The organism is Tardiphaga sp. 841_E9_N1_2 (assembly GCF_051811065.1).
GTDB classification, from domain to species: Bacteria; Pseudomonadota; Alphaproteobacteria; order Rhizobiales; family Xanthobacteraceae; genus Tardiphaga; species Tardiphaga robiniae.
Genome location: NZ_JBPWQC010000001.1, coordinates 2,258,850 through 2,313,051, shown reverse-complemented (window position 1 = coordinate 2,313,051; position 54,202 = coordinate 2,258,850). Strand labels below are relative to the sequence as shown.

Genomic DNA, 54,202 nt, shown 5'->3' with positions numbered 1-54,202 from the left:
CGAGGCCGTAATAGAGCAGGTACATCATGCCCGCGACCGCAGCCAAGGCTGCGCCGATCACGAAGGTCATGGAGATGGTGCGGTCGACATCGACGCCGAGCAGTGAGGCCATGGTCTGGTCCTGCTCGCAGGCGCGCATGTCGCGGCCGAGGCGCGTGCGCGCAACCAGCCAGGTGAACAGTGCCAGCAGCACGATGGTGGTGATGACGACGATGATCTGGATGTTGGACAAGCGTACGGCGAAACCGTCGGCACCTTCGTGCAGCGTGTAGCCGCCGGTGATGATCGGCGGCACCGGCTTGACGCGGGCGCCCTGTGCGACCTGCGAGAAATTGGTCAGCACGAAAGACATGCCGATCGCCGACAGCATCGGCGCGAGGCGGAAGGAGTGGCGCAGGGGACGATAGGCGATGCGCTCGATGGTCCAGCCATAGAGCGAGGTGATTGCCATCGAGACCAGAAGCACCAGCAGCAAGATCACCGGCACCGCGGTAAGGCCGATCGACACCAGGATGAGAAAAGTGATCAGCGCGATGAAGCCGCCGATCATGAAGATGTCGCCATGGGCGAAATTGATCATGCCGACGATGCCGTAGACCATCGTGTAGCCGATCGCGATCAGGCCATAGATGGAGCCGAGCACGAGTCCGTTGATCAGTTGCTGGGCGAAATAATCCATGCGCTGCCGAATTCGAGTGAGGCGCCACCATGATCCGGCAGCCGGATCATGGCGTCGTTGTATCGTTTTCTAACAGCGGCCATTGGAGGCGGCAACAGGGGCTGGTGCGGCTAAAGTAGCCTGTACATGCTGTTTTTCGCGGCGATTGGCGTCCGTTCGCTTGCGCCGCAGCGCACACAAATCCGCGCCTTATTTGCGGCTGTTCCGGTGTCACAGTTGCGCCGCGCAACGGCCTTGCAATCATCACGCGGGAACCGAAACGAAGATCGGGGCTGCACGTTGTCGGGCGTTGAATGGTTCAACACAGGAGATTGAAGAATGTCCAATCAGAACCAGCAAAAGCCCGGTCAGCAGAAGCCAGGCCAGCAGAGCCAGAACCCCGGGCAGCAGGGCCAGAAGCCCGGTCAGCAGCAGGGCGGTGGAATGAAGCCCGACCACGAGCAGGACCCGGGCCGGCAGGGCCAGAGATAGGCCGTCAGGCAGACATCAATCGAGATTTGGGTCGTTCTCAGCGACCCATGTGGAAGGCCCCGCCGAAAGGCGGGGCTTTTCGTTTGGCAAGTCCCGATCGTATTCCCCCCGCCGTTATCCCGGCAATTTTCGAATTAAGGTTACCAATTGGTTTACGTTGTCCGTCTGATTGAACGGGCGTTACGTCGGCGCAGGCGTGCGACTCCTGCGAGTCGCCGGCAGAGCGATGGACGACGTGATGGATCAGAGCAGCGCAGACCAGACCGGAGCCCATCAGGGTGGAACTCTGCAGGCTGGCACGTTTCAGACCGGTACGTTTCAGACTTGGCGGATCAGCACGTTCACGGGCGCGCTGATCGCCTGCTATTTCATCCCGACCTGGACCATCTTTGCATTCCGCATCATGGTCTCGCCGATCCAGGGCTTCTATGAGCGCCCCAATATTTCACTGGCGCTGTTTCTCAGCGACTACATGCAATTTTCCGGCATGGGCACGGTGCGCTATGCGTGGCTGCTCGCCGTCGGCAAGCTGACGGTGGTTGCTTTCTTCACGGTATTCCTGGTGTTCATCACACGGCCGAAAATCCGCAAGACGGGCGGCTGCGATGAGGCGTTGATGATGGCGCTCGGTATCGGCGGCGTGATCTCGTTCGCCAGCATGATCATGGCATCAAAGGTCGGCGAGATCGTCGCTATGCGGCTGCACATCACAGAATTGCTGCTGCTGCTGGGCACCGCGGTGCTGATGGCGATCGAGCCGCCGCTGCGTCGCGAGGCGGCGCAGGAGCTCGATCCCGGGCAGCCGGGCAAGGCAGCCAACGACGCGGAGCTTTTACAGAAGGTCGCCTAAATAAAAGGTCGCCTAAATGGCCAGCCCTAGCTCTTTAATAATCGCGCCGGCTTCCTTGGTGGCGTGATTGGCCGCCGGGACGCCGCAATAGATCGCTTGCTGCAGCAGGATTTCCTTGATGTCATCCGGTGTGAAGCCGCCTTCGGTGAGGGCGGCGCGCACATGCATGCGGAATTCGTCCCACTGGCCGAGCGCGAGCATAGTGCCGATCACCAATACGCGGCGCGTGCGGTCGTCGAAATGCGGCCGCGTCCAGATCTCGCCCCAGGCGTAGCGGCTGATTAGGTCGAGAAAATCCGCATTGAATGCGTTCTTGCCGGCGGCCGATTTGTCGACCCAGGCATTGCCGAGAACCTTGCGGCGTTTTGCGGTGCCTTCGGCGGCGCGCTGTTGCTCGTCCATCTTAGGTCTCCGTTCAGCGCTGCGTCAGGAAGCCGACTACGGCGTCAGTGAAGGCGTAAGGCTGTTCGACGTTCGAGATGTGTGCGGCATCCAAGAGCGTCATGCTGGCGCCGGGGATGTTGCTGCGGATCAGTTCACCAGCCGCAACCGGTGTTGCGTTGTCCTGACGGCCGGCGATCACCAGCGTTGGGCTCTTGATCTTGGGCAGCAGCGCGCGCTGATCGAGCGTGCTCAGCGCCTCGCAGGCAGCAAGATAGCCTTCGACCGGTGAGGCGATCAGCATCGCCTTCATCTTCGCGGTGGTCTCGGGCTCGCGCTCGCGGAAGTCGGCAGTGAGCCAGCCGCCGATGACGGCGTCGGCCACCGCTTTGAGGCCACCCTCGCGCACCGCCTTGATGCGGTTATGCCAGTTGGTCGGATCCGGATAGTAGCAGCTAGTATTGGCCAGGATGATCTTGTTGAAACGCTCAGGCGCGTTGGCGCCTAACCACTGGCCGACCATGCCGCCCATCGATAACCCGCACCAGTGCACCTTATCGATGTTGAGGTCGTCGAGGATCGCCAGCACATCCTTGCCGTAGCGTTCCATCGAGGTCGGGCCGTTCATGCCGGACTTGCCGTGGCCGCGGCGATCGTAGCGGATCACGCGAAACAGCTTTGTCAGCGCCGGCATCTGCGGCTCCCACATCGCCATGGTGCAGCCAAGCGAGTTCGACATCATCAGCGTCGGCCCGCTGTCGCGGCCCTCCACGGAGACATTCAGCAGGCAGCCGTCGGCGTCGATCATGGGCATGGTGTGTCTCCCGCGTTTCTTTATTACTTGAGTGAGGCGAGCTGGCGGTCGATCAGGGCTTGCGAGACACCCTGATAGTCCATCGGCTCGAACAGTTTGGCGATGGCGGCGGCGTTGAGCTGCGCATTGACCTTGGGATCGGCCGTGAGAATATCGCGCAGATGTTTCTTCTCGGCGACGGCGCGCTTGGTGGCGGCCTCGACCAGATGATGGGCGTCGCTCTTGCCGAGCTTTTCGGCGAGCGCAAAGGTCACGGCTTCCGCCATAATGAGCCCGTTGGTTTCATCGAGATTGAGGCGCATTCGCTCGGTGTCGACCTCGAGTCCTTCGGCGATATCGACAATGGCGGCAAGAGCGCCCGATGTCACCAGCAGGAGCGTCGGCAGCGTCGGCCATTCTGCGTGCCACGGTCCGGCACTGCGTTCGTGATCCTGGATCTGAGCGGCAAAGATCGTTGCAGCGAGATTCGGCGCCATGGTCGCGGCGCCAAGCGCAGAGGCTGATGCCACAGGGTTACGCTTGTGCGGCATTGTCGAGGAGCCGCCTCGGCCTTCGCCGGAGGGCTCGAACGCCTCGCCGACATCGGTCTGCATCATCAGCGAGACGTCACGGGCGATCTTGCCGCAACTGCCGGACAGGATCGCCAACACGGAAGCCACTTCGGCGATCCGGTCGCGATGGGTGTGCCATGGCGCATCGGGGAGCGGCAGCTGCAATTCCTTGGCGAGTTGCTCTGCAACGACGAGCCCCTTGTCTCCGAGCGCAGCAAGCGTGCCGGCAGCGCCGCCGAACTGCAGTGCGAGGCCTTCGGCGCGCAATCGTTTCAGCCGTAGGCGCGAGCGGTGCAGTGCCGAGGCATATTCGGCGAGCTTCAGCCCGAACGGCATCGGCAGCGCGTGCTGTAACCAGGTGCGGGCGACCACAGCGGTGTTGCGGTGCTTGATCGCCAGGGCTGCAAAGCCGGCAATGGCGCGGTCGAGATCCGCGAGCAGGGCGTCGATGGCGGCGCGCAGGCCGAGCATGGTTGCGCTGTCGATGACGTCCTGACTGGTGGCGCCCCAATGCACGTAGCGCGCGGCCTCGGCATCGGCTTTCGCCACTTTGGCGGTGAGCGTCTTGACCAGCGGGATGGCGAGATTGCCGGAACGCGTGGCTGCTTCGGCGAGTGCAGCGAGATCGAACTGGTCGGCTTTGCAGGCGGTCTCGATGGCCGCCACCGCGCTGGCGGGAATCACCCCGACTGCGGCCTCGGCCCGCGCCAGTGCGGCTTCGAAGTCGAGCATATGCTGCAAATGGGCGGTATCATCGCAAACCGCACGCATCGCGGGGCTCGACAACAAGGGCGCCAGCAGAGGGGACAGGGATGTGCTCATTTGTGCGGGACCCTAACCATTCCGGCGAGAGTCTGCCAATCCCCCCGCAATCTTCTTGCCACCGTCGCCTGTTGCACTGCGAATAGACGTCGCCCCATCCCGCCGGGCGGTCTTTCCTTTGCGCCGTCCGTGCATTACTTGGGATTGGGGGCAATCCCTTGGGGATGACAGCCTCAATTCCGGACGGCGACAAATTCAGGAGACAGACCCATGGCCATGACGATGAGCGGTGAAGTCCAGCTTGCCGCGCCCCGCGAAGTGGTATGGGGAAAGCTCAACGACCCCGCAGTGCTGAAGGCCTGCATCCCGGGCTGTGAAGAGCTCGAGACCACAGAGGAAGGCGGCTTTCGTGCCACCGCCAAGATCAAGGTCGGCCCGGTTTCCGCCCGCTTCAAGGGCAAGGTCACGCTGAGCGATCTCGATCCGCCCAACGGCTACAAGATCACTGGTGAAGGCGAGGGCGGCGTGGCCGGCTTTGCCAAGGGCGGTGCTGTCGTCGGCCTGACCGACAAGGATGGCGGCACGCTCCTGACCTACAATGTGGAAGCCCAGATCGGCGGCAAGCTGGCCCAGCTCGGTCAGCGCCTGATCAACGGTTCAGCCAAGAAGATCGCCGACGAGTTCTTCGCGAACTTCGCCAAGGCTGTGCAGGGCTAAGGCCCGGAGCGTCCGATAGCGGTGATCAAGTGTGCTTGATACCGCAGGAAAACGCATCAGAGACCGTCCCGACTTGAGGTTGCTCATTGCCGGGATGGGCCATATTATGCATTTGGAATGATTTTAATGACCGTGTCGCCACGCAATGGGACGCGGACCAAGAGAGTGCATATGGCCAAAATCTCGATGATCGTGAACGGCAATCCCGTCACCGGCAATATCGATCCGCGCACATTGCTGGTGCAGTTTCTGCGTGAGAATCTGCGGCTCACCGGCACCCATGTGGGTTGCGACACGTCGCAATGCGGCGCCTGCGTTGTGCATCTCGACGGCAAGGCCGTGAAGTCCTGCACCACGCTCGCTGTCATGGCCGACGGTCACGAGGTGAAGACCATCGAAGGCCTCGCCGCCGACGGTGCGCCGCTGCATCCGATGCAGGAGGCGTTTCGCGAGCATCATGGCCTGCAGTGCGGCTTTTGCACCCCGGGCATGATCATGACCGCGGTCGACCTCGTGCATCGCAAGGGGCATGATCTCAGCGATCACCTGATCCGCGAAGAACTCGAAGGCAATCTCTGTCGCTGCACCGGTTATCAGAACATCGTGGCGTCGATCGCAGCCGGCGCCAAGGCGATGGCGAAGTCCGATCTCGCATAACGACGCACAACGATAATCGCGCACCGCGAATCAGGGATCCCCACCCATGTACGAATTCAAATATCATCGTCCGTCGACCGTGCGGCAGGCCGCCAATCTCCTCATCAAGAACGAGGACGCCAAGCTGATCGCCGGCGGTCACACGCTGGTGCCGGTCATGAAGCAGCGTTTGGCGGCACCGCCGCATATCATCGATCTCTCGCATATCGAGGGTGTCGACGGCATCGAGATGAAGGGGCGTTCGCTGGTGATCGGCGCGCTCGCCAAGCATGCCGCCGTCGCGGCATCGCCGATCGTTGGCGAAGCCATTCCGGCACTGGCCGAACTCGCCGGCCTGATCGGCGATCCCGCTGTGCGCCACAAGGGCACCATCGGTGGTTCGCTGGCCAACAACGATCCGACTGCGGACTATCCCGCAGCCGTGATGGCCCTCGGTGCCACCATCACCACCAACAAGCGCAAGCTGAAGCCGGAAGAATTTTTCCAGGGCTTGTTCACGACCGCGCTGGAGGCCGACGAGATCATTACCAAGGTCTCCTTCCCCGTGCCGAAGAAGGCCGCCTATATCAAGTTCCGCAACCAGGCCTCGCGCTACGCGCTGGTCGGGGTGTTCGTGGCGCGTCTGCCCTCGGGCGTGCGCGTCACCGTCACCGGTGCGGGCTCGGATGGTGTGTTCCGCGTCGAGGAGTTCGAGGCTGCATTGCAGAAGCGGTTCTCGCCAAAGGCGCTGGACGGGCTTACGGTGCCGGCCGAAGGCCTCAACAGCGATCTCCATGGCAGCGCTGAATATCGGGCGCATCTGATCGGCGTGCTGGCCAAGCGTGCGGTCGAAGCTGCCAACAACCGGGCCTGATATTTGTCAGGTCCGCACTTTTCCGGATTGGTTCTCTCATGACTAAGCCATCGGCGCTCCCCACTTCCGTCGATGGCATGCTGGAATTGCTGACATCGCGCGGCTATCTCGCCGAGCGCTCGCTGGCGACAGTCACCTATCTGTCCCTGAAAATGGGCCGGCCGCTGTTTCTCGAAGGCGAGGCCGGAGTCGGCAAGACCGAGATCGCCAAGGTGCTGTCGGCAGCATTGGGCCGCAAGCTGATCCGGCTGCAGTGCTATGAAGGCCTCGACGTCTCCTCTGCCGTCTACGAGTGGAACAGCGCGTCGCAGATGATCGCGATTCGCCTGGCCGAGGCCGCCGGCGATACCGACCGCGATCAGTTGGCCAGCGACATCTTCGCCGAGCGCTACCTGATCAAGCGTCCGCTGCTGCAGGCGCTCGAGCCGGACGTCAACGGCGCGCCGGTGCTCCTGATCGACGAACTCGATCGTGCGGACGAGGCGTTCGAAGCCTATCTCCTCGAAATCCTCAGCGACTTTCAGGTGACCATTCCTGAACTCGGCACCGTGAAGGCGCCGGCCCCGCCCATCGTCATCGTCACATCGAACCGCACCCGCGAGATTCACGACGCGCTGAAGCGGCGCTGTCTGTATCACTGGGTCGACTATCCCAACGCCGAGCGCGAACTCGCCATCGTCAAGTCGCGGGTGCCAGGCATCTCCGCAAAGCTCTCGCAGCAGGTGGTGAGATTCGTGCAGGCACTGCGCGATCAGGATTTCTACAAGTCGCCGGGCGTTGCCGAGACTCTGGACTGGGCGACCGCGCTGACCGAACTCGACGCCCGCTCGCTGACGCCGCAGGTGGTGGGCGATACGCTGGGCGCGCTGTTGAAGTATCAGGACGATATCCAGCGCATGCAGGGCGATGCGCTGGCGAAGGTGATCAAGGAAGCCACGAGCGATTAACACTCGTCATTCCGGGGCGCGGGCGGCGATAGCCGAACGCTAACCCGGAATCCCGAAGTAGTTGAACACATCGAGGTTCCCCACCACTCCAATTGGAGTGGCTGAGGTTCGGTCGCGCAAGTGGCGCGCCCGCCCCGGAACGACGGAGTTAGGTTTGCCCATCGACCATCTCAACCCACCGACTGGCCAGATGGCAGATAATGTCATCGGCTTTGCGCGTGCGCTCCGCGCCGCCGGGCTTCCGGTCGGGCCGGGTGCGGTGATCGATGCGCTGAATGCCTTGCAGATGATCGAGATCGGCAAGCGCGCTGACGTGTTTACGACGTTGGAAGCGATCTTCGTCAAACGCCACGAGCATGCGCTGGTGTTTGCCCAGGCCTTCGATCTGTTCTTCCGTGCGGCCGACGAATGGAAGCAGATGCTGGATTCGGTGCCGCTGCCCGACGATGCCAAGCGCAAGCCGCCGCCGGCCTCGCGCCGCGTGCAGGAGGCGATGGCGCAGCCGGCGCAGGGCACAGAGCGAGAGGCGCCGCAGGAGCAGGAGATCAGGCTCTCGGTCTCCGACCGCGAAGTGCTGCAGAAGAAGGATTTTGCGCAGATGAGCGCAGCGGAGATCGCCGAGGTCACGCGCGCCATCGCCAATATGCGGCTGCCGCAAGCTGAATTGCGCACGCGCCGCACCCAGCCGGACAAGCACGGCGCGCGGCTCGATCTGCGGCGCACGTTGCGCGGTAGCCTGCGCACGGGCGGCGACATCATCGATATCCGCAGGCTAGGCCTGATCGATAAGCCGGCGCCGATTGTCGCATTGCTCGATATCTCCGGCTCGATGAGTGAATATACCCGGCTGTTCCTGCACTTCCTTCATGCCATTACGGACGCCCGCAAGCGCGTCTCGGTCTTCCTGTTCGGCACAAGGCTGACCAATGTGACGCGGGCGCTGCGCTCGCGCGATCCCGACGAGGCGCTGGCCTCGTGCTCGGCCTCGGTGGAAGACTGGGCCGGCGGCACGCGCATTTCCGCGTCGCTGCACAACTTCAACAAGCTGTGGGGGCGCCGCGTGCTCGGCCAAGGGGCCATCGTGCTGCTAATTTCCGACGGTTTGGAGCGGGAGGCGGATTCGCAACTGGCCTTCGAGATGGACCGGCTGCATCGCTCCTGCCGGCGGCTGATCTGGCTCAACCCGCTATTGCGCTTCGACGGCTTCGAGCCGAAAGCGCAGGGCATCAAAATGATGCTCCCGCACGTTGACGAATTCCGCCCGGTGCATAATTTGAGTTCGATCGACGGACTGATCAAGGCGCTGTCATCGGCGCCTCCGGTCCATCACCGCAGCCTGATCCGGCCCGCAGCTTAAGAGAGGCTTCCATGCTCAATCGCGATGAAGACATCCTGCAGGCTGCCGAGGCGTGGCAGAAGGCCGGGCACGGCGTGGCGCTGGCCACCGTGGTTGAGACGTGGGGGTCGGCGCCGCGTCCCGCAGGCTCGAATCTCGTCATCAATGACGACGGCACCTTCCTGGGCTCGGTCTCCGGCGGTTGCGTTGAAGGCGCCGTGGTCACCGAGGCGCTCGATGTGATTGCGAGTGGTGAGCCCAAATTGCTCGAATTCGGCGTGGCCGATGAGACTGCGTGGAATGTCGGCTTGTCCTGCGGCGGCACCATTCGCGTGTTCGTTGAGAAGGTTGGTCAGTCGTGAAAGCCGAGACACTTGCCACCCTGAACACGGAACGCGTCGCTCGGCGCCCCGTTATTTTGATCACCGATATATCCGACGGAACACAACGCCTGGTGAAGGCTGCCGATTTCGGCGCCGATCCGCTGCATGCCGAGCTCGAGAAGCAGCTCCGCATGGGCAAGAGCGCGATGGTTGAATTCGACGGCAAGAAGCTGTTTCTCAACGTCTATGCGCCCACTGCACGGCTCGTGATCATCGGCGCTGTCCATATCAGCCAGGCTTTGGCGCCGCTGGCGCGGTCGCTGGATTACGATGTGACGGTGGTCGATCCGCGCACAGCCTTTGCCAGCGCAGAGCGTTTTCCGGACGTGAAGCTGATCGCCGAATGGCCCGAAGAGGCGCTGCCGGGCCTCAACATCGATCATTACACAGCCTTTGTCGCCGTGACCCATGATCCGAAGATCGACGATCCCGCGCTGCTGCACGCGTTCGAGAAGAACTGCTTCTATATCGGCGCGCTGGGCTCGCGAAAGACTCACGCGAAGCGCGGCGACCGGCTGAAGGCGCAGGGCGTCAGCGAGGCTGACTTCGCGCGGATCAAGGCGCCGATCGGTCTCAATATCGGTGCTGTTTCGCCATCGGAGATCGCGGTCTCGATCATGGCCGAGATCACCGCCGAACTGCGCATGCCCAAGACGATACCCGCGGAATTGTCCAAAGTGAGCAACCCATGAAGTTCGGTCCCGCCAGTCCGGCGGATGCACTTGGCGGCGTGACCGTCCATACGCTGCGTCAGGGTTCGCTCGTTCTCAAGAAGGGCACCACTATCGGTCCCGTTGAAGTCGCAGCGCTGACCGGCGCGGGCGTCAAGGATGTCGTGGTCGTGCGTCTCGAGGACGGCGATGTGTCCGAAGACGTCGCTGCAGCCAGTATCGCGCGGGCGGTGGCGGGCGAGGGCGTTAATGTCGAGCGTGCCTTCACGGGCCGCGCCAATCTGTTTGCGGGGACGCCGGGCGTGCTGGTCGTCGATCGCGCCATCGTCGATCGCATCAATGCCGTCGATGAAGCCATCACCTTCGCAACGCTGGCGGCCTACAAGCCGGTGGTCGAAGGCGAAATGATCGCGACCGTCAAGCTGATCCCGTTCGGCGTCGCCGGTACGCTGCGCGACGCGGCCGTCCAGGCGGCCTCGGGCGGCGCAATGCGGATCGCGCCTTACACGGTCAAGAAAGTCGGCATCGTCTCGACGTTGTTGCCGGGGCTGTCGCCGAAGGTGATCGACAAGACTCTGCGTGTCACCGAGGAGCGCCTTGCGCCGGCGGGCGCGAAGATCATTGCCGAGCGCCGCGTGCCGCACGACGAGAAGGTGCTGGCAAAGACAATCAAGGAATTGCTCGGGCTCGGCGCCGAGCTGGTGATTGTGTTCGGCGCCTCGGCCATTGCCGACCGCCGTGACGTCATTCCGTCGGCGATCGAGCAAATCGGCGGCGCCATCGAACATTTCGGCATGCCGGTCGATCCCGGCAATCTGCTGTTGATCGGCAGGGCCGGCAACGTGCCGGTGCTGGGTGCGCCGGGCTGTGCGCGCTCCCCAGTTGAGAACGGCTTCGACTGGGTGTTGATGCGGCTGCTGGCCGGCCTCAAGGTCACGCGTTCGGATCTCACAGGCATGGGCGTCGGCGGTTTGCTGATGGAAATCGTCACCCGGCCGCAACCGCGCGTGCCCGTCGGCAGCGATGGCAACAGCAACGTCGCCGCCGTTATTCTGGCCGCCGGTCGTTCGACCCGGATGGGGGGGCCGAACAAGTTGCTCGCCGAACTCAACGGCAAGGCATTGGTCCGGATAGTCGCCGAACAGGCGATCGCATCGAAAGCGTCGAGCGTAACGGTGGTGACAGGTCATCAGGCGCCGGAGGTCGAGAAGGCGCTGGCCGGACTCAAAGTCACGTTCGTCTACAACCCTGATTTTGCTGATGGCCTTGCCAGTTCGGTGAAAGCCGGCATCGCGGCGGTCCCGGCCGATGCCAATGGAGCCGTGGTCTGTCTCGGCGACATGCCGCTGATCGATGCCCGCTTGATCGACCGGTTGATCGAAGCCTTCGCGCCGGATCGCGGCAACCTCATCGTCGTCCCTGTAAGCGAGGGCCGTCGCGGTAATCCCGTGTTGTGGTCTCGGCGCTTCTTCAATGAGTTGATGACGTTGGACGGCGATATCGGCGCTCGGCACCTGATCATGAAGCACGCCGAAGCCGTTGCCGATGTGGCGGTCGAAGGTCACGGCGCCTTCCTCGATATCGATACACCGCAGGCGCTGGAAGACGCGCGGAGCGGCTAACGCATGGCGTACGCGGCGGGCCGCCGCATTGCACTTTCGTTCACCAAGTTGAAACGCCCTTCCTTTAGCGTCTGCCTCGATCGACCTCGGGGGAGGGGAAATTGTCACTGTTTGTTGCCGCGTGTCGTCGCGCGATTCTCGCCGTTGCCTTGTTGATGAGCGTCGGTGCCATGGACGTGGCTTCGGCCGCTGGTGCCCTCGCCGTGGGCAAGTGCGGTGCCTATGGCCAGGCCTTCGACTATCCGGCGCAGGGGGCGGCGCTGGCGGCCGCTAAAAAGCAGTGCAAGGGCGAATGCACGACCGTAACGATGAACCGTGCCTGTGCCGCCTTCGCCGTGGATATGAAGAATCCCTGCGGCGCACACGGCTATGCCGTGGCGCCCCGTATTTCGAGTTCGCTGAACCAGGCGACCAAGAAATGCTATGACTACGGCGGTAAGGAATGTGTCATCCGCGCCTGGGCCTGCGACGCCAAGGGCTAGAGCTCCCCGACAAATATCTCGTTCAATGGGCCTGCGGCAGCTAGACTGCTGCAATGATTCAATTTTTCCGGACACTTCTGAAGTCTGCCACCGACGCCGATCCGTCCGTTCGCGAATTTCGCAAGGCGCTGAGCCGCGAGATGCTGTTGACCGAACGGTTGCGGGTCAAGACGGTCATTGGCACCGTGGCGATCGTGACGCTGTCGCTGTCCATCGCCTATCTGCTGGCGCCATCGAGCTTCGCGCGCATATCCAATGGCCAGTTCGATCTTAAATCGTCTTTTATGATCACGGGCCCGCTGCTGCTGTTCGAGTTCTTCGTTCTTTACAAGGTCAATCAGCGCATCGCCGCAGGGCAGGATATTGCGCAGGGACGGCGCTATCTGAGCGCACTCATCGAGACCAGCATTCCGACGGCCGCACTGCATCTCCATATGGGCTGGATGGGGCCGGCGGCGGCGTTGGCATTTGCGGCGCCTTTGTCCTATTTCATCTTCATCATTCTATCCACGCTTCGGCTCGATTTCTGGCTGTCGACGTTTACCGGCTTTGTCGCGGCCGCCCAGATGCTCGCGTTGGCCATGCTGTATCACCCGGTGCAATTCGCTTCCGAACCCGCGCCGGATTTTGCGTTTCAGCTTATCCGCAGCGCCATGGTCCTGCTCTGCGGTATTCTTGCAGGCGCCGTCGGCTTGCAACTCCGTCGCCAGTTCGAGGCGAGCATCGCGGCAACTTCGGCGCGCGATCGTGTCACCAATCTGTTCGGTCAACATGTTTCGCCGCAAGTTGTGGAGCGGTTGCTGGCGTCGGGAACGAACTCCACGACCGAGATGCGTCAGGTCGCGGTGATGTTCGTCGATATCCGTAACTTTACCGCAGCGACCCGTGTGCATTCGCCCCGCGAGGTGGTGGATCGGCTCGACGAGACCTTTGCTCTATTGGTCGAGGTGCTGGATCGACATTCCGGGATCGTGAACAAGTTTCTCGGTGACGGATTTCTCGCGCTGTTCGGAGCGCCCATTGAGGATCCGAATGCGGCGCATTGCGCCGTGCAGGCGGCACGCGAGATGCTCATAGCTGTCGAGCAAAGCAATCAGGACAGCGAATGGCCCCTGCGCATCGGCATCGGGCTTCATATTGGGGCCGTGATTGCCGGCAACGTTGGCTCCCCGCGTCGCAAGGAATACACCGTCATCGGCGATACCGTGAACTTCGCGGCTCGGCTTGAGGCGCTCAACAAACAGTTCGGCTCGCAACTGCTGATCTCTGCTTCCATACGCGACGCCTTGGGCGACACTTGCAGCGATGCGGAGCTGCTCGGCGATGTGCCGATCCGCGGCTATGACCTGCCGCAGGCTATCTGGCGCTTGGGCTGAGTGCTGCGTCAGTTCTCGAAGAATGGCGCGCGGGGCGGTCGCATGACCATGCCGAAGCGCGCATAGACGCCCTGGCGCTCGAAATTGTCCCGCACATGTCCCGCGGCGAATGACCATTCGTAAGGACCGGTGCGCAAGCCAGTAAGATGGCCGCCGATCCGGGTCTGTCGGCTGAAATAGTCGTTCGACAGTGCTGCCTCCGGGCCGATCCAGAACAAATCGAACAGGCGCCAACCGGCTGCAATGCGTGTGGTATAGCCAGTATCGATGGTCGTGCCAGAGATGGCATATTGCAGCATCAGCTCGCGTGTCGGCTCCCACCAGACATCCATCGTGCCCCGCGCGCCGAGCATCGCGCGAAGCCGGGAGCGGCGCTGATCGTGGTAAAAATAGTCGGCTTCCATATCGAGGCCAGCCAATAGCTGAACTTCCAGATTGCCGCTTCGGATGAGGTAGCCCGGCAGGATCGCCGCGCGGCTGATCTGGGTGTAGTCGGAGCGCGTGCCTGTCGTGTAGCGTTCGAGGTTTTCCGACAGAAAGAAACGCAGGATGAAGCCATCCTTGTTGAGGCCGGCGGGGGCCCATTGCAGGCCGCCATAGGCACCGAGGCTCCAATGCGACGCATCGACACCACCGAAATACATCAGGCGGTCCGGCATGCCTCCGGAGAGAAAATCGAAGGCGCGCCGTTTTTTGATACGCGTGTCGAACAGGGACGACCAAAAGCTCGATGAGCCGGATGCCGGCTCGATCGTCGTATCGATCTCGCCGACATCCTGAGCCGAGGCTACGCCGCAGGAATATGCGGCCGCTGCAACGCATAATGCGCGTAACGCCAGTCCCCAACGCATCGAGCCCCCACCCAACGCAACAGAAACACAACATAAAAATACAACTTAAGGTAGATTATCTTGGGGATAAGCCTACGTCCAGTGTGGATAAGTAATAATCTGAAAAAAACTGCTGTGAGATCGTCGCGCGGCTTCAAAGCTGCGACGGCAGCAGGTTCTGAATCTTGGCACCTTCGCGCTCCTCGATGATCTCGGCGATCCAGCGCCGATGACAGTGTTCGTGGTCGCGCTCGTAGCAAAGGATGCAGACCGGTCCGGACTTCGTCACCAGCGCCGCCAGCTCATCCATCTCCTCGCGTGCCTGCGGTGTCTTGAGATGAGCCATATAGATCTTTTCGAGCGCTGCGAGCTTGCCGCTGCGTGCGGCTTCGCGGCCGTCCTTGGGCGTACCCAGTCCGCGCAGATGGACGTAGCCGATGCCGCGCTCGTCGAGGCCGGCAGCGAGCTGATTCTTGGAGAAGCCCGGTCGCCGCGATGCGGCGACGGCACGCACATCGACCAGCAGCTTGACGCCGGCATTTTGCAGTTCATCGAGCACGGCTTTCGCTGGCGTTTGCTCGTAACCGACGGTGAAGAGGCGAGGTATCTTGCGGGCCATGTGAGCACCCCGTGATCGACAGATGATTGGCACAATGTCGCGGCCAGCCGCGAGGCGTTGCTCCCATTTGCAACATGGCACATAGTCAACTCAACAAACTCCGCCAGTTCAATGGCTGATATCACCGGGGGAATAATGGTTCGCATGGTTGGTGCGTTAGGCGTAATCGCGCTCGCGCTTGTGTCGTTTCAGTCCACATCTCTGGCGCAAGGCGCATATCCGGATCGTCCGGTCAGAATTATCGTGCCGATCGCGCCCGGCGGCAGCTACGATCTGGTCGGGCGGCATCTCGCCGACGCGCTGGCGAAGCGAACGGGGCAGGCGTTCTTTGTCGAGAACAAGCCAGGAGCGGGCACTGTCGTGGGCACGCAGGCTGCGGCCCAGAGCGAGGCCGACGGCTATACGCTGATGGTCGGCGGCCTTTCCAACATGGCCTTCAACTCCGCGCTCTACGCCAAGCTTGCCTATGATCCGCTGAAGGATTTCGTGCCGGTCGCGCTGGTCTACAAGTTTGGCTACATCATGGTTGGCCGCAAGGATCTGCCGCAGCAGACGCCGAAGGAGATCGTCGCGGCCGCATTGGACAAGCCGGGGTCGATCACTGTGGCGACGGCCGGCGTCGGGACCGGCCAGCAATTGGTGGCCGCGGCCTTCATGAAGTCTGCCGGCGTCAAGCTGCAGGAGGTGCCTTACAGGGGATCTCCACCGGCCTTCGCCGATTTGCTGGCGGGGCGTATCGATCTGTTCTTCGATTCGATTGCTGCCGGGCTGCCTTATGTGCAGACGGGGCAGGTGAGGGGCATCGCGGTGCTGTCGTCGAAGCGGAGCCCGCTGGCGCCTGACGTGCCGACCATGTCCGAAGCGGGCGTGCCCGGCTTCGACGTGGATTCATGGCTGGGCATTTTCGTGCCGGCAAAAACGCCGCCTCCGGTAATCGCAAAACTCCGCCAGGACATTCGGGCGGTGTTGCCCGATCTGAAGGAGCGGTTCGAGAAAAGCGGCGGTGAGCCCTGGGATATGCCCGACGACAAGCTCAACGACTTCATCGCATCAGAACATGCGACCTGGACAAAACTGATCCGCGAGGCCGGCATCAAGCTCGATTGAGTAATGCTGGCGGGCGCTACGTCACCCGCTCGATCAACGCCATGGCACCGTGTGGTGCACGCACCTTGGCCTCGTGGATCACATAGGCGAACACGTCGCGTGGCTGCTTCTTGACCTTGGCGTCGTCGACGCGTGGTAGGTCGGTTGGCTCGCCGCCGCCGGCCCAGGTCTCGAAACGTTTGGCCCAGGCATCCAGCGCCTTCGGTGGATAGGCAGTCTTGATGCTGTCCTCACCCTTCTGCAAACGCAGATAGACGAAGTCGCCGGTGACATCGGCAATGGCCGGGTAGGTGGCGTGTTCGGAGAATACCACGGGGATCTTGAACTGTCGTAGCAGCGCAATGAAGGCCGGCACGCAGAAACTGTCGTGGCGGACCTCGACCACATGGCGCAGCTTGCGCCCACCGAGCTCTGTCGGCAACAATTCGAGAAACTTCCCGAAATCGGCTTCGTCGAATTTCTTGGTCGGCGCGAATTGCCACAGAACGGGGCCGAGCTTGTCGCCGAGTTCGAGCACGCCGGAATCGTAGAACCGGCTCACGCTCTCGCCGGCTTCGGCAAGCACCCGGCGATTGGTTGCGAAGCGGGGGCCCTTGAGCGAGAATACGAAATCTTCCGGCACTTCGCGCGCCCATTTGCGAAAGCTCTCCGGCTTCTGCGAGCCGTAGAAGGTCCCGTTGATCTCGATCGAGGTCAGCTTGGACGCGGCATAGCTGAGCTCCTTCGCTTGCGTGAGTTTCTCCGGATAGAACACCCCGCGCCACGGCGCGAAAGTCCAACCGCCGATGCCGATACGGATTTGTCCGGATTTCGCAACCATTGTGAGGCCGATCCTTTCAGTATTCGCCGTGTTACTCAGTGCCGCGCCGGCAGCACCGGCTTGGTTACGCCCTCCACGCCGGTCAGCACCAGCATCGTCAGCAGTGCATTTTGTGGCCCGATATAAGCGTCGACGGGCTTGTACCATTCATTGCGCGAATGCCAGTTGCCGCCCTGGCCGCCGCCGCCGATGGTCACCGCTGGGATGCCGAGCGACATCGCGAGATTGGAGTCCGTGCTGGAGCCGGCAAAGGTGACATGGGGCGCACGGGTCAGCGCGGTTACGGCGCGCGCGGTGGTCTGCACGAGGGGAGAGTCTTCTGCGACAACGCCCGCCGGACGGTCGCCAATCAGTTTGATCTCGACAGTGATCTTGTCCGATCCCCAGCGTCTGTTTTCTTCACCAACCGCGTCCTTCACCTGATCGAGAAGCCTCGCTTCGAGTTTCAACAGTTCCTCGGTCGAATTCGATCGCATGTCGATCGTCATGCGGGCTTCCGCTGCGATGGCGTTGACGGATGTGCCGCCACTTACCGTTCCGACCGTGAAGGTGGTTTTCGGATCTGCGGGTGTCTGCAGCTCCGAGATTTTCGCGACCGCGCGACCCAGCGCATGTGTCGCGCTCGGCAAGCCGAATTCCTGAAAACTGTGACCGCCCGGACCCTTGAAGATCATCTCGTAGCGGTGGCTTCCGGTTCCCTGGTTGACGATGCGCGTGACGCCGAGGCCGTCGATCGAGATGAAGCCGTCGATGTCCTTGTTGTCGCGAAACAGGGCTTTGACGCCGCGCAGATTGCCCAGCTCTTCTTCGCCGACGCTGGCGACGAACATGACGTCCCCGACCGTCGCGATCTGCTGGGTGTTGAGGGTCTGCATCAAAGACAGCAAGGCCGCGAGCCCACGGGCATCGTCACCGATCCCCGGCGCCAGATAGACGCCGTCCTTTTCCTTCACCGTGACGTCGGTCCCCTCGGGAAAGACAGTGTCCTGATGTGCGGAGATGACCAGCTTCGGCGTTCCGGCGGTGCCCTTTCGCCGGGCGGTCACATTGCCCTCGGCGTCGATCACGGCGTCCTTGAAGCCCAGTTCCTGAAACCGTGACAGAATATAGTTGCCGCGCAGATTCTCCTTGAACGGAGGCGCGGGAATTTCGGTGATCCGGATCTGCTCTTTCAGGGTGCGGGCATCGTCGGCCTTGATGGCATCGAGCGCAGCCATGACGCGCGAATCGGACAGCACCGTCGTCGTGACGGTATCAATTGTCTGCGCGGTGACATGGCTGGCGCCGAAGGATGCCAGCGTCAGCGATGCAGCGAATAGGCATGGTCCGAGCGAGCGTCGCATGGCGCCTCCGATTATCACGCGCGGAGACGATTGTGGTCGCGGTTCAGGCGGGGCTTCCGCCTCAGAAAACCGCGCGAACGCGCCGCTGTTGACCGAGGTAAGGTAGCGGGCACGGGCAAGACTGGCTATAGCTCGCCAGCAACAGAATGGTGCCAGGGTGCGGTGTTTGCGGCCGGAATGCGGCGTTGAAACCAGTGCCGGATACCCTTGCGGAACGGCTCCAGCATCCCTATCTTGTCTCCAACGGCGACGATGACGCTTAATAGCTCCGGCGCTGGAACGACCTTGAATAGCTCGGTGCGCCGGATGTACGCGCGCCTGTTGTTCGGGGTCGTTAGCATTTTTGGGCCACTTTTGGCTATTCCCCCTCTGATGGCTTGTTCCGGCACCTGTTAAGGCCCCGCCGTTCCCTGTCCGCCTTGGCATGGTCCGGCGCGGCAGATATATGCTGGCGCCATGAACGAAGCCATCAGACCGGGGCCCGGACAGATATTGCAGGCGGGCGCGCCGCTGCAGCTGTCCGTTATCGTCCCCACTTTCAACGAGCGCGGCAATGTCGCCACCCTAGTGCAGCGGTTGGACGCGGCGCTGGTCGGCATTTCCTGGGAAGTCATTTTCGTCGACGACAATTCGCCGGACGGCACGGCCGACGCGGTACGCGAACTGGCGCGCGCCGACTCGCGCGTGCGCTGTATCCGGCGCATCGGCCGGCGCGGCCTGTCCGGCGCCTGCATCGAGGGCATGCTGGCCTCCAGCGCGCCCTGTGCAGCGGTGATCGACGGAGACTTGCAGCACGATGAGACCCAGCTCGGCAAGATGCTCGGTCTGATCGAAAGTGGCGCTGCCGAACTGGTGATCGGCAGCCGCTATATCGAGGGCGGCAGTGCCGACAGTTTCAACCAGCAGCGCCTCGGCGCCAGCAAGTTCGCGACCGCGGTCGCGCAGCGGGTGCTGAAGGTCGAGATCGCCGATCCGATGAGCGGCTTCTTCATGATCCGCCGCGATCGCTTCGAACAACTGGCACCGAGACTGTCCACTCAGGGCTTCAAAATTCTGCTCGATGTCGTGGCGACAGCCGGGGGTGACCTGCGCGTCGTCGAAGTGCCCTACACATTCGGCTCGCGGCTGCATGGTGAAAGCAAGCTCGATTCCATGGTGGCGCTCGACTTCCTGGGCCTTGTGCTGGCAAAGCTGACCAACGATACCGTGTCGTTGCGCTTCCTGCTGTTCGCACTGGTCGGCTCGATCGGCCTGTTCGTGCATTTCGCCGTGTTGTTCGTCACGCTGGAAGTTTTCGATCCGCCATTCGCAGAGGCGCAGGCCATTGCGGCGTTTTGCGCGATGACCGGCAACTTCCTGCTCAACAATTTCCTGACCTATCGCGACCAGCGTTTGAAAGGTTTCGGCATCCTGCGTGGTCTGGCGATCTTCTATGTGGTCTGCAGCGTGGGTCTGCTCGCCAATGTCGGCGTCGCTTGGTCGGTCTTCGACCAGGAGCCGATCTGGTGGCTGGCGGGTGCTTCCGGCGCGCTGATGGGCGTGGTCTGGAACTACGCGATGTCGGGCCTGTTCGTGTGGCGGAAACGGTGATCGCTGGATGACCACGCAGGAACTGCGGCTGGTTCGCGGCACTGCGGCCGTGGTCGTCGGTCTGGTGCTGCTGCGGCTCGCGGCGGCCGCATGGACGCCGCTGACCTTCGACGAAGCCTATTACTGGATGTGGTCGAAACATCTGGCGGGCGGTTACTACGATCACCCGCCGATGGTCGCGGTGGTGATCCGGCTCGGCACCATGATCGCGGGCGATACCGAATTCGGTGTACGTGTCGTCTCAGTCCTGCTGGCGTTGCCGATGAGCTGGGCGGTGTATCGCACGGCCGAGCTGCTGTTCGGCGGTCGACGGACCGCGTCAACGGCGGTGATCCTGCTCAACGCGACGATGATCACGTCGGTCGGGTTAATGATCGTCACGCCGGATGCGCCGGTGCTGGTCGCCTCGAGTTTTGTGTTGTTGGCGCTGGCCCAGGTGCTGGCCACCGGGCAGGGCGCGTGGTGGCTCGCGGTGGGCGTGGCCGTCGGCGTAGCGCTGCTATCGAAATATACCGCACTGTTTTTCGGGCCGGCGATCCTGATCTGGCTGATTGCGGTGCCGAAGATGCGGCGCTGGCTGATCTCGCCATGGCCCTATCTCGGTGGTCTGGTCGCGCTCGCGGTGTTCTCGCCGGTGCTGTTCTGGAATGCCGAACATGGCTGGGTGTCTTTCATCAAGCAACTCGGACGTGCCCGGATCGATCACTTCAATCCGGCCTTCATCGCCGAGTTGATTCCGACCCAATTCGCCTTCGCGACACCGCTGGTGTTCATTCTCGGCGTGATGGGCCTCTATGCCCTGGCCGTCCGCAGGCCCGGAGCGTGGCCGGCGCGGGTGCTGCTGAATGCGATGTTCTGGGTCATCGTGCTGTATTTCGGCTGGCATGCGCTGCACAGCCGCGTCGAAGCCAACTGGTTCGCGCCAGTCTATCCGACGCTGGCCATCATTGCTGCCGTCGCGGCAACCATCGTGCAATGGAAGCCGCGCGAGCAGCGCACGGTGGATTTTTGCCTGCGCTGGGCGGGGCCGACCGGCGTTATCATGTTCACGGCACTGGTGGTGCAGGCCAATACGGGTCTGCTGTCTGGCTACAAGCGTGACGCGACAGTCCGCAGCATCGGCGTGGGTTTCGTCGAATTGGCGGCCGACGTCGAGGCGGTTCGCGCCCGTGTCGGGGCCACATGCGTGGTGGCGCCCGATTACGGCACCACGGGCTGGCTCACTTTCTATTTGCCTAAGGGGACCTGTGTCTTCCAGCGCACCCAGCGCATTCGCTGGGTGAACATGCCGGAGCCGAGTGCCGAGCAGCTATCCGGCAACCTTTTGCTGGTGGGTGAGCAAAATGCTGCGGCCAATCCGGAATGGCGGGCGGCTTTTGCGAATATCGAGAAAGTGGCTGACCTCAAACGCAAACGTGGCCCGCTGGTCGTGGAGAATGTCGAGCTGAATCTGCTGGAAGGCGCGAAAGGCGATGTACTGGACCGTTCGCCGCCACCCGAGATGCTGCCGCGCTAGGAGGCGCGACCACCATGCGCTTGATAGCGCGATGGTGGTCGGCTGTCGCGTTCATGGCGCAAAGTGATAGTTCACGCCGATCTTGCCGAGCTGCATGGTCTGGGCAATATCGGCATTCAGATAATAAGGGCCGACCATCGGAGGGGCATTGATCACGCCTTCGAGGCTCGCATTGTCGTGGCCGAAGCCGATGTAGTTGTACTCCGCCTTGACGGACCAGTTTGGCGCGAAGCCGTATTCCACGCCGGCACCGACCACGTAACCGGTGTGAAGGCGGGATCCGTCGAGATTTGCGTATTGTGGACCCGACGACAGTGATATGGCGTGATGATCCCCGGCGAGGGCGACGCCGCCCTTGAGATAGGTCAGCCAGCGCTCGTTGGTCACCATGCCGATACGTGCGGTGGCCATTGCGAGCCATTCGGTGCGCGAGCGCATATCGAGATTGTTATCAAAATTGGTGCGAGTACCGCCGCCGATATTGCCGCCGACCAGTTCACCTTCAACACCCATGACGATCACCCCGAGCTGCACATTGGCGCCGATCTGGCCGCCGCCAAAGCCTCCGGTCATCGAGAACTTCCCATCGGGCGTGTAGTCGCGCCAGTCGCCGTGTCCCGATCCGTAGCCTGCCTGCGCACCGAGATAGAGCCCGGTCCAACTGAATCCTGACTGTGCGTATTGCAGCGGCGGGATCGGTTTGGCGGCATCGGGAGCGCCGAACTGGTAATTCGCGCCGAGCTTGATGAGATGCAGCGTCTGCTTGGTCGAAGCCGTGGAGGCGATCGGCCCGGTGGAGGCCCGCGTGCCGCTGAAATCGAACTCGTGGTCGGGGAAGCTGATGAAATTATACTCGCCGCGCAGCGACCAGTTGTTGGCAAGCGCATATTCCATGCCGGCGCCGACGATCCAACCCCGCCGTGTCTCGTTGCCGGACAGTGTAAGCCGGTCCGGCCCCGGCACCGAAACCTGAACGTCGTAGCCGTGATCTTCATTGGCCCAGGCGAAGCCGCCCTTGGCGTAAGTGAGCCAACGGCCATTGGCGAAGCCAACGCGTCCGGTCACGGTCGATAGCCAGTTGATTTGCGACGTCTGGGACAGGGTGGCCTGATTCAGAACGCTCACCGTGCGATTGCCCTTGATGCCGCTAAAGCTGATGTCGGCCTCGATGCCGAGCAGCAGATTGCCGATCTGTTGATTGTAGCCGGCCTGAATGCCGCCCAGCGCGCCGTCGGTCCGGATATTCAGGATCTGCCATTCGGTCCCGCCGAGACCGTAACCGGCATGAACGCCGGCATAAAAGCCGGTCCAGTTATAGGCGGGATCGATGGCGGAGGCCTTGGTATAGGCGCGGGCCGGCACGTCTGCGGCGATGGCGGCATTGCCGAGGCTGAGGATGCCGATGGTGCCGAGGAGAAGCTGTTTCATGTCGTTTCCTTGCAGGTGCGCTGGCAGCCCTCGAGGAATCGGAGCTGCTTCGCGCGTCATTTCGGCAGCGACCATGTATAAAAATACCGCTCTCGTCGTGGTCGTAAGCGCGTGACTTGTGCTGGATCGCGCTCTTGGCGTCGCATTGTGAGCGGCTGTCGCCGCTTGGTCTCACCTGGAAGTACTACTGGGGAACGCGATCTTGGGACCACACGACGACCACCGGCCAACGACTTATGGGTCACCATCGGGGCGCAGTGCGCCGCTATGGTTTCGAAAGACGATAAATTATCGTCGTCGGCGTTGAACCAAAGTCAGGGGTCCGGACGACCTATCTCCGCACACATTGAAATGGGCGGTGATTGGGAACATGGAAAACACAAATCTCGCATTCAGCAGCCACTCCGACTTTGGATCCGACCGTGCCAAGGTGCACAGCATCGAAAAGCCGGACCCCGTGAACCTCACCGAGGTCGGCGGCCTGCGCGGAGCGCGGATCGCCAGCGTGATCAACCAGATCAATGAGAGCTTTGCCGACCAGCAGTTCTCGACCCGGGTGGTCGCCGAGAAGCTCGGCCTGTCTGTCCGCTACGTTCAGGATTTGCTGCAGGGTTCCGGCCTCAGCATCACCGATCGCATCATGGAGCTGAGGCTTGAAAAGGCCCGCAGCATGCTGACCGGCGATCGGCAGTGCAGCCTGAAGATCAGTGAAGTCGCGGCCGCCTGCGGCTTCAACGAACTATCCTATTTCCACCGCAGCTTCCGTCGTCGCTTCGGCGCGTCGCCGGCTAAATTCCGCATCCAGTCAATGAATGGCTGACGCGCGCTTGCGCTTGAAATAGTCCAGCGTCCCGCGGCTGATGATGTGATCCTCAGGGGTCACCTCGTCGGCCGCGATGTCGTCTGCTTTGGCCAGGCGGGTATAGAGTGCGCCAAAATCCTGATAGCTGTCCTGCAGCAGTTTCTCAAAGCTCTCAATGACGAAATAGCTCTGCTGGAAATCGTCGATGATGTAGTTCGTCCGCATCACGCGCTCGAGGTCGAACCTGATCCGGTTCGGCGAGCCATCTTCCAGCGCGAAGACCGACTCTGTTGCTGACGACAGAATGCCGGCGCCGAAGATGCGCAACCCGTCCGCGCTGTTCATCAGTCCGAACTCCACCGTGTACCAATATAATCGTGCCAGGTTTTTCAACTGGCCGAGCGCCATCGCGCGCTGGCCGCCTTTTCCATAGGCCTCCATGAAGTCGGCATAGACCGGGTTCGCCAATAGCGGAACGTGCCCGAAGACGTCATGGAAGATGTCTGGCTCCTGCAGGTAGTCCATTTCGTGTTCGGGGCGGATGAAGGCGCCGGCCGGGAAGCGGCGATTGGCAAGATGATCGAAGAAGATCTCGTCGGGCACCAGTTCGGCGACCGGCACGACCTGCCAACCGGTGAGCGGCGTCAGACGGGCACTCAGTTTCTCCAGATCGGGAATGCCGGATTCGGACAGCTGTAGCGTGTTCAGTGCGGTGAGGAATTCATCGCAGGCTCGGCCTTTCAGGACAGTCTGCGCGCGGGCGAACAGGCGGTCCCAGCGATCGTGCTCGGCGGCGGAGTAGGAGCCCCAGTCCTGGTCCAGCGTGAAGTCAGGGCGTTTCGGGGCGCTGAGGTAGCGGCTCTTCTCGGTCGACTGGTTCAGCTCGGTCATGACGCTCTCCGACTCCGACGGTCCGATCAGAGCATAAGGTTCCGCTGCCGAATAGTTCCGTCAAAAGAAGCAACTTCTCGCATCCGCCCGTCCGACGATAGCAATCCACCATCGTCCGGATCTTATTTGCAAAGGCGTTTCCTTGTCGGAAACCCGTCTCGATGACATTTTCAGTGGTAACAAACGTGCTCCCACATCGCTGAAATGATTGCGAAATCTCCGCGAAACCTCGCGGGAGCCACGGGCAAAACACTCTCATTATCGATCATAAGGAATACGACCGTGCGGTCCGTCATGTCTTTTCGCTTCCTCTCAGGTGCTTTCGCGGCAGTGCTGCTGGTTTCCGGCGCGACGGGGGCGCTCGCTGACAGCTGGCCGAGCCGGACGATCAAGCTGATCGTTCCGTTCCCGCCGGGCGGCGCTGCGGACATCACGGCGCGGGTCTATGCCGACAAGCTCGGCGAGGCGCTGAAGCAAACCATTGTGGTCGAGAACAAGGCTGGTGCCGGTACGGCTATTGCTGCCGATGCTGTCGCCAAGGCCGATCCGGATGGCTACACGCTGTCGCTGGCGCCTGCTGGACAGCTCACGATCCTGCCGCATATCAACAAGACCATCTCTTACGACCCCTTCAAGAGCTTCACGCCGGTGGCCATGCTGACGTCGGTGCCTTACGTGCTCGCGGCTAGCCCCGATACGCCGGTGTCATCAGTGAAGGAGCTCGTTGCTGCTGCGAAACGCGAGCCGGGGAAATTCACCTACTCGTCGTGCGGACCCGGCACGCTCTGCCATCTGAGCGGCGAGCTGTTCAAGAGCCTGACCGAGACGGATCTGCTGCATGTGCCGTTCAAGGGCAGCGCTCCCGCCGTGAATGCGCTGCTCGGAAATCAGGTGAACCTGTCTTTCGACACGCTGACGGTGCTGGCGCCGCAGATCCGCGACGGCAAGGTCAAGGGTCTCGTGATCACCAGCCGCGAGCGCTCGTCGCAGCTTCCCGATGTGCCGACGCCGGCGGAAGCAGGCGTGGCTGACTTTGTCGTCGACTCCTGGTTCGGCCTCGTCGTGCCTGCAGGGACGCCCGATGCCATTGTTGATCGCCTGAACGCCGAAGTGGTGCGCATCGGCGCGCTGCCGGATGTTCGCGAGCGTCTCGAAAAGCAGGGCCTCAGCATCACGACCTCGACCCAGGCGGCTTTCGCCAAGACGATCAAGGACGATTGCGCGCGCTGGGGACGCGTCGTCGATGCGTCGGGCGCGAAGCTTTTCTGACCACTAGCCATATTGCCTGACACATCGGTCGGGCAAAGTAGAAGCTAAGAAAGGCCGGGTTGAATTTTCAACCCGGCCTTTCGCTTATCGATTATCTGCTGAAGCCTGTGTTCAGGCAGCAGCCTTCGGTTTCTCGATCGGATGCGGAACGCGGAAGCCGACGGCAAGACGGTTCCAGACATTGATGGCGCCGATCGCCACCGTGATCTTGAGGCATTCCTCTTCCGAGAAATGCGCGCGCAACGCTTCATAATCGGCATCGGGTGCACGGGTCTGTGCGATCAGCGTGACGGCATCGACCCAGGCGAGGAGGGCACGCTCGCGCGGCGTATAGACCGTGGATTCGTGCCAGACCGACATCATGTTGATCCACTGTTCGCTGAGACCGTCGTGACGGGATTCCTTCACATGCATGTCGACGCAGAAGGCGCAGCCATTGATGATCGACGAACGGAGCTTGATGAGGTGGACGATCGCAGGCTCGAGGCCACTTTCCTTGACGACATATTGATCGAGCGCGGCGACGGCCTTGTAGGCGTCGGGGGCGGCCTTGGCGATGTTGAGGCGGGCTTGCATGGTCTTTCTCCTTGGTGTGCGGTTTCAGGTTTCAGTTGGCGTTACGGCGTCGTTCGTTGAGCTCCAGAAAGGCGCAGCCGCGGGCGGCGATGGCGCCGTCGGTGTCCTTGGCGCGGAGATCGCCAAGCACATCGGCGATGCTCACCTTGGCCAGCTCATCGCGATAGACGCGCTCGGCACGCAACATCGCGGCATTGATGCCGCAGGGCGCCGTGGGTTTGCCGGGCAGGGGATTGGGGCCGCGCTGGCGGATTTCGCTGCAGCGGAAGGCGGGCGCATCGCCCTCAACGGCAAGGACGACATCGAGCAGGGTGATCTGGTCTGGCGTCCGGGCAAGGCGATAGCCGCCAGTCGGGCCAGGCTGTGCGATGAGCAAGCCGGCGCCCGAAAGCGCCTGCAGGTGTTTCAGGAGATAGCTGGTGGACACGCCATGGAATTCGGCGAGGGCGCCGGCGGACAACACGCCGTTCGATTGCAGGCCTGCGAGCATCGCCACGCTGTGGATCGCCTGCTCAACCCCGTCGCTCATCTTCATGGCTGTATTTCACCTCTATCATGGATAATTATTATCCGCGATTAAGGATGTCGTCAAGTGTCCGGTCCTGAGGTGGTCCGCAGGTGGGCAGCGCAACAGAATCTAAATCCCGATGCCGGTATCACCCGATCTAGGTACTGTGATCCGAAGCCGGGAGCCGGGTCAGTTCAGGGAACTCGACATGGCATTGCGTGACTTGCTGGCGCCGCAGGCGCGGCGGACGACTTTCGTTGCAGCAGCCATTCTCGGAGCCGGCCTCGCCGCGACATTCGCCATTCGCGAATTCTCGGAGCGTCTGATTGCGGCCGATATGCAGCGTCGCTTCGCAGTCGACGCGGTTGATATTTCCAATGCGATCAGCGAACGGCTGCGCACCCACGCCGAAGTACTGGTCAGCATGCAGGGATTGTACGCCTCGATCGGCCGCGTCGATCGCGCCCAGTTCCGTCGCTACATCGATGTGCTCGATCTCGGCCGCCGCTATCCCGGCTTCCAGGCCTTGCAGTCGCTGCGTCATGTGACGCCGGATCATCTCGATGCCTTCGTTGCGGAAGTTCGTGCCGACAAGAGCATCGAGCATTCCGGACAGCCGGATTTCGCCGTGCGTCCGCCGGGGCCGCGATCAATCTACAACGTGGTCGAATTCGTCGAGCCGATGCGTGGCAACGAAAATGCGCTGGGCTTCGATGCCGGTGCCAATCCTGCGCAACTGGACTCGCTGCGGCGTTCCGCGGAGACCGGCCGGATTGTCGCGACGCCGCCGGTCAAACTGGTGCAGGACACCTCGGGCGGGCTCGGCTTCATCATCCGCGCGCCGATCTACCGGGCGGGCGAGCCCACGCAGACCGTCTCGCAGCGAAACGCAGCGCTCCACGGTTTTGTTGCATCGGTCTATCGCACCAATGACCTGATGCGCGGCATCCTGGATCCGCGGACGCTGCAGCAGATGCATATTCAGGTGGTTGATCGCGGTTACGCCAAGCCGACGCAGGAAGGCGTCATGATTGGCGAGCCGGAAGATACGACCGTCACTCCGACCCTCATGTATGACAGTCTTGAACCCAATCTCGGTCTCGTCACGCAGATGGTGATGTCGGCGGGGATCTCGGCGGATCGTTCGCTGGTTGTTGGCGAGCGCGTCTGGCGCGTCCTGTTCACCGCCAATCCCGGCTCGATCTACGAGGTCAGCCATACGGTGCCGAACGTCGTCCTCGCTAGCGGCAGCGCTATCAGCCTCCTGATGATGCTGCTCGCCGTGATCACGATGCGATCGCGCCGGTTGTCCGGCAATCTCAGCACGCTCGATGCGGAGCAGCGCGCACTGGTCGACAATCCGCTGGCAGGCATCCTGTTTACGGCCGGCCATCGCATCCTGCGCGGCAATCGCCGGATCGCCGAACTTTGCGGTCGCAGCTCCGCTACGCTTCCCGGCAACACGATCGACGAACTGGTTGCGACGAAGGCGGACGGGGAGGCGTTCGATGCCGCGTTGAATCGCATTCGTGACAGCGCCATGGCGACGGAAGTCGAACTGCATCTGCGCCGCAGCGACGGCTCCACGCTGCTGGTCGATGCCTATGGCAAGCCGCTGGCTGCCGGCGATATCCTCTGGGTGATCCAGGACAAGACCGACGCACTCGCTGTCGAGGCGGAGCGGCGCGCGCATGCGCAGGCTATGGAGGAGGCCAACGAACGGCTGACCACCTCGCTGCAACTGTCGGAAATTCGCGCCAAGGAAATCGTCCTGCTCACTGAACTCTCGGGCGTGCTGCAGTCGTGTCAGTCGCGCGAAGAGATTTTCGCGGCGGTTCAGACCTATGCAGGCTACCTGTTCACGGAAGAGGCGGGCGCGCTGTACTATCTGAATAACGCGCGCAACGCAGTTCAGCGCGGCGCCCATTGGGGCGCACTACAGGCCGATGCGGTGTCGTTTCCGGTCGATGACTGCTGGGCGCTGCGTCGTGGCACGACATTCCCGATTTCAGAGGCGAGCCAGGGACTGGTCTGCAATCATGCCGGTCCGTGCGGTGCTACCGGTACGGGATTTATTTGTCAGCCGCTGATCGCGCAGAACAACCTGCTTGGTCTGCTGTATCGCGAGCATACTTCTGTGTTCGGTGAGGGAGCGGATCAATTGGCGACGATGCTGGCCGAACAGGTGTCGCTGGCGATGGCCAATCTCGAACTCCGCGAGCTGCTGCGTCAGCAGGCGGTGCGCGATCCGCTGACGGATCTTCACAACCGCCGCTACCTCGAAGATGCCCTGGTGCGCGAGACCACGCGCAGCCAGCAGGACGGCAAGCCGCTCGCGCTGGCGATGCTCGACATCGATCACTTCAAGGGTATCAATGACAGTCACGGCCACGAGGCCGGTGATGCCGTGCTGCGCGGCCTCGGCAGGATATTGCGCGAGACGACGCGCGCCTCGGATATCATCGGCCGGTTCGGCGGCGAGGAGTTCCTGATGCTGATGCCGGGCGTCACGGTCGAGGTTGCCGCGCAGCGGGCCCAGCAGGTGCTCGATGCCGTGCATCGCATGCAGGTGACGCTGCCATCGGCCATGCGCGATGGCGTCACGCTGTCGATCGGTCTGGCAGTGGTGCCGGTGCACGTCGCCAAGGGCGATGATCTACTCGCGGCTGCCGACGCCGCGCTTTATGAGGCCAAACGCGAGGGCCGCAACCGCGTCGTGATCAGTCATCGCCGTGCGAAGGCCGACACCGCGGCCTGAGCTCGTGGGTCATTACAGGATGGGTAGAACGTAGGCGCATCGCGCCGAAGCGATACCCCTCACACATCGTGACAACGAGCGATGAATGTCGCGAGGATGCTACGATCCTACGGCTCCTGAACGTCCAGGCATACTTTGTCGGTTTAAGGCGGCGCGATCGGTCCGTCCTATGCATTGCGGAGGCGAATGCCGCTGACATGCAGCGATGTCTCCCACAAGGGCGCCAGCGTCTTCAGGGACGGCAGGACGCGCAATTCGACGCCGGCGGCTTCCAGTGCCTTTTCGATATTGTCGATCCGCTCCATGTTCAGCGGCATGGACGGCGTGCGCGAGACCCACATACCCGCATCGTCCAGCGATTCAAACCCGTCCGGCGAAAGCTCGTAGCGATAGATGGTGGTGTGGGAGAGCCGGTCCAGCCAGGCAAGCTCGATATGCGCGACCATGCGGCAGGTGGTCATCTTCTTGTAGGCGGTGAGGTATTCCGGCGTCGTGCTCGCTGTCGGCCAGACAAAAATACGCGGGCAGTCGCGCGGGAACAGATACATCGGCGCATGCCAGTCATCGATCGCCCAGACCAAGGGGCCGTTGAGCCACTCCTGTCCCTGGGCGCGAGGCGTCGCAACCTCCACCTGCCGCGGCATGAAGACTTCGATGTTGTTCTCTTCGCTGAAATGAAACAGGCGCATGGCGCACTCATGTGCGTCCATGCTCGGCGCGTCAATGACCGTCATGCGTGTTCTGGCCGCTCACGAAGCTGCGCGTGATGAATTTGTGGATCGTCATGTCGGATAGGCCGGTCCCGGAACGTCTTTCAGACGGAACACGTTGAAATTCACCAAGGGAGGATCATGTCATGACCGGTTCCAGCCTGACGCCTGCGGCCGAACTCGTGAAGAAGGCCAGTTTTCGCTATCCCAATGAGAGCCGTGAATACCGCGATGCGCGTAATGCGTTGCTTGTCGAGGAGATCGAACTGCGGCGTCAGATCGAACGCGTCGCGGAGCTGCGTCGTGCGCTACCAGATGGCGGCGAGGTGACCAAGGACTACGACTTCATCGGAGAGAAGGGCCCCGTGAATTTCGCGGGCCTGTTCGGCGACAAGCAGACGCTCGTCGTTTACTCCTACATGTATGGGCCGCAGCGCGAGAAGCCCTGCCCGATGTGCACATCGCTGCTGTCGGCCTGGGACGGCGAGGTGCCTGACATTACGCAGCGCGTGGCGCTGGCCGTTGTGGCGCGCTCTCCGATCGAGCGGCTGGTCGCCTTCAAGAAGCAGCGTGGCTGGCATTACTTGCCGCTGTTTTCGGACACCTCCGGCGCGTTCAGCCGTGACTATCACGGGCTGACCAAGGACGGCGGCGACGATGCTGCCTTCAACGTCTTCACCCGCCGCAGTGGCAAGATTCGCCATTTCTGGAGCGGCGAGATGGATGGATCTACGGCCGATCCCGGCCAGGACCCGCGCGGGGCGCCGGATCTGATGCCGCTCTGGACGATTCTGGACGTTACGCCGGAAGGGCGGGGCACCGACTGGTATCCGAAGCTGAACTACTGAGGTCGTGATCATTTGGCGGCTTAACCGGTACAATTGATCGTTGTGATTACCTAAATACCGCAAACTCAACGTGGTTCCCCGCGCACCAGCCTCGCACTAGGCCAATGGCCTAATCACAGCGCGCCAATAGTTCGGGCCGGGCGTGACCCAAAACCCCAGCGCGCCTGAGACCGGCCTGCGAGAGCCCACAAGGCTCTCGCAGGTTCCCCGAATTCGTCCTGTCGGTTACTCAAAAAGGCCATGATTGGCAGGCCTTTAGGTAGGCAATCGGTGGGGGACCTCCAATTAATTCGCATTTAACTAAAACTCGCCTTAATGGCGTTTCGCATCCCTGCGCGGTGCTTTTCGAGACCTGTGTGTCTCGTCAGGCACAACGGGCAGGGAGCTTAGTAAACGTGTGTTGGACGTCAGGCGTATGAGCAGCAGTAAACGTGCGTTGAACCATTCTGCACCCTCACGCCGAGGCCAGCATCAAGTGTCGAAATCCAGTTCACGCATGTTCGTGACCGGCGCTGCTCTTGCCGCCGTCGCATTGACCGGTGGATGGATGCTCGCCGGCAAGCTTTTCCAGAACGGCGTGCAGCCTGCGATGGTCTCCGCCAATCTCGGCAATGATGCAGGCATTGGCCAGTCGTCCTTCGCTGAGCGCTTCGACAGCCGTTTCTCGCGCACCGAACACCGTACTTCCTTCTCAGAGCGTTTCGAGCCGGCCGTTAATGCGCCGCTCGCTGCCGCGCAGACCGAGCCGAAGCGTCAGGTCGCCTGGTTCGACCCGACCTATTCGATGGGCGCCGCGCCCGAGCGCTTCGTCAAGCGCAACGCGGCTTCTGAAGCCGTGATCCCTGCACCAGCCGCGAAGCCGCAGGAAGTCGCACTGATGCAGCCGGCACCGACGGTGCGCCAGCTCGTCGACAGCATTCCGATGCCGGCCGCACGGCCCTCCGATGCCCGTACGCCGTCCGCGCCGCAGCAGGCAACACAAGCGCCGTCGCAGCCGGTCGCACAGGCCAGCGCCGCCAGGGGCGGTGCCTATGGCCACGACTCACTGGTGCAGAAGGCACGGCTGGCGCTGGCCGCACAGCCCAAGTCCGGCAATTTCAATGTCTTTGAAAAACTGTTCGGCGGCAACGCTCCGCAGTCGGGCCCCGTGCTCGCTTATGCAGGCTCCGACGGTGGCGTGCTGAGCAACGGCACCGATGCGGCGGCCAGCAACGAACCCACCCTGAGCGATCGCACCACCGCGGTTTACGACATCTCCGCGCGTAAAGTGTACATGCCCGACGGCACCAAGCTGGAAGCGCATTCCGGCCTCGGCAGCCGTCTCGACAATCCCGCTTATGCCCATGAGAAGATGCGCGGCGTGACGCCGCCGCACATCTATGACCTGAAGCCGCGCGAGGCTCTGTTCCACGGTGTGGCCGCGCTGCGCCTGACGCCGGTCGGCGGCGAGGGCGCGATCCATGGCCGCACGGGTCTGCTCGCGCATACCTACATGCTCGGTCCTAATGGCGATTCCAATGGCTGCGTCTCGTTCCGGGACTACAACAAGTTTCTGCAGGCCTATCGCAACGGCGAAGTGAAGCGCCTCATCGTGGTTGCCAAACTCGACTGATCGATATGACTGACGTGCCGCTCATGAAGGCGATGCGCGTTAAGTGACTATGAGCCGACCTTCGGATCGATCTTCCGTGCGCTGGCGACATCTGCTGCGCCGCCCGTAATGTCGCCCATTTCAAGCCGTGTCATGCCGCGCAGATAGAGCGCCTTGGCGTATTTCGGATTGATGCGCAGCGCCGCATTGAAATCGGCCATGGCGCGGTCGTTGTCGCCCTTGTCGGACCACACGCTGCCACGATTGGTCAGCGCCGCCACATAGGTCGGTGCGATGCGGATTGCCTCGTTGTAGTCGGCGATGGCACGATCGTTGTCCCCCTTCAGGCTGAAGGCGAAGCCGCGGTTGAACACCGGGCAGGGGTCGTTCGGATTGATCCGGATTGCTTCGCCGAAATCGGCGATGGCGCGCGCATGATCGCCCCTCACCAGCCAGGCGCCGCCGCGATTGCTATAGGCGCCGCCTTCCTGCGGATTGAGATGGATCGCCATGTCGTAGTCGGCAATAGCGCGGTCGTTATCGTCCTTGGCGTACCAGGCGACACCGCGATTGACATAGGCATCGGTATTGTTGGGATCGAGACCGAGCGCCACGCTGAAGTCGCTGATGGCGCGGTCGTTATCGCCGCGGGCGAGCCAGAGATTTCCGCGCATGAAATAGGCGCGGGCATAATCCGGGTTCAGGCGGATGGCTTCATCGAAAGCGGCCATGGCAGGGCCGCTCTCGTGCCGCTCGTGATATTCGAAGGCGCGGTTGAAATGCAGCTCAGCAAGCTGGCGGCCGCGGTAATTGCCCGACGCGATGGCGCGGTCGCAGGCCGCGATCGCCAGGACGCCGGAGGCATCGGTACATTGCTGTGCATCGTCGGCGGCAGCTTGCGCGATCGGCATTGCTGCGCTCGCCAGCATGGCAGCGAACAGGACGCGGATGGCGCAACGGTTCAGGCTTGGAAAGTGGCGCATGGCTCGACCTCTCGCGTGTGACAGGCGTTGGTCACACCGCGAGGAGGAAGGGTTCAATGGTGGAACAGGCTACCGGAAATCGATGCTGCGGAGCACGATGCCCGGTGGCCTTCCCTCAAATTCGGAATTAGCGAATTTGCGTGCCGCGCAGGCCTCGATGCGATCACGCAGCCGGACGAACTGCTCCTCGCGTTGTTCGGGCTTGGTGCGTTTCGCCTTTTCAAGCTCGTCCATCGCACTGGTGCTGATCGCGCAGGTGACTTCGGTCGCGTCATTCATCATCGAGAACAGGACAACCATGCGATTATATTCGAAGCTTTGGAAAACACCGTGTGTAAGCGCCATCGTCGTCTTCCCGCGTTAGACCTTGCGCTTCGGTACGACAGGGTTGAGTTCAGCGATCTTGCGCAAGCATTCGGCCTCGGTGGGATGTGGGCCAGTAACAAAGGTTCCGCTGATCTTGGTGCTGTACCAGCCGGACTCCACGCCGAGGCGGAGAGATTCTGCGACTTGAACGTGACGGTGCAAGAGGTTCTGCATGAGGATGCTTTCGGTTGAGCGCTGGCTGCTGCGGGATCGCTGCGACCTGCGTAATGATGGGATCAGTCGTTGGCGGCAAGCCGCGTGAAGTCGTCCAGCACGATCGCGATCAGATCGCGGTGCTGGGTATCCTGTGCGCTCAGCGATGCGCCGTAGAGATTGAGGACGTAGCGCGCCTTTGCTGCAGCCTCAGGCCATGTGGTGGCCGGCGTGGTCAGTAACTGCTCTTCGAGTGCCAGCTGCCGCTCACGCAGTGCTGTGGCATTGGATTCGACTTCGGCGAGACTGCGCCGGATATCGGTGGCTTTCTGTGCCGCCATGCCGCGGCGGCTATCCAGCTCGACGGGAGTGTCGGTCATGGTGCGCTCGCATCGATGCGCTGCACATCTGCCAGCTCAAGCGACCCAATGGAGATCATCTCCATGGAACTTGTATGGGGTGGTGCACCGGGCACGATCATCATGGTCGCCGTGCGCCGATAGCTGGCGAAGGACAGTCCCTCGATCATCTCCTCATCGGTGATGACGTCATACGACCCTGCCGGGATCAAACGACCAAGGCCCTTCAACTGGAAAGGATGCTTGAAAGTAACGGTCTCACGGCGCGATCTCGTGGTCACGCGCGCATGTCGCTGCTGAGATCCGGCATCCGTTCAGCGTGCGCCTATTCACAGACATTAGCCATCGATTTCTTTGAGCGATCCGGTGTTTCGTCGAATTTCGCTATGATTGTCTTGTTATTGGACGTTTTGTCGCCATTTCGAGGATGTATCTGACATCGATGACATTCTCGCCGACGCTTGCGCTGGGTTTTTCTCGCAAGATCGTCGCACAACGTGCAACGCTTGCGATGTCTCGCTTTTGAAATCAACGATTTGCCAGGATGAGGTGTTTTGCATGAAGATCCGTGTTGGCTACGAGATGATCTATGATTTCCCGCAGCCGACGCCCGTCATGATCGTGATGGGCATGCACTTCACGCGTGCCTCCGACGTGGTGGTGCCGGACTATCTCACGATAAATCCCTCAGTTCCGATCACGCCGTATCGCGATGGCTTCGGCAACTGGTGCAGCCGCATCGTCGCGCCGACGGGCCGCATCACGTTCAAAGCCGACGGTATCGTCAACGATAGCGGCAAGCCGGATATCATCGTGCCGTCCGCTGTGCAGCACGCAGTGGAGGATCTGCCGGCCGAGACGATCGTCTATCTGCTCGGTAGTCGTTACTGCGAGACGGATCGGCTGTCGGACGTCGCCTGGCAGTTGTTCGAGAAGACTGTGCCTGGGTGGGCGCGCGTGCAGGCAATCTGCGATTTCGTGCATAACCATATCCAGTTCGGTTACGAGCACGCACGCGCGACCAAGACCGCCTGGGACGCTTACAACGAGGGGAAGGGCGTTTGCCGCGACTATGCACATCTGGCCATCACCTTCTGCCGCTGCATGAATATTCCAGCGCGCTACTGCACCGGCTATCTCGGTGACATCGGTATGCCGAAGCCGTGGGCCGACGGCGATTTCGCCGGCTGGTTCGAAGCCTATATCGGCGGCCGCTGGTATACATTTGACGCCCGCAACAACATCCCGCGCATCGGCCGCGTGTTGATCGCGCAGGGCCGCGATGCCGCGGATGTGCCGATCACGCAGACTTTTGGGCCGAACACGCTGGTGAGTTTCAAGGTGTGGACCGACGAGATCGACGAAAGCACGCAGGCGGTCAACTGAATCGCTTTGTCGGTTCTGTCATTACGCTCGCTTAAGCCTGCATTTTCAGCAGCATGTGAGCGGCCAGGAAGGAACCGGGCGCGCCGCTGAGAATTTCACCTGTCATAACTTCGTAAGGACAGGACTGATGGCAAACACTCTGACAAGCCTGACGACCGCCGTGGCATTGATTGCGGGTTCCAGCGTCGCGGCTTTGGGCAGCGGCACGGAGGCACAGCGCGAAGCCTGCACGCCCGATGCGTTTCGCCTCTGTACATCGGCAATGCCGGATGAGGGGCGGGTAGAAAATTGCTTGCGCAGCGCAGGACCGCGATTGAGCCGCGCTTGCTATGATGTGTTCTTTCCGCAGATCGAGCACGATCAGGCTCAGATGATGCGTGGGCAAGCGCCGTTACGCGAACGCGTGAAGCCATCAGCGGCGGATCGCATGCAGACACCGTCGATGCCGCAGATGCCGCCGGCCGGCGGTGATGATGATTGAGACAAGGCGAGATCTGGCCTCGCGATAACAAGCAAAGGCGGCGCTGATTGCACCGCCCTTGGCTATGTCGGATAGACTGTTGAGCAGAGCGCGTGGGCTACCTGAAGCCGCCGGTGGCGTGCAGTGTTTCGCCCGTCACGTAAGATGCAGCATCAGAAGCGAGGAATGCGACGACGGAAGCGATTTCCTCGACCTTACCGATGCGGCCCATCGGCGTGGCAGATTCGATCCACTTGCGCATGTCGCCTTCATGGAATCCGGCTGACACCACTCCCTCGGTTGCGATCATGCCAGGATTGACGGCGTTGACGCGGATCTTGCGCGGCGCGAGCTCCTTCGCCAGTACCGACGTGATCGCATCGACGGAAGCCTTGGTCGCGGTGTAGACCGCTGAACCCGGCGGGGTGATCGTAGAGACGCCCGATGAGATGTTGACGATGCTGCCGCCGGTGGCGTTGAAGTGTCTGGCCGCTTCCTGCGAGACGAGCAGCAGCCCGAGCACGTTCAGATCGAAATGTTTGTGGAAGTGCTCTGGCGTGATGCTGTCGAGAGGGGCGAATTCGTAGACGCCCGCATTGTTGACAAGAACGTCGATCGGCCCGAACGCCTTGACGGTCTCGGCCACCACGGATTTGGCGCCGTCCGGCTCGGCGAGATTGCCGTGCACCGCGATGGCCTTGCCGCCCTTGGCGGTGATCTTCGCGACGACCTCGTCGGCGCCCTTCTTGCTGGAAGCATAATTGACGGCGACGGCAGCGCCCCCGGCGGCGAGCTGGATGGCGATTTCAGCGCCGATGCCCTTGGAGCCGCCGGTCACCAGCGCAACTTTGCCTTCGAATGTCTTGGTCATGGTCGTGATCCCTCTTGGATGCTTCAATAGTTCGGAAGTATGGGACTATTGAACCAGCGCAAGGGGGCGTCTATATCTTTTTTATGGTTCAGTTCGTTCACCCCGCGACCAAGGACATCACGCTGGCCGGCGTGCTCTCGGCGCTGGCTGATCCCATTCGGCTGCAGATCGTCCGGGGCTTGCTGCAGGAGAGCGGTTGCCTGTCCTGCACGGCGGCGTCGCCATTTCCGACCATCGCCAAGTCCACTTTGTCGAACCATTTTCGCGTGTTGCGCGAGGCCGGCCTGATCCAGACCAGCAAAAAGGGCGTCGAGCATCAAAACGCAGTGCGGGCGGCCGATATCGAAGCGCGGTTTCCCGGGCTGTTGATGGCGATCCTGGCGTGCTCCGTCGAGCCGTCCGCGGCGGCAGTTGCCTGACGCAGCCAACAAAAATGCCCGGCATCACTGCCAGGCTTTGAATGCCATGATCGAGCTGAAGTCCTCAGACTGCGGACGGAGATCGCGTCTTAACGGTAGACCCGCGTCTTGGTCACGACGCAGCGGCCCATTGGCCCGTGACGGACAACCGTGCGCATGGTGCAGACAGGTCCACGGCATATGACAGTGCGGCGGGACACATAGCGCTGCGATGAGAAATCGGTGATTGGTGCTACGACTTTTGTCGTCTGCACAGAACACACAGCAAGCGTTGCCCAAGGGATGCGGTCGCTATGGCTTCCATGCGTTAATCACGCGGACATCGGCTGGCCATTCATCCTCGGGAAGACCCATGATCTGGTTGTGCTGCGCCTTGGCGGCGTTGGATCGCGGGCGGTTATCGGGATCGATGATGTAGCTGCATTTCTGCATGAATTGCGCACGGTGCTGCGGCTGAAGCTGAAAATTCAGATTGCGCCGCGATTCACTTTCCGACCATTTTGCGATGACCCCTATGCTCTGCTCCGGCGGAGTCGATGGCACTTCGGCGACGATAAGCTGTCGCACCTTTTCGCTCAGCACCTTGGTCCGCTGTCGGTAGCGGGTAGTCTCGGCGTTGTATTTGCCCGTGTTCGCCGGATCCTGTTTTGCGCATTCACTCAAAAGATTCTGTCGCAAATCCATCACCGCATACACGTGCTTGGCACTCTCAAAGGCGCTGCGTGCAGCTGAATGCGCGGCGGTGCTGAGGCCGATGAAAGAAAGAGCGATGAGTATGCGCATGATTATTTCCCTGATGCTTCCACCAAGTAGACGATCCGTAGCCACGCAACCCGCAATGGCTTCCGCGATTGTCTGCGATGACCAGCCCTAAACAAAAACCCCGGCATCGCTGCCGGGGTTCTGCATTCTGATAGTTGCTTGAAGCGTTGGACTTAGAAGTCCATGCCGCCCATGCCGCCGCCCGGAGGCATGCCGCCGCCGCCTGCGCCGCCCTTCTTGGGCAGTTCGGCAACCATGGCTTCCGTGGTGATCAGCAGGCCGGCAACCGAAGCTGCGTTCTGGATCGCTGCACGGACAACCTTGGTCGGATCGATAATGCCCTTCTTGAGCATGTCGCCGTAGGTGCCGGTCTGCGAGTCGAAGCCGTAGCTGTAGGTCGCGGTCTCGAGGACCTTGCCGACGATGACCGAACCGTCTTCGCCTGCGTTGATGGCGATCTGGCGAGCCGGAGCCGACAGGGCCTTGCGGACGATCTCGACGCCGGTCTTCTGGTCGTCGTTCGCGGTTTTGATCTTCTTCAGCTGTTCCGAAGCGCGGAGCAGAGCGACGCCGCCGCCGGGGACGATGCCTTCTTCAACCGCAGCGCGGGTCGCATGCATCGCGTCATCAACGCGGTCCTTGCGCTCCTTCACTTCGACTTCGGTCGCGCCGCCGACGCGGATGACGGCAACGCCGCCAGCCAGCTTGGCAAGACGCTCCTGCAGCTTCTCACGGTCGTAGTCCGAAGTGGTTTCTTCGATCTGCGCCTTGATCTGCGCCACGCGTGCTTCGATGTCGGCCTTCTTGCCGGCGCCGTTCACGATGGTGGAGTTTTCCTTGTCGATCATCACCTTCTTGGCGCGGCCGAGCATGGCGAGCGTGACGTTCTCGAGCTTGATGCCGAGATCTTCCGAGATCGCCTGGCCGCCGGTCAGGATCGCGATGTCCTGCAGCATGGCCTTGCGGCGATCGCCGAAGCCCGGAGCCTTGACGGCAGCGACCTTGAGGCCGCCACGCAGACGGTTGACGACGAGGGTGGCGAGAGCTTCGCCTTCGACGTCTTCTGCGACGATGACGAGCGGCTTGCCGGTCTGCACGACGGCTTCGAGCAGCGGCAGCATCTCGTTCAGCGAGGAGAGCTTCTTCTCGTTGATCAGGATGTAGGCGTCGTCGAATTCAACGCGCATCTTGTCGGCGTTGGTGACGAAGTAGGGCGAGATGTAGCCGCGGTCGAACTGCATGCCTTCGACGACGTCGAGTTCGGTTTCGAGCGACTTGGCTTCTTCAACCGTGATGACGCCCTCGTTGCCGACCTTCTTCATCGCATCTGCGAGGAACTTGCCGATTTCTGCGTCGCCGTTGGCGGAGATCGTGCCGACCTGGGCGATTTCGTCGTTCGAGGTGACCTTCTTGGAGTTCTTGACGAGGTCAGCAACCACGGCTTCCACCGCCAGGTCGATGCCGCGCTTCAGATCCATCGGGTTCATGCCGGCAGCAACCGACTTGGCGCCTTCACGGACGATCGCCTGAGCGAGCACGGTGGCGGTGGTGGTGCCGTCGCCGGCCGCGTCGGCCGACTTCGAGGCCACTTCGCGCACCATCTGGGCGCCCATGTTCTCGAACTTGTCGTCGAGCTCGATTTCCTTGGCGACGGTGACGCCGTCCTTGGTGATGCGGGGTGCGCCGAACGACTTGTCGATGACGACGTTGCGGCCCTTCGGACCGAGCGTCACCTTCACGGCGTTGGCGAGAATGTCGACGCCGCGCAGCATCTTGTCGCGGGCATCAACGCCGAATTTCACTTCTTTAGCTGACATGTTTTGCTTCCTTGAAAATCAGGATGGGTGGGAAAGGCGCTTAAGCGGCCTTCTTCTTGGCGGGAGCGGCACCTTCGAGGACGCCCATGATGTCGCTTTCCTTCATGATCAGCAGGTCCTGACCATCGATCTTGACCTCGGTGCCCGACCACTTGCCGAACAGCACGCGCTCGCCGACCTTCAGATCGATCGGGATCAGCTTGCCGGCTTCGTCGCGGCCACCCGGGCCGACGGAGACGATCTCGCCCTGGGAGGGCTTCTCTTTGGCACTATCCGGAATGATGATGCCGCCAGCGGACTTCTCTTCGGCGTCGATACGCTTGACCACAACGCGATCGTGAAGCGGACGGAATTTCATGCAGTCCTCCTAAGTTTCTGTAGATGCTTGAGAAATTTAAATTGGCAGTCTGAGCCAACAAGTGCCAGCGCAGCTGGTCCGGACATAGGCCGAACGTTCCCCACCGGCAAGGGTCTTTACCAAATATTTTGGCACTCAAATATGACGGGTGCCAGAATTGGTTAAGACCCTCCGATACCGGTTCTCGAATCCGTTAGCATCCACGGTAAGTGGCTGCTAACACTCGGCTTTCAATACATTATTAAACTTTTAAGCTTGTGATGAAGACGTTGCTTGCGTCACATTTCATGCATCGTGTTGTCACGGGCGAAGTGGAAGCCGGTTCGCTGCAGTCAGCACGGTCACAGGAGAGCAGAGCGAAGTTCGACGTCAAACCGGAATCCACTTAGCCGAATGCGCTCTGTCCATGGAGGTTGAACATGGTCTCGAGAAATGCAGTTTCTGACGATTTCAGAAAGCAGGTGCTTGGCTACGGACTGACGACGGCGCAGATTCTCTACCGCATGCCGGACCACCCCTCGCTGCTGCAGACCTATGTCTGGCAGAACTATGATTTGTTTCCGAAGTTTCCCGCGCTGAAGGATTTCCTGGATTTCTGGCAGGAGAAGCTTGATGGCCCGCTCTTTGCGGTCACCGTCGCGCATTCGAAACTGATCAAGCCGGCCGAGCTTCGTGCCGTGGATGGCGTCTTCCGGTTGCACTAGTCCGCGCCTCTCAACGCGCCGGATGAATTGCCGCTGTGCTGAACTACAGCTAGGTTCCCGGACGCGCTGGCCGTTTGTTAGGCATTGCGCCGGGTGGGAAACACGACATGGCGAAGCTGAAGCGAACGTCAAAGAGCGCGGCGAAAACGGCTGTGACGAAGAAGCCTGCGACACGGGTGGTAGCGAAAGCAGCAAAAAAGCTCGCTGTTGGCAAGCCGGCCAAGGCGAGTACAAAAGCTGTCGCCAAGGCCGCGGCGAAACCCGGCCCGCGCCGCAAGCAGCGCGTCGCGATCAGCCACTATCAGGAAGAAGCATTTCTCGGCGACGGCCTGCGTGCCTACGCAAAGTATCGCGATCTCGGCGTTGCCGCTGCGACCGGCGGTTTGGCGCACGCGCATGTCATCCGGCTGATCGGACCTTGCGATCCGAAAGAGGTCTCCAAGCTTCACTATCACGATGCCGAGTTTCAGCTGGTCTATGTGCTGAACGGCTGGGTGAAGGCCTATATGGAAGGCGAGGGCGAGATGACCATGCGTCAGGGGTCATGCTGGACCCAGCCGCCACGCATCAGGCATCTGATCCGTGATTACTCCGACAATTGCGAACTGCTGGAAGTGATCCTTCCGGCGGAGTTCAAGACGGTGGAAGTCCGGTAGTTCGCGTGCGGAAATGCGACGCGTGCCTTGTTCGCGCGTCGCAGTGGCGTTGAATCAGCTATGCTGAGCCCGTCGCTGCCCTGGCCCTCAACGAGTATCTCATGACTGCATCCGTTCCGGTTTTCGACGGTCACAACGATGTGCTGCTGCGGCTGTACAAATCGCAATCGCACGATCCGGTATCCGACTTCCTGACCGGGGAAGCCGCCGGTCACATCGACCTGCCGAAAGCGAAGGCCGGCGCGTTCGTCGGCGGGCTGTTCGCGCTGTATTCGCCGGCGGCTCAGGCGTCATCGGGATTCATGGCGCAGATGACGGGCGGACGCTACGCCGTGCCGCTCCCCGAGCCGCTGACGATGGACGAGGCGCGCAATTCCGTCGTCGCCGAACTGGCCATCCTGCTGCAGCTCGAACGCGCTTCCGCAGGCGCGGTGGCGATCTGCACCACCACCGCCGAAATCCGGTCCGCCATTGAGCGCAAGGCGCTGGCCGTGGTGGTCCATCTGGAAGGCGCGGAGGCCATCGACGCCGAGCTCAGATTCCTCGACGTTCTCTATGCGGCGGGGTTGCGGTCGATCGGGCCGGTGTGGAGCCGGACCAACATCTTCGGCCATGGCGTGCCGTTTCACTTCCCGTCCGGGCCCGATCTCGGCGACGGTCTCACCGCGGCCGGCGAGCGGTTGATCGGCGCCTGCAATGACCTGAAGATTCTGGTCGACCTGTCGCACATCACCGAGAAGGGTTTTTGGGACGTGGCGCGGCTGTCGAAGGCGCCGCTGGTGGCGACCCATTCCAATGCCCATGCGCTGTGCCCGTCGCCGCGCAATCTCACCGACAAGCAGCTCGCCGCGATCCGCGACACCGGCGGCATGGTCGGCCTGAATTTCGCGACCTGCTTCCTGCGCCCCGACGGCAGCATGCGGCCCGACACCGGCATCGAGCTGATGGTGCAGCAGATCGACTATCTGCTGGAGAAGCTGGGCGAGGATCACGTCGGGCTGGGATCGGATTTCGACGGCGCGGTGGTGCCCGAGGCCATCGACTCCGCCGCGGGCCTGCAGGTGCTGTTCGTGGCCTTGCGCGCCAAGGGCTATTCCGAGACGCTGCTCGGCAAGCTCGGCGCGGGCAACTGGCTCGATCTGCTGCAGCGGACGATCGGCTGACCGGCGCTGGCGGCGTGTCTCAGGTGAGCATGCCGACGATCGCGCCCATCAGGCAGGTCGTCAGCGTCCCCGAGACGATCGACTTCACGCCGAGCGCGTTGATTTCGTTACGACGTTCCGGCGCCATGGTGCCCAGGCCTCCGATCATAATTCCGAGGCTGGCAAAATTTGCAAATCCGCACAGCGCATAAAGCATGATGAGGCGCGAGCGTGCATCCAGCGCATCGGGACCGAGCTTCGCCAATTGAACATAGGCGATCAACTCGTTGAGGATCGTCTTGACGCCCATCAGCGAGCCCGCGGTCAGCGCCTGGTCCCACGGCAGGCCCATCAGCCAGCACACCGGTGCCATCACGTAACCCAGCATGCGCTGCACGGACAGTGTGTTGCCTCCCACGGTGGGCATCATCATGAGGATCGCGTTCATGAGATACATCAGCGCCACGAAGACCAGCAGCAGGGCGATGATGTTGACGAGCAGTTCGATGCCTGCACTCGTGCCCTTGACGATCGCATCTATCGTACTCGTGGCCGATGCGTCCGGATTGGCGAGCAATCCACCGGTGCGACGATCCTCCGTCTCTGGCACCATGATCAGGCTGACAAGGATCGCAGCTGGCGCCGAGAGCACGGAAGCAATCACGAAATGCGCCGACGCATCGGGAATCAGTGGCGCCATGAAAGTGGCGTAGAGCACCAGCACGGTACCGGCGATCCCCGCCATGCCGCCCGTCATCACCAGAAACAGTTCGCTGCGCGTGAGCTGCCCGAGGTAAGGGCGAATAAACAACGGGGCTTCGACCATGCCCAGAAAGATGTTCGCGGCCGTTGACAGCCCGACCGCGCCTCCGATGCCGAGCGTGCGTTCAAGCAGCCACGCCATGCCGCGCACGATCGGCGGCAGGATACGCCAGTAGAACAACAGGCTGGTCAGCACGTTGATGACCAGCACCACGGGGAGTGCCTGCAGTGCGAGCACGAAATCCGCGCCGGGATTCTTGAGATCGAACGGTAGTGCGCCGCCGCCGAGATAACCGAACACGAAGGAGGTGCCGGCGCGCGACGCTGCGGCGATGGTGCTGACAGCATCGTTGATGCTGCTGAAGGCGCGCGTGACGACGGGAAGCTTCAGCAGGATCACGGCAGCGACGATCGTCAATGCGAGACCGATCGCGGCCTGTCTCAGCGACACCTTGCTGCGGTTTTCACCGAGCGCCCAGGCGATCCCCAAAAGTGCGATGACGCCGAACGCCGACTGTAGCTGAAGCATAAATCCCCCGAAACCGCGGCGATGATGCCGCGGCTTCCCATGTCATGCAATCGCAATGCCGCTGAGGCGGATTGCGTTTTAGCCGCGTCCGACGAACGGCATCTTCGTCGCCATGACCGTCATGGTCAGCACATTGGCGTCGAGCGGCAGGCCAGCCATATAGGCGACAGCGTCGCCGACGGCCTTGGCATCCATGCGCGGCTCCTGCTTCGAGGTGCCGTCGGGTTGCAGCACGCCGGGGCCGTTGACCATGCGGTCGGTCATGGGTGTGGCGGCATTGCCGATATCGACTTGGCCGACGGCGATGTCATAGGCGCGGCCGTCGAGATTGCTGGCCTTGGTCAAGCCGGTGATGGCGTGTTTGGTCGAGGTATAGGCGGCGGAGAACGGGCGCGGTGCATGCGCTGAGATCGAGCCGTTATTGATGATGCGGCCGCCGCGGGGCGTCTGATCCTTCATGATGCGGAAGGCGTGCTGCGTGCACAGGAACGGCGCGGTGAGATTGGTGTTCACCACGGCCTGCCACTGTTCGAGGCCGAGGTCTTCGAACGGAATCGCGGGCGCGCCCATGCCGGCATTGTTGAACAGCACGTCGAGCCGGCCGAATTCCTGCATGGTCCTGGCGAACAGCGCGGCGATGGAGGCGGGGTCGGCCATGTCGGCGCTCACGGGGAGGCTCTTGCCGCTATTGGCCGCGCCGAGCTTCTGGGTCTCTTGCAGCAGTTCGAGCCGGCGACCGGCGAGCACGACGGTGAAACCGGCATTCATCAGCGCGAGCGACGCGGCACGGCCGACGCCGGTGCCAGCTCCGGTCACGAGTGCGATTTTGTTGGTCATCTGTTTCGTCCCTGTTTTCTTTTTACGAGAGGTCTTTTTGAGTGAGGTCCCGGACCATGAAACGTGCGTTGTCGCCGTAGCTTTGCAGTTTCTGATCCAATTCGGAATCGCGCATGATGGTGAAATCGTGCCGCTGCCAAAAATGAACTGAATTGTTGACGGCAACAAGCGTCATGTTGGGCAGTTGCATCAGCCTGGCGCGTGCCGCCATCATATCGACGGCCACAGTCGCCGCGCCGGATCTGCGGGTTTCGGGCAGCAATGCGAGATCGTGAATGTAGAAGGTCGAGGGCGCTGCGGGCATTGTCAGCAGGCTGTTCAGCGACGGCGGCTCCCTGAATTGCCAGGGATGGCTGACGAGGTAACCCTTGATCCCGTCCTGGGCCTCGAGCACGGCGCAACCGTTTGGGTCGAGCGCCAGGCGGTTCGCGAACACGACCTCATCTTCGGGAAAATCGGGATGAACGGCATCCGCGATGGCGAGGACGGACGGCAGGTCTGCCTCCGTCATGATCCGCCATTTCATCGGGCCTGCGGTCATCGCGGCCGCGCTCAATTGTCTTTCTTGTAGGGCGGGCGCGGAATGTTTTGATGTGCCGCGCGCAGTGCTGCCGACCAGCGCGAGCGCAGGTCGTGGAAATAGGGCTCGCCGGCTTCAATACGGTGGTTGAGATCGGCGTCGCAGACATCGGTGCGCACCACCAGCACATCGATCGGCAGGCCGACGCCGATATTCGAGCGCATGGTCGAGTCCATCGAGATCAGGCCGGTCTTGAGCGCCTCGTACAATTCGACGTCGTAATGCATCGCGCGGTCGAGCACCGGCTTGCCGTATTTGTGCTCTCCAATCTGCAGATAGGGCGTGTCCACCGTGCATTCGATGAAATTGCCGGCCGGGTAGATCATGAACAGCCGCATCTTGGCGCCCTTGATCTGGCCGCCGAACAGGAACGAGACGTCGAAATTGATATCCTCGGCCTCCAGCGCCTTGCCCTCGGTGGCGTTGACGTGCCGGATGGCGCGGCCGATGCGCTGCGCAGCCTGAAACATCGTAGGTGCGTTCAGCAGGGTCTCCAGCTCACCGGTGGTCGGGTTCTCCAGCCCCTCGCTCAGGGTGGAGAGCACCGATTGGCTGATGGCGAGATTGCCTGCGGAGGCCACCGCCATGATGCGGTCGCCGGGCTGGTTGAAGATATGCAGCTTGCGGAAGGTCGAGATGTTGTCGAGCCCGGCATTGGTGCGCGTGTCCGCGATCATCACCAGGCCGTCCTTGACGAGAATTCCGCAGCAATAGGTCATCGTCGGTCCCTTGGTCAGGGAAGCGTCTTACGCGGTGGGTATCGACCGGGCAACCTCGGAAAGCCAGTTTGAAGGTTGTTCAGGACTGGCTCTGCGACTGCGACTGGCCGCGGCCATTGGCCTGATCGACCTTGACGGCGACCGTCAGGGTTTCCGTGCCGCCGCCATAGCGGGTGCCGCGGACGGGGGCTGCGCCGAGGTAATCCAGGCCGATGGCAACGCGGGCATGGGCGTCGGTGGTGCAGATGGCATTGGCGGGGTCGAAGCCGACCCAGCCGAGATCCGGGACATAGGCCTCGGCCCAGGCATGGCCGGCCTGCTGGTTGGTCTCGCCGTCGGCGCGCCAGAAATGGCCGGAGACGAAGCGGGCAGGAACGCCGGCCGACCGGGCACAGGCGATGAAGATATGCGCGTAATCCTGGCAGACGCCACGCTTGCCGATGAAGGCCTCGCTGGCCGAAGTGCCGGTGCTGGTCGGATCGATATCGAAGGTCATGTGCTCGTTGATGGCCATCATCAATGCGTGCAGGAAGCCGAGCACGTCGGTTTCCGCGCTTGGTGACAGATCCTTGGCAAAGGTCTGCATCGCTGCGCTGGCGTCGGTCAGGTCGGTCTGGCGCAGGAAGAAGCTCGGCGGAAACCGCTCATCGGTGCCCTTCAGCACGCCCCCGGTGTCCTGGGTGTCGATCAGGCCTTCGACAGTCACGGTGAGGTCGGCGATCGGCCCGTGGGTCAGCACATGGGTGACGTTGCCGAATGCATCTTCATGGAGATCGAGGCGGGAATCGGTGGAGACGTCGATCTGCCATTCGGCGACATACTGGCCGTCATGGCTGCCGGGGGTCATCCGCAGAATCTGGATCACGCCCGAAGCCGGCGGCTCGTAGCGATAGGTGGTCGAATGGGCGATACGCAGGCGCATGGCAACGTGTCCGAATCTGCAGATGAGCCGGGACGCTAGCTCAAATCAGGTATTGTTTGGCAATGATGTCGCCCAGACGGCTGTTATCTGCAATGAATTCCTGGATGAATTCATGCAACCCATGCTGGAAAATATCCTGCATGTTGCTGTGTTCGAGGCGGTTTCGGACGCCGCGGGCGTGGCGCTGCGCTGCGCCCTGACGGCCATAGGACACGCCGATCTGGTCGAGATTGCGGACCAGATTGCCGTAGCAGCTCGCCAGCGAGCGCGGCAGCGTGTCGTTGAGGATCAGCAGATCAGCGATCAGCCAGGGCTTCAGCGTCTCGCGATAGACCCAGTGATAGGCAGTCAGTGCGGAGACCGAACGCAGGATCGAGGTCCATTGATAGTAGTCGAGCGGGCCGCCGACATGTTCGTCTTCGGGCAGTAGCAGATGATATTTGACGTCGAGAATGCGCGCGGTGTTGTCGGCGCGTTCCAGATGCAGGCCGAGCCGCGAGAACCAGTAGGCATCGTTGCGCAGCATGGTGCGGTAGGCTGACCCGTCGAAGCGCAGCGATGTCTCCTGCACAAAGCGCAAGAAATTCGCCAGCTGCTCGCGTGTCTTGGCACCGCCGCTCCAAGCGGATTGCAATTCCAGCCAAGCGCTGTTGATCGTGTCCCACATCTCGCCAGTCAGCGCGGTGCGGACCGAGCGCGAATTCAGCCGCGCCGCCTCGATGCAGTTGCGGATCGAGGAGGGATTGGCTGTCGAGAACGAGAGATACTCAACGACATTGGTCTCGTTGGCTTCCTCGTAGATCTCGTAAAAGGCCGCGCTGACGCCTGCGGTAAGGAGTGCCGAGTCCCATTCATTGGTCTGGCCGATATAGGTGTTCGGCAGCGCGGTGACGCGCAGTGTCGCCTCGATCGTGCGCGCGAGATATTCGGCGCGTTCGACATAGCGGGCTAGCCAGTAAAGGTTCTCGGCGGTGCGCGACAGCATGCGGGGATGTTACTCTTTGAAAATTGGGTCGTCGGTCGAAGTCCGGTTGCCTATATCGAGAGTTATTCGTCCAGTATCCATGTATCCTTGGTGCCGCCGCCCTGGCTGGAATTCACCACCAGCGAGCCTTCCTTCAGCGCCACGCGGGTCAGGCCGCCTGCGACGATGGAGACGTTCTTGCTGCCGGTGAGCACGAAGGGGCGAAGATCGACGTGACGTGGCGCGAGGCCTGACTCGGTGCAGGTCGGGCAGGTCGACAGCGCCAGCGTCGGCTGGGCGATGAAGCCTTCCGGCTCGCGCTTCAGCTTGTCGCGGAACGCTTCGATGGTGGCCTTGGTCGCGGCAGGCCCGATCAGCATGCCGTAACCGCCGGAGCCGTGGACTTCCTTGACGACGAGTTCGCTTAAGTGATCGAGCACATAAGCAAGATCGCCAGGTTCGCGGCAGCGCCAGGTCGGCACATTCTTCAGGATCGGCTCTTCGCCGAGATAGAACTTCACCACTTCCGGCATGTAGCTGTAGATCGCCTTGTCATCGGCGATGCCGGTGCCGACCGCATTGGCCAGTGTAACGTTGCCGGCCATATAGGCGGACATCAGGCCGGGGACGCCGAGCGCTGAATCCGGGCGGAAGGTGAGAGGATCGAGGAAATCGTCATCGACGCGGCGATAGATCACGTCGACGCGTTTGAGACCTTCGGTGGTGCGCATGAAGACTTCATCGTTCTTGACGATGAGGTCGCGGCCCTCGACCAGTTCGACGCCGAGCTTGTCGGCCAGGAACGAGTGTTCGTAATAGGCCGAGTTGTAGACGCCGGGTGTCATCAGTGCGACGGTCGGTTCCGTCGAGGCCGAGCGCGGTGCGACGGAGCGCAGGCAGGACAGCAGCTCGTCTGGATATTTCTCGACCGGCGCGACGCGATGTCGCGCGAACAGGTCGGGGAAAAGCCGCATCATGATCTCGCGGTTCTCCAGCATGTAGGAGACACCGGAAGGCGTGCGGGCATTGTCCTCGAGAACGAAGAATTCATCCGGATTGGTGCGGACGATATCGATGCCGGCGATGTGGACATAGACGTCGTGCGGGACGTCCTGGCCGTTCATCTCCGGACGGAACACCGGGTTCTGGAAGATCAGGTCATCGGGGATCAGGCCGGCGCGAAGAATTTCGCGGCCGTGATAGATGTCCTTGAGAAACATGTTGATGGCGCGGGTGCGCTGCTTCAGGCCCTTTTCCAGCAGGGTCCATTCCTTGCCGGAAATGATCCGCGGAATGACGTCAAAGGGGATCAGCCGTTCGGTGGATTCGGAGTCGCCGTAAACCGCGAAGGTGATGCCGATCCGGCGGAACAGCAGCTCCGCTTCCTGGCGGCGATGTTCCAAAGCGTCCGGAGGCGTCTCCTTGAGCCAGCGGGAGAGTTCTTCATAGGCCGGGCGGAGTTCGCCTTGGGGCCCGTTCATTTCGTCGAACGCGACTGCCATGTACCCTGACTGTTGTTTCGAGGCCGTACGGAGATTGCACGACTGAAAGGGATGGTAGCAAGGGGCGGGCCAGCACGATATGCATTCAACAAGAGCAATTCGTATGAGATGCGTGTAAAGCTGCCTGAAAAAACGGCTGGACGCTGCTCGTTTCGGCAGCAAAACCCCGTGACATCAGGACTTTGCCTGCGCATGGTCCCGGGAATGGTGAGGAACGACAAATGACCGAGATTGTGACCGCGGGCATCCTGGTGATCGGCGACGAGATTCTGTCAGGTCGGACCAAGGACAAGAACATCGGCTTCATTGCCGAGTACCTCACCAATATCGGCATCGATCTCAAGGAAGTCCGCGTCGTCTCCGATGATGAGCCGGATATCGTCGCGGCACTCGATGCGCTGCGTAAACGCTACACCTACGTTTTTACCACTGGCGGCATCGGCCCCACCCACGATGACATCACAGCGGATGCGGTAGCCAAGGCGTTCGGCGTCAAGATCGATCACCATCCCGAAGTGGTCGCGCGCTTCCAGGAGCGCTTCGGCGCCGACCTGAACGAAGCCCGACTGCGGATGGCACGCATCCCCGACGGCGCCGACCTGATCCAGAGCGCGACCATCCTGGCGCCCGGCTTCAAGATCGACAATGTGATCGTGATGGCCGGCGTGCCGACGATCATGCAGGCGATGATGGACATCGTCGCGCCAAAGCTGAAGTCCGGCGTACGCATGCTGTCCGACACAGTGAAGGCCAATGCGCGTGAAGGTGATGTCGGCGGTCCGCTACGCGATATCGCGAAGGCGCATCCGGATACGATCATCGGCAGCTATCCGTTCATGGACGAACAGGGCAAGCCGAACACCAATCTGGTGGTGCGTTCGCGCGATCAGGATAAGCTCAATGCGGCAATGGAGGCCGTCAAGGCGATGTTGGCGACAATCAACGCGCCCAAGTGAAATTAAGAGTGAACTAACGAGTGGATCAACATAAGTCCGGCCGCCTGAGGGCGACCGATGTGAGGAGACGAACATGGCCGATCATCCGGAATTGAGTGCTGAGGAGCGCGCCGGCAAGGCATTCCCAGTGTCTTGGGATCAATTCCATCGCGACTGCCGCGCACTGACCTGGCGGCTGAACAGCGCCGGTCCATTTCACGCGATCATCGCCATCACCCGCGGCGGTCTCGTGCCGGCAGCGATCGTGGCGCGCGAACTCGGCGTCCGCGTCATCGATACGGTGTGCATCGCCAGCTATGAGCACAACAAGCGCGGCGAGTTGCAGGTACTGAAGGGGCTCTCGGCCGATGCGTTGAAACTCGGCGGCGGCGACGGCAAGGGCCTCTTGATCATCGACGACCTCGTCGATACCGGCAAGACGGCGCGCATCGTTCGCGACATGCTGCCGAAAGCGCACTTTGCGACTGTCTATGCCAAGCCCATGGGCCGGCCGCTGGTGGATACGTACATCACCGAAGTGTCGCAGGACACATGGATATTCTTTCCGTGGGATCTCGGCCTGTCGTTCCAGCCGCCGATGCGCGAAGGCGCAGGCTAGGCGCTCGTTGCGAGGAGACGCGATTGCCGCTGCAAAATCGTGTCACGCCGGCAGGCGATATCGTCGCGACACCGGAACGCGGAACGTTCACCGGCAATCGTGGCATCATCCATGATCCTTCGATCAAAACGCTCCTGAACAGGCGTTGGTCGAACCCGGCCTGGATCACCTGTGTCTGCGAATTTCGCGGCCGGCGCCGCGATGTCATGGCGACACGCAGCTGGACCGAGCTGTTCTTCCTCGACGAGGCCACATCCTTCGCTGCCGGTCACCGCCCATGCTTCTATTGCCGCCGCGACGATGCCAACCGCTTTCGCGCGGCGTGGGGGGAGGGCAACGGCGTCACACGTGTGCGGGCGACGGGGATCGATGCGGTGCTGCATCGCGAGCGGCTGGATAGCAGGAAGAAGCGAGTGCATCAGCTAGATGGACCTATCGAGGCATTGCCGGATGGGGCGATGGTGCAGGCGGGTGGTGAGAGCTTTCTGATCGTGGAGGGGCGAGCGCTGCGGTGGTCGTTTGCTGGGTATCGCGTGGCGAATGTCGAGCTCGTCGACGCGCATTTGCTGACGCCACCATCGACGCTGAATGCGTTTCGCGCCGGCTATCGTCCGGTGCTGCATGTGAGTGCTGCCGCGGGAAACTAGAATTCGTCATGGCCGGGCTTGTCCCGGCCATCCACGTCTTTCCTTGCTTGGTGCTAAGACGTGGATGCCCGGCACAAGGCCGGGCATGACGGCGTTTGTTGCGGGGAACGTCTTACCCCAGCTTCTCTCTCGCCAGCTTCGCACCCGCACCCAGTGCGCGCAGTTTTGCTTCCGCGATATCACGCTGCATCGGGGCCATGCCGCAATTGGTCGTCGGCACGATCTTGTCCTTCGGCACGTGCTTCATCACGGCCTCGATGGTGGCGACGACGTCTTCCGGCGTCTCGACCTCATCGCTGGCGACATCGATCACGCCGGCCTGGACGATCTTGTTCTTCAGCAGTCCCAGCAATTCCAGCGGCACGCGCGAGTTGCGGCATTCGATGGCGACCTGCTGGATCGGGCTGGCGTCGATGGCCGGGAAGATCTCTTCATATTGTCGCCACTCGCTGCCGAGGGTTTCTTTCCAGTCGGTATTGGCCTTGATGCCGTAGCCGTAGCAGATGTGAACGGCTGTCGCGCAAGTGAGGCCCTGCGCGGCGCGCTCGAGCGCCTTGACGCCCCAGTCGGCGGCTTCGTCCATGAAGACGTTGAAGGCCGGCTCGTCGAACTGGATCATATCGACGCCGTCGGCCTGCAGCGCGAGGGCTTCCTGGTTCAGCAATTCGGCGAAGGCAAAGGCCATCTTGACGCGGTCGCCGTAATAGCTGTCCGACAGGGTATCGATAATGGTCATTGGGCCGGGCAGCGTGAACTTGAACTTGTTCGTCGTATGCGCGCGGGCAGCCTGCGCCTCGAAGGCGTGCACGCGGCCCTTGAGCTGCAGCGGCGCGATCACCTGCGGCACCATCGCTTTGTAGCGATCCTTGCGGATGCCCATCTCGACCTTGTGGGCGAAGTCGATGCCGTCGACCTTTTCCAGAAAGCCATGGACGAAATGCTGCCGCGCCTGCTCGCCTTCGGTGACGATGTCGACGCCGGCATCTTCCTGCACTTTCACCGCCAGCAGCGTCGCGTCGCGCTTGGCGCGCAGCAGTTCGTCGCCGGAGGAGCGCCAGGTTGGCCACAGCTTGTTCGGCTCGGCGAGCCATTCGGGCTTCGGCAGCGAGCCGGCGATGGTGGTTGGAAACAGCATTTGTTCGCTCCCCGGAAATTGTGTTTTGCGGAGGCCTATCTGCCACGTTCCTGACCCTCCGTATATGGGATTGGCGCATCCATAAGGGAGGGCTAGGATCGGCCAAAACGTATCGAGGACGCCGGGAAAATTACATGATCGACCTGCATTACGCACCGACGCCGAACGGCTGGAAAATCTCGATCATGCTGGAGGAATGCGGGCTGCCCTATACGGTCGTCCCGATGCAGCTCGGTCGCGGCGACCAGCACCAGCCAGAATTTTTGAAACTCAGCCCCAACGGCCGCATGCCGGCCATTGTCGATCATGCGCCCGCTGATGGCGGCGCACCGGTCTCGATTTTCGAGAGCGGCGCAATCCTGATCTATCTCGCGGAGAAGTCCGGCCGTTTCATGCCGGCCGAGATGCGAAAGCGTTTCGACGTCATGCAATGGCTGATGTGGCAGATGGGCGGGCTCGGCCCCATGCTCGGCCAGAACGGGCATTTCCTGCTCTATGCCCCCGAGAAGATTCCCTATGCGATGGATCGCTATACCCGCGAAGCCAAGCGCCTATACGGCGTACTCGATGCGCATCTTGGCGAGGGCCGCGATTACATCGCCGGCGACTACTCCATCGCCGACATGGCGTGCTTTCCGTGGATCATGACCCATAAGGCGCAGGGGCTGACGCTGGATGATTTCCCGAACGTGAAGCGCTGGTTCGCGCTGGTCCGCGCACGGCCGCAGGTGCAGGCGGGGCTTGCCGTCGGCAAGCAAGAGAAGAAGCCGATGGATGAGCAGGCGAGGAAGATCATGTTCGGTGTCGATGCACCGGCGCATGCGCAGGCGCAGCAATAGAGCTCGTTATTCCGGGGC

Annotated in this window: 59 protein-coding genes (1 of these 59 running past the window's edge); 30 read left to right on the top strand and 29 right to left on the bottom strand. The window is 61.8% G+C overall.

Going from position 1 to position 54,202, the window contains the following annotated elements; genetic code table 11:
* On the bottom strand, positions 1-679 hold the 5' portion of the coding sequence (locus tag AB8A50_RS11295; protein WP_089264995.1) for an ABC transporter permease subunit. Its footprint begins 239 nt before the window's first position; 679 of the gene's 918 nt are visible here — the first part of the coding sequence; it begins with the start codon at positions 677-679; its stop codon lies off the left edge, out of view.
* A 318-nt stretch (positions 680-997) separates the two neighbouring features.
* On the opposite strand from AB8A50_RS11295, the gene AB8A50_RS11290 reads away from it, so the two are divergent.
* Positions 998-1,150, top strand: a complete 153-nt coding sequence (locus tag AB8A50_RS11290) for a hypothetical protein (RefSeq protein WP_170849538.1) — start codon at positions 998-1,000, stop codon at positions 1,148-1,150.
* A gap of 238 nt (positions 1,151-1,388) precedes the next feature.
* Positions 1,389-2,000: a hypothetical protein gene (locus AB8A50_RS11285; protein ID WP_439077690.1), complete on the top strand. Its 612-nt coding sequence runs from the start codon at positions 1,389-1,391 to the stop codon at positions 1,998-2,000.
* A gap of 12 nt (positions 2,001-2,012) precedes the next feature.
* Here AB8A50_RS11285 and AB8A50_RS11280 read toward each other — a convergent pair whose 3' ends face one another.
* From AB8A50_RS11280 to AB8A50_RS11270, 3 genes are read right to left on the bottom strand one after another with little or no spacing between them, the layout of a single operon-like run.
* Entirely contained in the window at positions 2,013-2,402 is a 390-nt protein-coding gene (locus AB8A50_RS11280) for a carboxymuconolactone decarboxylase family protein (RefSeq protein WP_120292724.1), read from the bottom strand.
* 13 nt (positions 2,403-2,415) lie between these two features.
* A complete protein-coding gene (gene pcaD / locus AB8A50_RS11275; RefSeq protein ID WP_231080065.1) occupies positions 2,416-3,195 on the bottom strand; it encodes a 3-oxoadipate enol-lactonase in 780 nt (259 codons plus the stop codon).
* A 23-nt stretch (positions 3,196-3,218) separates the two neighbouring features.
* A complete protein-coding gene (locus tag AB8A50_RS11270) occupies positions 3,219-4,568 on the bottom strand; it encodes a 3-carboxy-cis,cis-muconate cycloisomerase (RefSeq protein WP_439077689.1) in 1,350 nt (449 codons plus the stop codon).
* A 210-nt stretch (positions 4,569-4,778) separates the two neighbouring features.
* Here AB8A50_RS11270 and AB8A50_RS11265 point away from each other — a divergent pair, with 210 nt between their 5' ends.
* The 10 genes from AB8A50_RS11265 (at position 4,779) to AB8A50_RS11220 (ending at position 13,552) form a co-directional block, all read left to right on the top strand.
* Positions 4,779-5,225 carry an SRPBCC family protein gene (locus tag AB8A50_RS11265; protein ID WP_089264991.1) on the top strand — a complete coding sequence of 149 codons (447 nt, stop codon included), beginning with the start codon at positions 4,779-4,781 and terminating at the stop codon, positions 5,223-5,225.
* A 171-nt stretch (positions 5,226-5,396) separates the two neighbouring features.
* On the top strand, positions 5,397-5,882 hold the full coding sequence (locus AB8A50_RS11260; protein WP_089264990.1) for a (2Fe-2S)-binding protein: 486 nt from the start codon (positions 5,397-5,399) through the stop codon (positions 5,880-5,882).
* Between the two features lie 46 nt (positions 5,883-5,928).
* Positions 5,929-6,735, top strand: a complete 807-nt coding sequence (locus AB8A50_RS11255) for an FAD binding domain-containing protein (RefSeq protein ID WP_089264989.1) — start codon at positions 5,929-5,931, stop codon at positions 6,733-6,735.
* Between the two features lie 38 nt (positions 6,736-6,773).
* Positions 6,774-7,682 (top strand): AAA family ATPase, encoded by a 909-nt coding sequence (locus AB8A50_RS11250; protein ID WP_320444863.1) that lies wholly within the window; start codon positions 6,774-6,776, stop codon positions 7,680-7,682.
* Between the two features lie 190 nt (positions 7,683-7,872).
* Entirely contained in the window at positions 7,873-9,039 is a 1,167-nt protein-coding gene (locus AB8A50_RS11245; RefSeq protein WP_175365834.1) for a vWA domain-containing protein, read from the top strand.
* A gap of 11 nt (positions 9,040-9,050) precedes the next feature.
* Complete coding sequence (locus AB8A50_RS11240) at positions 9,051-9,380, top strand: XdhC family protein (protein ID WP_068736040.1); 330 nt, start codon at positions 9,051-9,053, stop codon at positions 9,378-9,380.
* Positions 9,377-10,093, top strand: coding sequence for an XdhC family protein (locus AB8A50_RS11235; protein WP_439077688.1), 717 nt, complete (start codon positions 9,377-9,379; stop codon positions 10,091-10,093). Before AB8A50_RS11240 ends, AB8A50_RS11235 begins: the two co-directional genes overlap by 4 nt.
* Positions 10,090-11,694, top strand: coding sequence for an NTP transferase domain-containing protein (locus AB8A50_RS11230; protein WP_439077687.1), 1,605 nt, complete (start codon positions 10,090-10,092; stop codon positions 11,692-11,694). The genes AB8A50_RS11235 and AB8A50_RS11230 overlap by 4 nt, the downstream gene beginning before the upstream one ends.
* Positions 11,695-11,849: 155 nt before the next feature.
* The gene (locus AB8A50_RS11225; RefSeq protein ID WP_315844185.1) at positions 11,850-12,176 is read left to right on the top strand and encodes a DUF4189 domain-containing protein; all 327 of its coding nucleotides are present in this window, start codon (positions 11,850-11,852) and stop codon (positions 12,174-12,176) included.
* Between the two features lie 53 nt (positions 12,177-12,229).
* A complete protein-coding gene (locus tag AB8A50_RS11220; RefSeq protein WP_439077686.1) occupies positions 12,230-13,552 on the top strand; it encodes an adenylate/guanylate cyclase domain-containing protein in 1,323 nt (440 codons plus the stop codon).
* A gap of 8 nt (positions 13,553-13,560) precedes the next feature.
* Here AB8A50_RS11220 and bcsS read toward each other — a convergent pair whose 3' ends face one another.
* The gene (gene bcsS / locus AB8A50_RS11215) at positions 13,561-14,403 is read right to left on the bottom strand and encodes a cellulose biosynthesis protein BcsS (RefSeq protein WP_439077685.1); all 843 of its coding nucleotides are present in this window, start codon (positions 14,401-14,403) and stop codon (positions 13,561-13,563) included.
* A gap of 133 nt (positions 14,404-14,536) precedes the next feature.
* A complete protein-coding gene (locus AB8A50_RS11210; protein WP_439077684.1) occupies positions 14,537-15,001 on the bottom strand; it encodes a DUF488 domain-containing protein in 465 nt (154 codons plus the stop codon).
* A gap of 144 nt (positions 15,002-15,145) precedes the next feature.
* On the opposite strand from AB8A50_RS11210, the gene AB8A50_RS11205 reads away from it, so the two are divergent.
* Complete coding sequence (locus AB8A50_RS11205; RefSeq protein WP_439077683.1) at positions 15,146-16,108, top strand: Bug family tripartite tricarboxylate transporter substrate binding protein; 963 nt, start codon at positions 15,146-15,148, stop codon at positions 16,106-16,108.
* A 16-nt stretch (positions 16,109-16,124) separates the two neighbouring features.
* Here the strand turns inward: AB8A50_RS11205 and AB8A50_RS11200 are convergent, their stop codons facing one another.
* Complete coding sequence (locus AB8A50_RS11200) at positions 16,125-16,928, bottom strand: DUF72 domain-containing protein (protein WP_439077682.1); 804 nt, start codon at positions 16,926-16,928, stop codon at positions 16,125-16,127.
* A 35-nt stretch (positions 16,929-16,963) separates the two neighbouring features.
* The gene (locus tag AB8A50_RS11195; protein WP_439077681.1) at positions 16,964-18,271 is read right to left on the bottom strand and encodes a M20/M25/M40 family metallo-hydrolase; all 1,308 of its coding nucleotides are present in this window, start codon (positions 18,269-18,271) and stop codon (positions 16,964-16,966) included.
* 456 nt (positions 18,272-18,727) lie between these two features.
* On the opposite strand from AB8A50_RS11195, the gene AB8A50_RS11190 reads away from it, so the two are divergent.
* Both AB8A50_RS11190 and AB8A50_RS11185 read left to right on the top strand, forming a co-directional pair.
* Positions 18,728-19,861 carry a glycosyltransferase gene (locus AB8A50_RS11190; protein ID WP_439077680.1) on the top strand — a complete coding sequence of 378 codons (1,134 nt, stop codon included), beginning with the start codon at positions 18,728-18,730 and terminating at the stop codon, positions 19,859-19,861.
* Positions 19,862-19,868: 7 nt separating this feature from the next.
* Positions 19,869-21,377, top strand: coding sequence for a glycosyltransferase family 39 protein (locus tag AB8A50_RS11185; RefSeq protein ID WP_439077679.1), 1,509 nt, complete (start codon positions 19,869-19,871; stop codon positions 21,375-21,377).
* Positions 21,378-21,428: 51 nt separating this feature from the next.
* On the opposite strand, the gene AB8A50_RS11180 is transcribed toward AB8A50_RS11185, so the two are convergent.
* A complete protein-coding gene (locus tag AB8A50_RS11180) occupies positions 21,429-22,805 on the bottom strand; it encodes an outer membrane protein (RefSeq protein WP_439077678.1) in 1,377 nt (458 codons plus the stop codon).
* A 370-nt stretch (positions 22,806-23,175) separates the two neighbouring features.
* Between AB8A50_RS11180 and AB8A50_RS11175 the strand changes: the two genes are divergently transcribed.
* Positions 23,176-23,625 (top strand): helix-turn-helix transcriptional regulator, encoded by a 450-nt coding sequence (locus tag AB8A50_RS11175; RefSeq protein ID WP_068736063.1) that lies wholly within the window; start codon positions 23,176-23,178, stop codon positions 23,623-23,625.
* Here the strand turns inward: AB8A50_RS11175 and phhA are convergent.
* A complete protein-coding gene (phhA, locus tag AB8A50_RS11170; protein ID WP_175365806.1) occupies positions 23,611-24,498 on the bottom strand; it encodes a phenylalanine 4-monooxygenase in 888 nt (295 codons plus the stop codon). The genes AB8A50_RS11175 and phhA overlap by 15 nt on opposite strands.
* Before the next feature lie 294 nt (positions 24,499-24,792).
* On the opposite strand from phhA, the gene AB8A50_RS11165 reads away from it, so the two are divergent.
* Positions 24,793-25,767 carry a Bug family tripartite tricarboxylate transporter substrate binding protein gene (locus AB8A50_RS11165; RefSeq protein ID WP_439077677.1) on the top strand — a complete coding sequence of 325 codons (975 nt, stop codon included), beginning with the start codon at positions 24,793-24,795 and terminating at the stop codon, positions 25,765-25,767.
* 111 nt (positions 25,768-25,878) lie between these two features.
* Here the strand turns inward: AB8A50_RS11165 and AB8A50_RS11160 are convergent, their stop codons facing one another.
* Both AB8A50_RS11160 and AB8A50_RS11155 read right to left on the bottom strand, forming a co-directional pair.
* Positions 25,879-26,343 (bottom strand): carboxymuconolactone decarboxylase family protein, encoded by a 465-nt coding sequence (locus AB8A50_RS11160; RefSeq protein ID WP_231080080.1) that lies wholly within the window; start codon positions 26,341-26,343, stop codon positions 25,879-25,881.
* 31 nt (positions 26,344-26,374) lie between these two features.
* Positions 26,375-26,878 (bottom strand): RrF2 family transcriptional regulator, encoded by a 504-nt coding sequence (locus tag AB8A50_RS11155; RefSeq protein ID WP_089264972.1) that lies wholly within the window; start codon positions 26,876-26,878, stop codon positions 26,375-26,377.
* 181 nt (positions 26,879-27,059) lie between these two features.
* Here AB8A50_RS11155 and AB8A50_RS11150 point away from each other — a divergent pair, with 181 nt between their 5' ends.
* Positions 27,060-29,609, top strand: a complete 2,550-nt coding sequence (locus AB8A50_RS11150) for a diguanylate cyclase (RefSeq protein ID WP_439077676.1) — start codon at positions 27,060-27,062, stop codon at positions 29,607-29,609.
* Between the two features lie 167 nt (positions 29,610-29,776).
* On the opposite strand, the gene AB8A50_RS11145 is transcribed toward AB8A50_RS11150, so the two are convergent.
* Positions 29,777-30,298 (bottom strand): DUF6886 family protein, encoded by a 522-nt coding sequence (locus AB8A50_RS11145; protein ID WP_439079959.1) that lies wholly within the window; start codon positions 30,296-30,298, stop codon positions 29,777-29,779.
* Positions 30,299-30,465: 167 nt separating this feature from the next.
* Between AB8A50_RS11145 and AB8A50_RS11140 the strand changes: the two genes are divergently transcribed.
* On the top strand, positions 30,466-31,167 hold the full coding sequence (locus AB8A50_RS11140; protein WP_439077675.1) for a DUF899 family protein: 702 nt from the start codon (positions 30,466-30,468) through the stop codon (positions 31,165-31,167).
* Between the two features lie 475 nt (positions 31,168-31,642).
* Positions 31,643-32,779 (top strand): tlde1 domain-containing protein, encoded by a 1,137-nt coding sequence (locus tag AB8A50_RS11135; RefSeq protein ID WP_439072305.1) that lies wholly within the window; start codon positions 31,643-31,645, stop codon positions 32,777-32,779.
* A 47-nt stretch (positions 32,780-32,826) separates the two neighbouring features.
* Here the strand turns inward: AB8A50_RS11135 and AB8A50_RS11130 are convergent, their stop codons facing one another.
* The 4 genes from AB8A50_RS11130 to AB8A50_RS11115 all read right to left on the bottom strand — a co-directional run bounded on the left by AB8A50_RS11130 (position 32,827) and on the right by AB8A50_RS11115 (position 34,900).
* Entirely contained in the window at positions 32,827-33,741 is a 915-nt protein-coding gene (locus tag AB8A50_RS11130) for a tetratricopeptide repeat protein (RefSeq protein ID WP_439077674.1), read from the bottom strand.
* 69 nt (positions 33,742-33,810) lie between these two features.
* On the bottom strand, positions 33,811-34,086 hold the full coding sequence (locus tag AB8A50_RS11125) for a DUF1488 domain-containing protein (RefSeq protein ID WP_439077673.1): 276 nt from the start codon (positions 34,084-34,086) through the stop codon (positions 33,811-33,813).
* A gap of 257 nt (positions 34,087-34,343) precedes the next feature.
* Positions 34,344-34,640 (bottom strand): hypothetical protein, encoded by a 297-nt coding sequence (locus tag AB8A50_RS11120; RefSeq protein WP_309948724.1) that lies wholly within the window; start codon positions 34,638-34,640, stop codon positions 34,344-34,346.
* Positions 34,637-34,900 carry a hypothetical protein gene (locus AB8A50_RS11115; RefSeq protein ID WP_068736091.1) on the bottom strand — a complete coding sequence of 88 codons (264 nt, stop codon included), beginning with the start codon at positions 34,898-34,900 and terminating at the stop codon, positions 34,637-34,639. Before AB8A50_RS11115 ends, AB8A50_RS11120 begins: the two co-directional genes overlap by 4 nt.
* A 277-nt stretch (positions 34,901-35,177) precedes the next feature.
* On the opposite strand from AB8A50_RS11115, the gene AB8A50_RS11110 reads away from it, so the two are divergent.
* Both AB8A50_RS11110 and AB8A50_RS11105 read left to right on the top strand, forming a co-directional pair.
* Complete coding sequence (locus AB8A50_RS11110; RefSeq protein WP_175365799.1) at positions 35,178-36,005, top strand: transglutaminase domain-containing protein; 828 nt, start codon at positions 35,178-35,180, stop codon at positions 36,003-36,005.
* Between the two features lie 127 nt (positions 36,006-36,132).
* Positions 36,133-36,486, top strand: coding sequence for a hypothetical protein (locus tag AB8A50_RS11105; RefSeq protein WP_439077672.1), 354 nt, complete (start codon positions 36,133-36,135; stop codon positions 36,484-36,486).
* A 97-nt stretch (positions 36,487-36,583) separates the two neighbouring features.
* Here AB8A50_RS11105 and AB8A50_RS11100 read toward each other — a convergent pair whose 3' ends face one another.
* The gene (locus AB8A50_RS11100) at positions 36,584-37,336 is read right to left on the bottom strand and encodes an SDR family NAD(P)-dependent oxidoreductase (protein WP_093756424.1); all 753 of its coding nucleotides are present in this window, start codon (positions 37,334-37,336) and stop codon (positions 36,584-36,586) included.
* An 83-nt stretch (positions 37,337-37,419) separates the two neighbouring features.
* On the opposite strand from AB8A50_RS11100, the gene AB8A50_RS11095 reads away from it, so the two are divergent.
* The gene (locus AB8A50_RS11095) at positions 37,420-37,755 is read left to right on the top strand and encodes an ArsR/SmtB family transcription factor (RefSeq protein ID WP_439077671.1); all 336 of its coding nucleotides are present in this window, start codon (positions 37,420-37,422) and stop codon (positions 37,753-37,755) included.
* Positions 37,756-38,046: 291 nt separating this feature from the next.
* Here AB8A50_RS11095 and AB8A50_RS11090 read toward each other — a convergent pair whose 3' ends face one another.
* The 3 genes from AB8A50_RS11090 to AB8A50_RS11080 all read right to left on the bottom strand — a co-directional run bounded on the left by AB8A50_RS11090 (position 38,047) and on the right by AB8A50_RS11080 (position 40,692).
* Positions 38,047-38,538, bottom strand: a complete 492-nt coding sequence (locus AB8A50_RS11090) for a hypothetical protein (RefSeq protein WP_439077670.1) — start codon at positions 38,536-38,538, stop codon at positions 38,047-38,049.
* Positions 38,539-38,690: 152 nt separating this feature from the next.
* A complete protein-coding gene (groL, locus tag AB8A50_RS11085; protein WP_089264961.1) occupies positions 38,691-40,334 on the bottom strand; it encodes a chaperonin GroEL in 1,644 nt (547 codons plus the stop codon).
* A gap of 40 nt (positions 40,335-40,374) precedes the next feature.
* Positions 40,375-40,692, bottom strand: coding sequence for a co-chaperone GroES (locus AB8A50_RS11080; protein ID WP_089264960.1), 318 nt, complete (start codon positions 40,690-40,692; stop codon positions 40,375-40,377).
* Positions 40,693-41,111: 419 nt separating this feature from the next.
* Here AB8A50_RS11080 and AB8A50_RS11075 point away from each other — a divergent pair, with 419 nt between their 5' ends.
* The 3 genes from AB8A50_RS11075 to AB8A50_RS11065 all read left to right on the top strand — a co-directional run bounded on the left by AB8A50_RS11075 (position 41,112) and on the right by AB8A50_RS11065 (position 43,215).
* Positions 41,112-41,396, top strand: coding sequence for an usg protein (locus AB8A50_RS11075; RefSeq protein ID WP_089265658.1), 285 nt, complete (start codon positions 41,112-41,114; stop codon positions 41,394-41,396).
* A 107-nt stretch (positions 41,397-41,503) separates the two neighbouring features.
* Positions 41,504-42,052 (top strand): cupin domain-containing protein, encoded by a 549-nt coding sequence (locus AB8A50_RS11070; RefSeq protein ID WP_439077669.1) that lies wholly within the window; start codon positions 41,504-41,506, stop codon positions 42,050-42,052.
* A 101-nt stretch (positions 42,053-42,153) separates the two neighbouring features.
* Positions 42,154-43,215 (top strand): dipeptidase, encoded by a 1,062-nt coding sequence (locus AB8A50_RS11065; protein ID WP_439077668.1) that lies wholly within the window; start codon positions 42,154-42,156, stop codon positions 43,213-43,215.
* Positions 43,216-43,234: 19 nt separating this feature from the next.
* Here AB8A50_RS11065 and AB8A50_RS11060 read toward each other — a convergent pair whose 3' ends face one another.
* The 7 genes from AB8A50_RS11060 to AB8A50_RS11030 form a co-directional block, all read right to left on the bottom strand.
* Positions 43,235-44,485 (bottom strand): NupC/NupG family nucleoside CNT transporter, encoded by a 1,251-nt coding sequence (locus tag AB8A50_RS11060; RefSeq protein ID WP_439077667.1) that lies wholly within the window; start codon positions 44,483-44,485, stop codon positions 43,235-43,237.
* Positions 44,486-44,563: 78 nt separating this feature from the next.
* The gene (locus AB8A50_RS11055; RefSeq protein WP_439077666.1) at positions 44,564-45,322 is read right to left on the bottom strand and encodes an SDR family oxidoreductase; all 759 of its coding nucleotides are present in this window, start codon (positions 45,320-45,322) and stop codon (positions 44,564-44,566) included.
* A gap of 22 nt (positions 45,323-45,344) precedes the next feature.
* On the bottom strand, positions 45,345-45,878 hold the full coding sequence (locus AB8A50_RS11050) for a GNAT family N-acetyltransferase (protein ID WP_439077665.1): 534 nt from the start codon (positions 45,876-45,878) through the stop codon (positions 45,345-45,347).
* Positions 45,875-46,621, bottom strand: coding sequence for a proteasome-type protease (locus AB8A50_RS11045; RefSeq protein WP_093756417.1), 747 nt, complete (start codon positions 46,619-46,621; stop codon positions 45,875-45,877). The genes AB8A50_RS11050 and AB8A50_RS11045 overlap by 4 nt, the downstream gene beginning before the upstream one ends.
* Before the next feature lie 79 nt (positions 46,622-46,700).
* Positions 46,701-47,543 (bottom strand): transglutaminase family protein, encoded by an 843-nt coding sequence (locus AB8A50_RS11040; RefSeq protein WP_439077664.1) that lies wholly within the window; start codon positions 47,541-47,543, stop codon positions 46,701-46,703.
* A gap of 40 nt (positions 47,544-47,583) precedes the next feature.
* The gene (locus tag AB8A50_RS11035) at positions 47,584-48,528 is read right to left on the bottom strand and encodes an alpha-E domain-containing protein (RefSeq protein ID WP_068736110.1); all 945 of its coding nucleotides are present in this window, start codon (positions 48,526-48,528) and stop codon (positions 47,584-47,586) included.
* A gap of 62 nt (positions 48,529-48,590) precedes the next feature.
* Entirely contained in the window at positions 48,591-50,009 is a 1,419-nt protein-coding gene (locus tag AB8A50_RS11030) for a circularly permuted type 2 ATP-grasp protein (protein ID WP_089264954.1), read from the bottom strand.
* Between the two features lie 221 nt (positions 50,010-50,230).
* On the opposite strand from AB8A50_RS11030, the gene AB8A50_RS11025 reads away from it, so the two are divergent.
* The 3 genes from AB8A50_RS11025 to AB8A50_RS11015 all read left to right on the top strand — a co-directional run bounded on the left by AB8A50_RS11025 (position 50,231) and on the right by AB8A50_RS11015 (position 52,210).
* Positions 50,231-50,965, top strand: a complete 735-nt coding sequence (locus AB8A50_RS11025; RefSeq protein ID WP_089264953.1) for a competence/damage-inducible protein A — start codon at positions 50,231-50,233, stop codon at positions 50,963-50,965.
* A 73-nt stretch (positions 50,966-51,038) separates the two neighbouring features.
* Entirely contained in the window at positions 51,039-51,563 is a 525-nt protein-coding gene (gene gpt / locus AB8A50_RS11020) for a xanthine phosphoribosyltransferase (protein WP_068736116.1), read from the top strand.
* Positions 51,564-51,586: 23 nt separating this feature from the next.
* Positions 51,587-52,210 carry a hypothetical protein gene (locus tag AB8A50_RS11015; RefSeq protein WP_439077663.1) on the top strand — a complete coding sequence of 208 codons (624 nt, stop codon included), beginning with the start codon at positions 51,587-51,589 and terminating at the stop codon, positions 52,208-52,210.
* Between the two features lie 112 nt (positions 52,211-52,322).
* Here AB8A50_RS11015 and AB8A50_RS11010 read toward each other — a convergent pair whose 3' ends face one another.
* A complete protein-coding gene (locus AB8A50_RS11010) occupies positions 52,323-53,345 on the bottom strand; it encodes a methionine synthase (protein ID WP_439077662.1) in 1,023 nt (340 codons plus the stop codon).
* Positions 53,346-53,479: 134 nt separating this feature from the next.
* On the opposite strand from AB8A50_RS11010, the gene AB8A50_RS11005 reads away from it, so the two are divergent.
* Positions 53,480-54,184, top strand: coding sequence for a glutathione S-transferase N-terminal domain-containing protein (locus tag AB8A50_RS11005; protein ID WP_089264950.1), 705 nt, complete (start codon positions 53,480-53,482; stop codon positions 54,182-54,184).
* The last annotated feature ends 18 nt before the right edge of the window (positions 54,185-54,202 follow it).

What these genes read in the sequence shown, in the direction of transcription:
- AB8A50_RS11280 (WP_120292724.1), bottom strand. Translation starts at nt 2,402, where the DNA reads ATGGACGAGCAACAGCGCGCCGCCGAAGGCACCGCAAAACGCCGCAAG.
- AB8A50_RS11195 (WP_439077681.1), bottom strand. Translation starts at nt 18,271, where the DNA reads ATGCGACGCTCGCTCGGACCATGCCTATTCGCTGCATCGCTGACGCTG.
- AB8A50_RS11245 (WP_175365834.1), top strand. Translation starts at nt 7,873, where the DNA reads ATGGCAGATAATGTCATCGGCTTTGCGCGTGCGCTCCGCGCCGCCGGG.
- AB8A50_RS11075 (WP_089265658.1), top strand. Translation starts at nt 41,112, where the DNA reads ATGGTCTCGAGAAATGCAGTTTCTGACGATTTCAGAAAGCAGGTGCTT.
- AB8A50_RS11225 (WP_315844185.1), top strand. Translation starts at nt 11,850, where the DNA reads ATGAGCGTCGGTGCCATGGACGTGGCTTCGGCCGCTGGTGCCCTCGCC.
- AB8A50_RS11125 (WP_439077673.1), bottom strand. Translation starts at nt 34,086, where the DNA reads ATGGCGCTTACACACGGTGTTTTCCAAAGCTTCGAATATAATCGCATG.
- AB8A50_RS11105 (WP_439077672.1), top strand. Translation starts at nt 36,133, where the DNA reads ATGGCAAACACTCTGACAAGCCTGACGACCGCCGTGGCATTGATTGCG.
- AB8A50_RS11230 (WP_439077687.1), top strand. Translation starts at nt 10,090, where the DNA reads ATGAAGTTCGGTCCCGCCAGTCCGGCGGATGCACTTGGCGGCGTGACC.
- AB8A50_RS11055 (WP_439077666.1), bottom strand. Translation starts at nt 45,322, where the DNA reads ATGACCAACAAAATCGCACTCGTGACCGGAGCTGGCACCGGCGTCGGC.
- bcsS (WP_439077685.1), bottom strand. Translation starts at nt 14,403, where the DNA reads ATGCGTTGGGGACTGGCGTTACGCGCATTATGCGTTGCAGCGGCCGCA.
- AB8A50_RS11090 (WP_439077670.1), bottom strand. Translation starts at nt 38,538, where the DNA reads ATGCGCATACTCATCGCTCTTTCTTTCATCGGCCTCAGCACCGCCGCG.
- AB8A50_RS11185 (WP_439077679.1), top strand. Translation starts at nt 19,869, where the DNA reads ATGACCACGCAGGAACTGCGGCTGGTTCGCGGCACTGCGGCCGTGGTC.
- AB8A50_RS11255 (WP_089264989.1), top strand. Translation starts at nt 5,929, where the DNA reads ATGTACGAATTCAAATATCATCGTCCGTCGACCGTGCGGCAGGCCGCC.
- AB8A50_RS11260 (WP_089264990.1), top strand. Translation starts at nt 5,397, where the DNA reads ATGGCCAAAATCTCGATGATCGTGAACGGCAATCCCGTCACCGGCAAT.
- AB8A50_RS11100 (WP_093756424.1), bottom strand. Translation starts at nt 37,336, where the DNA reads ATGACCAAGACATTCGAAGGCAAAGTTGCGCTGGTGACCGGCGGCTCC.
- groL (WP_089264961.1), bottom strand. Translation starts at nt 40,334, where the DNA reads ATGTCAGCTAAAGAAGTGAAATTCGGCGTTGATGCCCGCGACAAGATG.
- AB8A50_RS11045 (WP_093756417.1), bottom strand. Translation starts at nt 46,621, where the DNA reads ATGACCTATTGCTGCGGAATTCTCGTCAAGGACGGCCTGGTGATGATC.
- AB8A50_RS11040 (WP_439077664.1), bottom strand. Translation starts at nt 47,543, where the DNA reads ATGCGCCTGCGTATCGCCCATTCGACCACCTATCGCTACGAGCCGCCG.
- AB8A50_RS11065 (WP_439077668.1), top strand. Translation starts at nt 42,154, where the DNA reads ATGACTGCATCCGTTCCGGTTTTCGACGGTCACAACGATGTGCTGCTG.
- phhA (WP_175365806.1), bottom strand. Translation starts at nt 24,498, where the DNA reads ATGACCGAGCTGAACCAGTCGACCGAGAAGAGCCGCTACCTCAGCGCC.
- AB8A50_RS11030 (WP_089264954.1), bottom strand. Translation starts at nt 50,009, where the DNA reads ATGGCAGTCGCGTTCGACGAAATGAACGGGCCCCAAGGCGAACTCCGC.
- AB8A50_RS11110 (WP_175365799.1), top strand. Translation starts at nt 35,178, where the DNA reads ATGAAGATCCGTGTTGGCTACGAGATGATCTATGATTTCCCGCAGCCG.
- AB8A50_RS11190 (WP_439077680.1), top strand. Translation starts at nt 18,728, where the DNA reads ATGAACGAAGCCATCAGACCGGGGCCCGGACAGATATTGCAGGCGGGC.
- AB8A50_RS11005 (WP_089264950.1), top strand. Translation starts at nt 53,480, where the DNA reads ATGATCGACCTGCATTACGCACCGACGCCGAACGGCTGGAAAATCTCG.
- AB8A50_RS11265 (WP_089264991.1), top strand. Translation starts at nt 4,779, where the DNA reads ATGGCCATGACGATGAGCGGTGAAGTCCAGCTTGCCGCGCCCCGCGAA.
- gpt (WP_068736116.1), top strand. Translation starts at nt 51,039, where the DNA reads ATGGCCGATCATCCGGAATTGAGTGCTGAGGAGCGCGCCGGCAAGGCA.
- AB8A50_RS11240 (WP_068736040.1), top strand. Translation starts at nt 9,051, where the DNA reads ATGCTCAATCGCGATGAAGACATCCTGCAGGCTGCCGAGGCGTGGCAG.
- pcaD (WP_231080065.1), bottom strand. Translation starts at nt 3,195, where the DNA reads ATGCCCATGATCGACGCCGACGGCTGCCTGCTGAATGTCTCCGTGGAG.
- AB8A50_RS11130 (WP_439077674.1), bottom strand. Translation starts at nt 33,741, where the DNA reads ATGCGCCACTTTCCAAGCCTGAACCGTTGCGCCATCCGCGTCCTGTTC.
- AB8A50_RS11180 (WP_439077678.1), bottom strand. Translation starts at nt 22,805, where the DNA reads ATGAAACAGCTTCTCCTCGGCACCATCGGCATCCTCAGCCTCGGCAAT.
- AB8A50_RS11080 (WP_089264960.1), bottom strand. Translation starts at nt 40,692, where the DNA reads ATGAAATTCCGTCCGCTTCACGATCGCGTTGTGGTCAAGCGTATCGAC.
- AB8A50_RS11035 (WP_068736110.1), bottom strand. Translation starts at nt 48,528, where the DNA reads ATGCTGTCGCGCACCGCCGAGAACCTTTACTGGCTAGCCCGCTATGTC.
- AB8A50_RS11010 (WP_439077662.1), bottom strand. Translation starts at nt 53,345, where the DNA reads ATGCTGTTTCCAACCACCATCGCCGGCTCGCTGCCGAAGCCCGAATGG.
- AB8A50_RS11155 (WP_089264972.1), bottom strand. Translation starts at nt 26,878, where the DNA reads ATGAAGATGAGCGACGGGGTTGAGCAGGCGATCCACAGCGTGGCGATG.
- AB8A50_RS11165 (WP_439077677.1), top strand. Translation starts at nt 24,793, where the DNA reads ATGTCTTTTCGCTTCCTCTCAGGTGCTTTCGCGGCAGTGCTGCTGGTT.
- AB8A50_RS11025 (WP_089264953.1), top strand. Translation starts at nt 50,231, where the DNA reads ATGACCGAGATTGTGACCGCGGGCATCCTGGTGATCGGCGACGAGATT.
- AB8A50_RS11205 (WP_439077683.1), top strand. Translation starts at nt 15,146, where the DNA reads ATGGTTGGTGCGTTAGGCGTAATCGCGCTCGCGCTTGTGTCGTTTCAG.
- AB8A50_RS11270 (WP_439077689.1), bottom strand. Translation starts at nt 4,568, where the DNA reads ATGAGCACATCCCTGTCCCCTCTGCTGGCGCCCTTGTTGTCGAGCCCC.
- AB8A50_RS11200 (WP_439077682.1), bottom strand. Translation starts at nt 16,928, where the DNA reads ATGGTTGCGAAATCCGGACAAATCCGTATCGGCATCGGCGGTTGGACT.
- AB8A50_RS11070 (WP_439077669.1), top strand. Translation starts at nt 41,504, where the DNA reads ATGGCGAAGCTGAAGCGAACGTCAAAGAGCGCGGCGAAAACGGCTGTG.
- AB8A50_RS11290 (WP_170849538.1), top strand. Translation starts at nt 998, where the DNA reads ATGTCCAATCAGAACCAGCAAAAGCCCGGTCAGCAGAAGCCAGGCCAG.
- AB8A50_RS11140 (WP_439077675.1), top strand. Translation starts at nt 30,466, where the DNA reads ATGACCGGTTCCAGCCTGACGCCTGCGGCCGAACTCGTGAAGAAGGCC.
- AB8A50_RS11160 (WP_231080080.1), bottom strand. Translation starts at nt 26,343, where the DNA reads ATGCAAGCCCGCCTCAACATCGCCAAGGCCGCCCCCGACGCCTACAAG.
- AB8A50_RS11095 (WP_439077671.1), top strand. Translation starts at nt 37,420, where the DNA reads ATGGTTCAGTTCGTTCACCCCGCGACCAAGGACATCACGCTGGCCGGC.
- AB8A50_RS11150 (WP_439077676.1), top strand. Translation starts at nt 27,060, where the DNA reads ATGGCATTGCGTGACTTGCTGGCGCCGCAGGCGCGGCGGACGACTTTC.
- AB8A50_RS11175 (WP_068736063.1), top strand. Translation starts at nt 23,176, where the DNA reads ATGGAAAACACAAATCTCGCATTCAGCAGCCACTCCGACTTTGGATCC.
- AB8A50_RS11120 (WP_309948724.1), bottom strand. Translation starts at nt 34,640, where the DNA reads ATGACCGACACTCCCGTCGAGCTGGATAGCCGCCGCGGCATGGCGGCA.
- AB8A50_RS11210 (WP_439077684.1), bottom strand. Translation starts at nt 15,001, where the DNA reads ATGGCCCGCAAGATACCTCGCCTCTTCACCGTCGGTTACGAGCAAACG.
- AB8A50_RS11145 (WP_439079959.1), bottom strand. Translation starts at nt 30,298, where the DNA reads ATGCGCCTGTTTCATTTCAGCGAAGAGAACAACATCGAAGTCTTCATG.
- AB8A50_RS11250 (WP_320444863.1), top strand. Translation starts at nt 6,774, where the DNA reads ATGACTAAGCCATCGGCGCTCCCCACTTCCGTCGATGGCATGCTGGAA.
- AB8A50_RS11060 (WP_439077667.1), bottom strand. Translation starts at nt 44,485, where the DNA reads ATGCTTCAGCTACAGTCGGCGTTCGGCGTCATCGCACTTTTGGGGATC.
- AB8A50_RS11285 (WP_439077690.1), top strand. Translation starts at nt 1,389, where the DNA reads ATGGATCAGAGCAGCGCAGACCAGACCGGAGCCCATCAGGGTGGAACT.
- AB8A50_RS11220 (WP_439077686.1), top strand. Translation starts at nt 12,230, where the DNA reads ATGATTCAATTTTTCCGGACACTTCTGAAGTCTGCCACCGACGCCGAT.